The sequence below is a fragment of the Pseudomonas sp. S35 genome (assembly GCF_009866765.1).
GTDB lineage: Bacteria > Pseudomonadota > Gammaproteobacteria > Pseudomonadales > Pseudomonadaceae > Aquipseudomonas.
In genome coordinates this window covers 6,565,286-6,611,402 of the sequence record NZ_CP019431.1, presented here as the reverse complement: position 1 = coordinate 6,611,402, position 46,117 = coordinate 6,565,286, and the positions used below count along the sequence as shown (strand labels likewise).

Sequence of the window (46,117 nt, the reverse complement as noted above, 5' to 3'; positions counted from 1 at the left end):
GGATATCCCCTAAGTTGAAAGCCGGTGAGGCAAAAACAGCCGCCATTGTAGCGGCCAGCCGTCCACTTATCCACATGTAGGTTGCTCGCAGACCAGCCAAAATCAATGCGTTACCCCTGGAAAATGCGACCAGCGGTCTGTGCATAAGCTCTGTGGATAAGCACACCTAAGCTCGTTGTACAAGTGGGGTAGAAAGTCTGTGGGTAACTGGCCTGTGGATAAAGTGCCATTCCACACACAGCTTATCCGATAGCGCAGCACAGGCAGAGCACGGTTTCTCCCCCGTGTTGTCATTCTCTGTACACCACGTAGAATAAGGCCTTAAGTCAGTTATCCACAGATGAAGGCCTGCCTAGCTTTTATAAGCTTTACTGAAAAGCTTTAAATAACTTCCTTCTTTATTTTTATATCTATGGGATTGCCCGTGGAAGCCGAGCGAACAGGAAAGCGCGTTTAGGCCTATAGAGATCTAATTGAAGGAAAAGCTGGTTGGAAATTGACCTAGAGGCTTGCTTTCTCTAGAATCGCCGGTCTCTTAAAACGGGGGCCATTCCGGCCCGTTGTGGACGAACCAGGTAACAACGCCATGAAACGTACTTTCCAACCAAGCACCATCAAACGCGCCCGTACCCACGGCTTCCGTGCTCGCATGGCTACCAAGAACGGCCGTGCTGTCCTGTCGCGTCGCCGCGCCAAAGGTCGTGCGCGTCTGGCAGTTTGATAATCCGGTACTGGTGGTGAGTCAGGACTTCAGTCGGGAAAAGCGTCTGCTAACCCCCCGGCATTTCAAGGCAGTCTTTGACTCCCCCACCGGCAAGGTTCCGGGGAAAAATCTCCTGCTCCTTGCGCGTAACAACGATCTTGATCACCCCCGTCTCGGGTTGGTGATTGGCAAGAAGAGCGTAAAGCTCTCCGTTGAGCGCAATCGCCTCAAGCGTCTGATGCGCGAATCGTTTCGCCTCCACCAGGACACTCTGGTTGGTTGGGATATTGTTATCGTCGCGCGCAAAGGCTTGGGGGATGTAGAAAACCCCGAATTGATTCAGCATTTCGGCAAGCTCTGGAAACGTCTGGCGCGTACCAACAAACCAGCACCAGCAGTCAGCACCGAAACTGTAGGGGTAGACAGCACCGATGCGTAAACTGGCACTCGTTCCGATCCAGTTTTATCGCTATGCCATTAGTCCCCTGATGGCCAGTCACTGTCGTTTCTACCCCAGTTGTTCCTGCTACGCGTTAGAGGCCATAGAAAATCATGGTCTTCTGCGCGGTGGCTGGCTGACCTTTCGTCGTTTAGGTCGCTGTCATCCGTGGAATCCCGGTGGTTATGACCCGGTTCCGCCTATCCCTACCTCCCGTTCTTCTTCGATGGCCGAGTAATCATGGATATTAAACGCACGATCCTGATCGTCGCCCTGGCAATCGTGTCCTACGTCATGGTTCTTAAGTGGAACCAGGACTACGGCCAAGCTGCCCTGCCGACTCAGAATGTTGCTACCAACCAGGCTGCGCCGGCTATTCCGGACACCCCGCTGGGTAACAATGCGTCCGCGAGTGCCGATGTTCCCAGCGCGAATGGCGAGACAAGCGCCCCTTTAGAAACGCCAGTGGTCACCAACAAAGACCTCATCCACGTGAAAACGGATGTGCTCGACCTGGCTATCGACCCGCAAGGTGGTGATATCGCGCAGTTGAAACTGCCGCTGTATCCACGTCGCCAAGACCATCCGGATGTTCCGTTCCAACTGTTCGATAACGGTGGTGAACGTACTTATCTGGCACAAAGCGGCCTGACCGGCACCAATGGTCCGGATGCGCGTGCTACCGGTCGTCCGGTTTATTCGACCGAACAGAAGAGTTATCAACTGGCTGATGGCCAGAACCAGTTGAACGTCGACCTGAAATTCAGCCTCGACGGCGTGAACTACATCAAGCGTTTCAGCTTCACTCGCGGTTTGTACGACTTGAAGGTCACTTACCTGATCGACAACACCAGCGAAAAACCTTGGAGCGGCAACCTGTTTGCCCAGCTCAAGCGTGATGGCAGCTCCGATCCTTCTTCCAGCACCGCCACCGGCACAGCGACTTACCTGGGCGCAGCCCTGTGGACAAGTAACGAGCCGTACAAAAAAGTGTCGATGAAAGATATCGACAAAGGCGCGCTGAAAGAGACAGTCCAGGGTGGTTGGGTTGCCTGGTTGCAACACTACTTCGTGACCGCATGGATTCCGAACAAGGCTGAAGCCAACCTGGTTCAGACCCGTAAAGACAGCCAAGGCAACTACATCATTGGTTTTACTGGCCCGGCGTTGACCGTCGCACCAGGCGCCAAGGCTGAAACCAGCGCTACCCTGTACGCCGGCCCGAAAAGCCAGGCAGTCCTGAAAGAGTTGTCCCCAGGTCTGGAACTGACTGTGGATTACGGCATTCTGTGGTTCATTGCCCAGCCGATCTTCTGGCTGCTGCAACATATCCACAGCATTGTGGGTAACTGGGGCTTCTCGATCATCTTCCTGACCATGCTGATCAAGGGGATCTTCTTCCCACTGTCGGCTGCCAGCTACAAGTCGATGGCGCGCATGCGTGCAGTGGCCCCGAAACTGGCCGCGCTGAAAGAGCAACATGGCGATGACCGGCAGAAAATGTCGCAGGCCATGATGGAGCTGTACAAGAAAGAGAAGATCAACCCGCTGGGTGGTTGCTTGCCGATTCTTGTGCAGATGCCGGTATTCCTGTCGCTGTACTGGGTACTCCTGGAAAGCGTGGAAATGCGCCAGGCCCCGTTCATGCTGTGGATAACTGACCTGTCGATCAAAGACCCGTTCTTTATCCTGCCGATCATCATGGGCGCGACCATGTTTATCCAGCAGCGTCTGAACCCAACACCGCCGGATCCGATGCAGGCCAAAGTGATGAAAATGATGCCAATCATCTTCACCTTCTTCTTCCTGTGGTTCCCTGCGGGCCTGGTTCTGTACTGGGTGGTCAACAACGTATTGTCGATCTCTCAACAGTGGTACATCACACGTAAAATCGAAGCGGCTACCAAAAAAGCCGAGGCGTAATTTACTCTGTGGATAACCACTCAAGACGCCCCCTAGTGGGGCGTTTTGCTTTCCGTCACTTTTGTTCTGGAACCTGCTGATGAGCGCTCCTCGTGAAACCATCGCCGCTGTCGCCACCGCTCAAGGCCGTGGTGGTGTCGGTATCGTTCGTATTTCCGGGCCGCTCGCCGGCGTAGCAGCCCAGGCCATCAGCGGCCGAGAATTAAAGCCTCGGTATGCCCATTACGGACCGTTTCTGGATGCGGACCACAGCGTATTGGATGAGGGCCTGGCTCTCTATTTTCCTGGGCCGAACTCGTTCACCGGTGAAGATGTCCTGGAACTGCAGGGCCACGGTGGGCCTGTGGTCCTGGATATGCTGCTGCAGCGCTGCCTGCAATTGGGCTGTCGTCTCGCACGGCCGGGTGAGTTCAGCGAACGCGCATTCTTGAATGACAAACTCGATCTGGCCCAGGCCGAAGCTATCGCAGACTTGATCGAAGCGAGTTCTGCGCAAGCCGCACGCAATGCGTTGCGCTCGCTGCAAGGTGCATTTTCCCTGCGTGTGCATAACTTGACTGAGCAATTGATCAGCCTGCGTATCTACGTAGAGGCGGCGATTGATTTTCCTGAGGAAGAGATCGACTTCCTCGCCGATGGCCATGTATTGGCAATGCTGGATAAAGTCCGCGAGGAGTTATCCACTGTCCTGCGTGAAGCCGGGCAGGGCGCCTTGCTGCGCGATGGCATGACGGTGGTGATTGCGGGTCGCCCCAACGCGGGGAAATCCAGCCTGCTGAATGCCTTGGCTGGCCGTGAGGCCGCCATCGTCACCGAGATTGCCGGCACCACCCGGGATATCCTGCGCGAACATATCCACATCGACGGTATGCCACTGCACGTGGTCGACACAGCCGGCTTGCGCGATACCGACGACCAGGTAGAAAAAATCGGTGTGGAGCGGGCCCTGAAGGCAATCGCCGAAGCGGATCGTGTGCTGTTAGTGGTGGACGCCACGGCGCCTGAGGCTGTGGATCCTTTTGCGCTCTGGCCAGAGTTCCTGGAACAACGGCCGGACCCGGCCAAAGTCACCTTGATCCGCAACAAGGCCGACCTGACGGGCGAAGCCATTGCCATGGAAACCAGCGGCGACGGGCATGTGACGATCAGCTTGAGTGCGAAATCCGCCGGTGATGGCCTGGAATTGCTGCGTGACCATCTCAAAGCCTGCATGGGCTACGAGCAGACCTCCGAAAGCAGCTTCAGTGCGCGCCGCAGGCACCTGGAGGCGCTGCGACACGCCAGCGCGGCGCTGGAACACGGTCGTGCACAGCTGACCTTGGCGGGGGCCGGTGAGCTGCTGGCTGAGGATTTGCGCCAGGCGCAGCAGCTGTTGGGAGAAATCACCGGCGCATTCAGCTCCGATGATTTGCTGGGGCGGATCTTTTCCAGTTTCTGCATCGGCAAATAGCCGAGTTATCCACAGTGCCTTACCAGTTGTAGGACACCGTACCGAGCAAGGTACGGCTGTCGCCCCAGTAGCAGCGCCCTGCATCGTTGCAACCGGATACGTATTCTTTGTCGAACAGGTTCTTGGCGTTCAGGTCCAGCGACCAGTGGGTATTGATCTGATAACCGATGGCAGCATCCACCAACGTAACGCTGCCAGGGTCGAGTTTCCCGTACAGCGTCGGCTTGGTGTAGGAATAAGCGCTGTCGAAGTAACGCACGCCACCGCCCAGGGACAGCCCCTTGAGTTGGCCATCCAGGAACCGGTATTTGCCCCACACAGACGCCTGGTTGCGCGGAACACCGGTCATCTGGTGTCCCTCGACCAATGAACCGGCGGTGTCCTTGGTAATCCGCGCGTCGGTGTAGGTGTAGGCCGCCGTCAGATTCAGGTTGGGAGTAATGTTGCTGTTGATCTCGACTTCTGCGCCCTTGGCCCGGCTTTCACCCACTTGGCGGTAGGTGTTGGTGGTGCTGTCGAGGTAGGTATCGTCCTGTTTGCGCAGGTCATACACCGACAGCGTCATCGCCGTGTCCCAACCGATCGGCTCGTACTTCACACCCACTTCGTACTGACGGCTGGTGATTGGCTTGAGCGGTGAACCCGTGACCGAGATCTGTTGAACCGGGACGAACGCAGTGGAGTAGCTGACATACGGCGTAAGGCCGTTGTCGAACTGGTACATCACGCCACCCTGGTAGGTGAATTTCTGTTCGGTGGTGCTGGAGTCCGATGCGGGCTTCACCTTGTCCCGGAATTGGCTGTCGACCCAATCCTGACGCCCACCGAGCAGAAACAGCCAGTGGTCGTACTTGCTCTGGACCTGTGCATAAACCCCTTTCATCTGTTGTTCGAGCAAGGTGTTTTGCACCGCCAGCGGGGTGGTCGGTTCACGCAGGTAAACCGGGTTATACACATTGATGGTGCCGGCGAAACCCGCATCCCAGTCCTGGTTGAACGAAATGCGATCGTAGCTGCTGCCGAACAACACGGTGTTGTCCACGTCACCCAGCTGGAATTTGCCTTCCAGTTGGTTATCCAGGGAGTAAACCATCGACTTGTTGAAGCGGTCGTAGGCATACATGCCCAACTGCGTACCAAAGCCTTGGTTGTTCAGGTCGCCCGGCCAGGTTTCGTGGCGGGTGATGCGTGACTGCATGTAGCGCGAATTCTGCCGGAACTGCCAATCGTCATTGAAGCTGTGGCTGAACTCATAACCGGCGTTCCAGGCTTCGCGCTCAAAGGTGTTCCAATACGGGTCGCCGAGCATGGTGTGCTTGGACAGCTTGCCGTTGGGATTGCTGAGCAAAGTACCGGCAGCCGGTAGGCCGAGTTCCAGGTTGGTGTGGTCCTTTTGGTAGTTGGCCAGCAGCGTCAGGGTGTTGTAGTCGTCGAAATTCAGGGTCAGGGATGGCGCGAGGTAGAGGCGGTCATCGGGGACGTGGTCTGTCTGTGTGTCGGACTTTCGCCCAAGCATCACTACCCGGCCGAGGATATTGCCACTGTCATTAAGCGGCCCGGAGATATCCACACCCACCTGGCGGCGATTGTTCGAACCGTAACCCAACTGCACTTCGCCCTGTGGGGTCGCGGTGGGGTGTTTGCTGACCAGGTTCACCAGGCCCCCTGGGGCATTTTCGCCGTAAAGCAGGGAAGAGGGCCCACGGAAGATTTCCACACGTTCCAAACCATAGGGCTCGCTGGTGGTGTCGTATCGATTGCCCTGGACGCGTAGGCCATCGCGCAGCAAGCCGTAGCCGTAGTCCGTGGCGTTGAAGCCGCGAATAAAGAACAAATCCCCCGCCAAGCTATCGCCAGCGGCAAAGGGCGGGGCAAAAATGCCGGGGACATAGCCCAACACCTCTGTGAGGGTTTGGGATTTCTGGTCCTTGATGCGTTGGCCAGTCACCACTGAAACCGAGCGAGGTGTTTCCGACAGCGGGGTGCTGGTCTTAGTGCCAATGCGGCTGTTTTGCGCTTTGTAGCCTACATCGCCGGCGATCTCTTGGTTGAAACCGCCCTGTTGATAAGTGCTGACGGTGGTAGCCGACAGGGTGAGTTGGCCAACGGGTGCTGTTTGCAACACGTAGCTGCCAGGGGCCTGGACCACGGCCTCCAGACCTGAGTTTTGCAGCAGCAGTGCAAAGCCTTGTTCAACTGAATAGTCGCCTTCCAGCCCCGGCGTGTTTAAACGCGCGGTTTGCTGGGGGGAGAAGGACAGAATCACATTGGCCTTGGCGGCAAATTGGCTCAAGGCATTGTCGAGCGGGCCAGCCGCGATTGCGTAGTGTTGCACCGCACTGGCGGCCATGACGCCGGTCGACAGCACAACACCGGTGCTGGCAGCAGTGCCCAGCATCAAGCCATAGGTGATGCCGTGGTAGGAGAGTCGCTGGCGAAACTTGGTAGGAAGGCGCATAGGTGGGTAAGCCCTGGAAGGTTGCGTCGTAATTACCTGTAGGGCCGCGCCAGGTAAAAAAAAGATAACCCCTCTGTGGATTATTTTTTGCTCAGCCGATTCGTCTTACCGACACCCAGTAGCGGGTGAAGTATTTCACCTGAATCGGCAATGTTGCTTGCAAATTGGCCAACACGGCGTCGGTGGAATCGAGCCGGAACGTCCCGGACACCCGCAACCGCGCTGAGGCCGGATCGCACTGCAATACACCTGCTCGATAGCGGGCGAGTTCGTCGATCACATCACCCAATCTGGCATCCAACACAATCAGTTGGCCCTCCACCCACGCTGCCTGGCTGCCGCGATACGGGTGATTCACACCAACATTCTGCCGGTCGAAATCGGCGCTTTCACCAGCGTTGAGCAGGCGCCCGTGCCCGGGTTGATCTGCGGGTGACACGCTGACCCGGTCTTCCAGTACCCCGACGCGCGTGGCGTCCGATAGCTGGCGCACGGTAAACCGAGTACCGAGCGCCTGCACCCGGCCTTGGCGGGTGTCGACGTAAAACGGTGTCTGCCCGCCCGACTTGCCGGTGTGGATAAGTACCTCGCCTTCGCGTAGACGGATCAACCGCTGGCGCCCATCGAACAGCACGTCAATTGAGGTGTGGGTGTTGAGGTCGACCCGCGTGCCATCGGCCAACTCGATGTGCCGACGTTCACCCACGGAGGTACGGTAGTCGGCCCAGGCATTGCCCAGGGATGTGTGTTGCTGGACGTTCCAACCCAAGTACCCGGTGCCGCCAAGCAGCAGCATCCACTTGAGCACCTGACGACGTTGTTGGGTTGTGGACAGCGCACGACGCGTCAGATCCGGGGGCAGGGTGCCAAGACTGCGCTGCAACTGCTCCATCTGGTTCCATGCGGCCAGATGGGCGGGGTCGCCATTGAGCCATTGCTGCCAGGCGTGGCGTTCAGCGGGGGTGGGCGATTGGGATTGAAACTGCACGTACCAGCTCGCGGCGGCTTCGAAAACCTTACGATCAGGAGGGGCCATTACAGGCTGGCCATGATCAGCGCACATTCCGTCAGCGCGCGAATCATGTGCTTCTTCACCGTGGTCAGTGAAACCCGCAGTTGATCGGCGATCTGTTGATAAGTCAGCCCCTCGATCTGCGACAGCATGAAAATCTTCCGCGCCCGTTCACCAAGGCTTGCCAAGGCTTTGTCCACAGCTACCAGGGTTTCAATGATGATGGCTTTGTCTTCTTCACTGATGGCCGTGGCCTCAGGGCGTTCGGCCAGGGTTTGCCGATAGGCCTGCTCGATGGCATGCCGGCGATAACGATCAATCACCAGCCCCCTGGCAATGGTCGCCAGATAGTCCCGTGGTTCGAGGATCTGCGCGGCGTGGCGGCCGCCCAGGATACGCACGAACGTATCGTGCGCCACATCGGCTGCATCGCAAGCGTTGTGTAACTTGCCTTTGAGCCACCCGTGCAACCAGGAATGGTGTTGCTCGTAGATGTGCTGGACGGCAGCCGTGTGTGAAGGAGGGGACATAGGGGCGAGAAAAGGCTGCTTAATGATAATCGCTATTATTAACTGCCCTATGGTTTTCTCACAATAGGTGTCTTTTTACGGTGAGGTTGATGGTGCTGAAGGATTTCGGCGGCATCGTCGTGGGCGCAATTCACCAGAATTTGCGTATTTCTGTGGATTAAGCCCTGTGAATAACCGCCCCTGTGCCCAGTTGATAACAGGGCCTGAAACCTGAATACAAATGCCCCTGTGGATAACCACCTGTTTAATCCACAGGCTTAAAGCACTTATCCAAGGGCCTCATTGGCACCTGACCACAGACTTTTGAATCCCTGTACATAAAGTAAATAAAGGCCTGTAGAGATCTATCCACAGAAAGGTGGCTCAGTAGAAATAAACATAAAAACAAAGATCTTATAAATTTCTTTCTTTTTAATTTCTATTGTTCGTGATTCATCCACAGCTGGTTAAATTTTGTGCAAAGGGTTCTTTAGGAAGGGCTAAGTCCCTATACTTGCCGCCATAGCTCCAAAACTCTTTCAACAAACAATTCCTGATTACCTACATAAGCAGGCACGAGGTGCGTGGTGGATTTCCCTTCCCGTTTTGAAGTGATCGTCATCGGCGGCGGTCATGCCGGTACCGAGGCAGCACTGGCGTCAGCACGCATGGGCGTAAAAACCCTGTTGCTCACGCACAACGTGGAGACCCTCGGTGCAATGAGTTGCAACCCTGCCATCGGCGGGATCGGCAAAAGCCATCTGGTCAAGGAAATCGATGCCCTTGGCGGCGTGATGGCCATGGCTACCGATAAGGGTGGTATTCAATTTCGCGTGCTCAACAGCCGCAAAGGTCCGGCCGTGCGTGCCACCCGGGCACAAGCTGACCGCATCCTGTACAAGGCTGCGGTACGTGAAACCCTGGAAAACCAGCCGAACCTGTGGATATTTCAACAGGCAGCGGATGACCTGATCGTCGAACAAGACGTGGTGAAGGGTGTTGTCACCCAAATGGGCCTGCGTTTCTTCGCAGAATCGGTGGTGTTGACCACCGGTACGTTCCTGGGTGGACTTATCCACATCGGCATGCAGAACTATTCCGGCGGCCGCGCCGGTGACCCGCCGTCGATTGCCCTGGCAAAACGCCTGCGTGAATTGCCGCTGCGGGTCGGTCGCCTGAAAACCGGGACCCCGCCGCGTATTGACGGGCGTTCTGTGGATTTTTCGGTGATGACCGAGCAAGCCGGCGATACACCGATCCCCGTGATGTCGTTCATGGGTTCCAAAGAGCAGCACCCCAAACAGGTGAGTTGCTGGATTACCCACACCAACGCTCGCACTCACGAAATAATCGCCGCGAACCTCGACCGTTCGCCGATGTATTCCGGGGTGATCGAAGGCATTGGCCCGCGTTATTGCCCGTCGATCGAAGACAAGATCCACCGCTTTGCCGACAAGGAAAGCCACCAGGTCTTCATCGAGCCCGAAGGCTTGACCACCCATGAGTTGTACCCGAACGGGATTTCCACGTCCTTGCCGTTCGACGTGCAAATCCAGATCGTGCAATCGATTCGTGGCATGGAAAACGCGCATATCGTGCGTCCGGGCTACGCCATCGAATACGACTACTTCGACCCGCGTGACCTGAAGTACAGCCTCGAAACCAAAGTCATCGCAGGCCTGTTTTTCGCCGGTCAAATCAACGGCACCACCGGTTACGAAGAAGCCGGCGCCCAGGGTTTGCTGGCCGGGACCAACGCGGCACTGCGTGCACAGGGCAAAGACAGCTGGTGCCCGCGTCGCGATGAAGCGTATATCGGCGTACTGGTTGATGATCTGATTACCCTGGGTACCCAGGAACCGTACCGGATGTTCACGTCGCGAGCGGAATACCGCCTGATCCTGCGTGAAGACAACGCCGACCTGCGCTTGACCGAAAAAGGTCGCGAACTGGGTCTGGTCGATGACGCACGCTGGGAAGCCTTCTGCAAAAAACGCGAAAGCATCACGTTGGAAGAGCAACGCCTGAAAAGCACCTGGGTACGCCCGGGCACTGAGCAGGGCGACGCAATCGCCGAAAAATTCGGCACGCCGCTGACCCACGAGTACAACCTGCTCAACCTGCTGTCGCGTCCGGAAATCGACTACGCTGGCTTGGTCGAAGTGACCGGTGGCGGTGCAGACGATCCCCAGGTTGCCGAGCAGGTCGAGATCAAGACCAAGTACGCCGGTTACATTGACCGCCAGCAGGACGAGATCGCCCGACTGCGTGCCAGTGAAAACACCAAGCTGCCTGTGGATATCGACTACACCGGGATTTCCGGGCTGTCGAAAGAAATCCAAAGCAAGCTGGGGATAACTCGACCCGAAACCCTGGGCCAGGCGTCACGTATCCCCGGCGTCACCCCGGCAGCCATTTCGCTGTTGATGATTCATTTGAAAAAACGCGGCGCGGGCCGTCAGTTGGAGCAAAGCGCTTGAGTTCGTTGGTTACCTCGCAACACGCCGAAGAGTTATCCACAGGTGCACGCCAGTTGGGCGTCGACCTGACCGCCGCCCAGCACGACTTGCTGCTGGGCTATCTGGCCCTGTTGATCAAGTGGAACAAGGCCTACAACCTCACGGCGGTGCGCAATCCCGACGAGATGGTGTCCCGGCACTTGCTCGATAGCCTGAGCGTGATGCCCTTCATCGAAAACGGTCGCTGGCTGGACGTGGGCAGTGGCGGCGGTATGCCGGGTATTCCCCTGGCCATCCTGTTTCCCGAGTCCCAAGTGACCTGCCTGGACAGCAACGGCAAGAAAACCCGCTTCCTCACCCAGGTCAAACTCGAACTCAAGCTGGAGAACCTTCACGTTATCCACAGCCGTGTCGAGGCGTTCACGCCTGAACTGCCTTTCAACGGAATTGTTTCCCGGGCGTTCAGCAGCATGGAGAACTTCAGCAACTGGACACGCCACCTGGGCGACCGCGATACCCGCTGGCTGGCAATGAAGGGCGTCCATCCAAGCGATGAGCTGTTAGCATTGCCGACAGACTTCCACCTCGATAGCGAACACGCCTTGGCCGTACCCGGTTGCCAAGGCCAACGCCATCTGCTGATACTGCGCCGCACGGCATGATTGGGAACACAAGCAAGAATGGCTAAGGTATTCGCGATAGCGAACCAGAAAGGTGGCGTGGGCAAAACCACCACCTGCATCAACCTCGCAGCATCCCTGGTCGCGACCAAGCGCCGGGTGCTGTTGATCGATCTCGATCCACAGGGCAACGCCACCATGGGTAGCGGTGTGGATAAACACGGCTTGGAAAACTCGGTCTACGACTTGCTGATCGGCGAGTGCGACCTGGCCCAGGCGATGCACTACTCCGAGCACGGTGGCTACCAACTGCTGCCGGCCAACCGCGATCTGACCGCGGCGGAAGTGGTGCTGCTGGAAATGCAGATGAAAGAAAGCCGTCTGCGCAGCGCCTTGGCGCCGATCCGCGAGAACTACGATTACATCTTGATCGACTGCCCACCGTCGCTGTCGATGCTGACGCTCAACGCGTTGGTGGCTGCCGATGGGGTGATTATCCCCATGCAGTGCGAATACTACGCGCTGGAAGGTTTGAGCGACCTTGTGGATAACATCAAGCGCATCGCCGAGCTGCTCAACCCGAACCTGCAGATCGAAGGCCTGCTGCGAACCATGTTCGATCCGCGCCTGAGCCTGATGAACGATGTGTCGGCCCAGCTCAAGGAACACTTTGGCGACCAGTTGTACGACACGGTGATCCCGCGCAACATCCGTCTGGCCGAAGCGCCAAGCTACGGGATGCCCGCGCTGGCGTACGACAAATCATCGCGTGGCGCCATTGCCTACCTGGCACTGGCCGGCGAGATGGTTCGCCGCCAACGCCGCAACTCCCGCACCGCTGCTGCCCAGCCAACTTAAGGAATCCCCATGGCCGTCAAGAAACGAGGTCTCGGACGTGGACTGGATGCACTGTTGAGTGGTCCGACCGTCACATCGCTTGAAGAACAAGCGGTGCAGGCCGACGAGCGCGAGCTGCAGCACCTGCCGCTGGACCTGATCCAGCGCGGCAAATACCAGCCACGCCGGGACATGGACCCCCAGGCGCTGGAAGAACTGGCCAACTCGATCAAGGCCCAGGGCGTGATGCAGCCGATCGTGGTGCGCCCGATTGGTGGCGGCCGCTTTGAAATCATCGCCGGTGAACGTCGCTGGCGTGCCAGCCAGCAGGCTGGCAAAGAGACCATCCCGGCGATGGTGCGCGATGTGCCGGATGAAACCGCGATCGCCATGGCGTTGATCGAGAACATCCAGCGTGAAGATCTCAACCCGATCGAAGAAGCGATTGCCCTGCAGCGTTTGCAGCAGGAATTCCAGCTGACCCAGCAGCAAGTGGCCGAGGCGGTGGGTAAATCCCGTGTGACCGTGTCCAACTTGCTGCGCCTGATCGCGTTGCCGGAAGTCATCAAGACCATGTTGTCCCATGGCGACCTGGAAATGGGTCACGCCCGTGCTTTGCTCGGATTGCCGGAAAACCAGCAGGTTGAAGGGGCGCGACACGTTGTCGCACGAGGGCTCACCGTTCGTCAGACCGAAGCCCTGGTTCGCCAGTGGCTCAGCGGCAAACCTGCACCGGTCGAAACCGTCAAACCTGATCCGGATATCGCGCGTCTCGAGCAGCGCCTGGCCGAGCGCCTGGGCTCTGCGGTGCAAATTCGCCACGGCAAGAAGGGCAAAGGACAATTGGTCATCGGATATAACTCGCTAGACGAGCTTCAGGGCGTCCTTGCCCACATCCGCTGAAACATTTGCTTATGTAGCGCGTGATCGGAAATCACTACCCGGCAGTTGAATAGGGGCAGAACCGCCCCTATACTCTGCGCGCATTTTGTCGGCACAAATTATGCCAAGTTATTGATTTCCGGCAGCCGACCATTGAGGAGCAAGAGTGATGGAAACCCGCACGCCAAACACGTTGCCGTTCCATCGCTTGGCCGTTTTCCCGGTTTTATTGGCTCAATTTGTCATCTTGCTGATCGCCGCATTGGCGCTTTGGTACGGGCATGGAGTCGTAGCCGGATATTCAGGACTCTGCGGAGGCCTGATAGCCTTGCTGCCCAATATGTATTTTGCTCACAGGGCCTTTCGGTTTTCCGGCGCCCGAGCAGCCCAGGCTATCGTCCGGTCTTTTTATGCTGGCGAGGCAGGGAAACTGATTTTGACGGCAGTGCTGTTTGCACTGACCTTTGCAGGTGTGAAGCCATTGGCGCCGCTGGCTGTATTCGGCGTCTTCGTGTTGACCCAACTGGTCAGCTGGTTCGCTCCCCTGCTAATGAAAACAAGACTTTCGAAACCTTAGGGCGTTTGAGGCAACCATGGCAGAAACAACCGCTTCGGGCTATATCCAGCACCACTTGCAGAACCTGACCTTCGGTCAGCTTCCCAACGGCGGCTGGGGCTTTGCCCACTCCGCAGCAGAAGCCAAAGAAATGGGTTTCTGGGCTTTCCACCTGGACACTCTGGGCTGGTCGGTCGCACTGGGTCTGATCTTCGTCCTGATTTTCCGCATGGCGGCAAAGAAGGCGACTTCCGGTCAACCAGGTGCTTTGCAGAACTTCGTTGAAGTATTGGTCGAATTCGTCGATGGCAGCGTGAAAGACAGCTTCCATGGCCGTAGCCCGGTGATTGCACCGCTGGCACTGACCATCTTCGTCTGGGTGTTCCTGATGAACGCCGTCGACCTGATCCCGGTGGACTGGATTCCTCAGTTGGCCATGGCGATTTCCGGCGACCCGCACATTCCATTCCGTGCCGTATCGACCACTGACCCGAACGCTACCCTGGGCATGGCCCTGTCGGTCTTTGCGTTGATCATTTTCTACAGCATCAAGATCAAGGGCATCGGCGGTTTCATCGGCGAACTGACCCTGCACCCGTTCGGCAGCAAGAACATCTTCGTTCAGGCCCTGCTGATTCCGGTGAACTTCCTGCTGGAATTCGTGACCCTGATCGCCAAGCCGATTTCCCTGGCTCTGCGACTGTTCGGCAACATGTATGCCGGTGAGCTGGTGTTCATTCTGATCGCTGTGATGTTCGGCAGCGGCCTGCTCTGGCTTAGCGGCCTGGGCATTGTTCTGCAGTGGGCGTGGGCTGTGTTCCACATCCTGATCATTACCCTGCAGGCCTTCATCTTCATGATGCTGACCATCGTCTACCTGTCGATGGCGCACGAAGAGAACCATTAAGACCAGTCTCGACTAGTCTGATGTCCTTCCCGGTGAAACGGGAAGGTAGGCCCTACCGGGCTATGAAACGATTTGTTTTACCGCTTTAAAATCTAAAAAACCTAAACCATACGACGTAAAAGTCGGGAGGAAAGATGGAAACTGTAGTTGGTCTAACCGCTATCGCTGTTGCACTGTTGATCGGCCTGGGCGCCCTGGGTACTGCCATTGGTTTCGGCCTGCTGGGCGGCAAGTTCCTGGAAGGCGCAGCGCGTCAGCCAGAAATGGTTCCAATGCTGCAAGTTAAAATGTTCATCGTCGCCGGCCTGCTCGACGCCGTGACCATGATCGGTGTTGGTATCGCTCTGTTCTTCACCTTCGCGAACCCTTTCGTTGGTCAACTCGCCGGTTAATCACTCGTCTTTTCGAGTGATTGGTGTGTTGTGCAACGAATGAGCGAGGTATTGGCGTGAACATTAATGCAACCATTATTGGTCAGTCCTTAGCGTTCTTGATTTTTGTCGTTTTCTGCATGAAGTTCGTATGGCCTCCGGTCATCGCAGCTCTGCACGAACGTCAGAAGAAGATCGCGGATGGACTGGACGCTGCAGCACGAGCAGCTCGCGACCTGGAGTTGGCCCAAGATAAAGCGGGTCAACAACTGCGCGAAGCGAAAGCTCAAGCAGCCGAAATCATTGAGCAAGCCAAGAAACGCGGTAACCAGATCGTTGAAGAGGCTGTTGAAAAAGCCCGTATCGACGCTGACCGTGTGAAGGTTCAGGCTCAGGCCGAGATCGAGCAGGAACTGAACGGTGTCAAAGACGCTCTGCGTGCCCAACTGGGTGCTCTGGCCGTCGGCGGTGCTGAGAAGATCCTGGGTGCCACAATCGATCAAAACGCGCACGCGGAGCTGGTTAACAAACTGGCTGCTGAAATTTAAGCGAGGGCGATCATGGCAGAATTGACCACGTTGGCCCGACCTTACGCTAAGGCAGCCTTCGAGCACGCCCAGGCCCACCAGCAGCTGGCCTCTTGGTCAGCCATGCTCGGCCTGGCTGCAGCAGTGTCGCAAGACGACACCATGCAGCGCGTGCTCAAGGCCCCGCGACTGACGAGCGCAGACAAGGCCGCCACTTTTATTGAAGTGTGCGGCGACAAGTTTGATGTGAAGGCACAGAACTTCATCAACGTCATTGCCGAAAACGACCGTCTCCTGCTTCTGCCGGAGATTGCCGCTCTGTTCGACCTGTACAAGGCCGAGCAAGAGAAGTCGGTAGACGTTGAAGTGACCAGTGCTTTTGCATTGAACCAAGAACAGCAAGACAAACTCGCCAAGGTTCTCAGTGCACGACTCGACCGGGAAGTGCGCCTGCAAGTTGCGGAAGACCCATCCCTCATTGGGGGTGTTGTCATTCGCGCCGGCGACCTGGTTATCGATGGCTCGATTCGCGGCAAACTCGCGAATCTTGCCGAAGCATTGAAATCTTGAGTTTGAAGGGGCAGCAGAGCAATGCAGCAACTCAATCCTTCCGAAATAAGTGAAATTATCAAGGGCCGCATCGACAAGCTCGATGTGACCTCCCAAGCCCGTAACGAAGGCACTGTCGTCAGCGTATCTGACGGCATCGTGCGGATTCACGGTCTGGCCGACGTAATGTACGGCGAGATGATCGAGTTTCCGGGCGGCGTCTACGGTATGGCCCTCAACCTGGAGCAAGACTCCGTAGGTGCCGTTGTATTGGGCGCGTACACCAGTCTGGCTGAAGGCATGAGCGCCAAGTGCACAGGCCGCATCCTGGAAGTTCCGGTTGGTAAGGAACTGCTGGGTCGCGTAGTCGACGCACTGGGTAACCCTGTTGACGGTAAAGGTCCACTGGGCAACACCGAGACCGACGCGGTCGAGAAAGTTGCTCCAGGCGTGATCTGGCGTAAGTCGGTAGACCAGCCTGTACAGACTGGCTACAAGGCTGTCGATGCCATGATCCCAGTCGGCCGTGGCCAGCGTGAGCTGATCATCGGTGACCGTCAGATCGGTAAAACCGCTCTGGCGATCGACGCGATCATCAACCAGAAGAACAGCGGCATTTTCTGCGTCTACGTAGCTATTGGTCAGAAGCAATCGACCATCGCCAACGTGGTTCGCAAGCTGGAAGAAAACGGCGCCCTGGCCAACACGATCATCGTGGCTGCCAGTGCTTCGGAATCTCCTGCGCTGCAATTCCTGGCACCGTACTCCGGTTGCACCATGGGTGAATTCTTCCGCGACCGCGGTGAAGACGCGCTGATCGTTTATGACGATCTGTCCAAGCAAGCAGTGGCTTACCGCCAGATTTCCCTGCTGCTGCGCCGTCCACCAGGCCGTGAAGCCTACCCAGGCGACGTGTTCTATCTCCACTCCCGTCTGCTGGAGCGCGCATCCCGCGTTTCGGAAGAGTACGTAGAGAAGTTCACCAACGGCGCAGTGACCGGCAAAACCGGTTCCCTGACCGCATTGCCGATCATCGAAACCCAGGCTGGCGACGTTTCCGCGTTCGTTCCGACCAACGTGATTTCCATCACCGACGGTCAGATCTTCCTGGAATCGGCCATGTTCAACTCGGGCATCCGTCCTGCAGTGAACGCCGGTGTTTCGGTATCCCGTGTGGGTGGTGCCGCTCAGACCAAGATCATCAAGAAGCTCTCCGGTGGTATCCGTACCGCTCTGGCTCAGTACCGTGAACTGGCGGCATTCGCCCAGTTCGCTTCTGACCTGGACGAAGCGACCCGTAAGCAACTTGAGCATGGTCAGCGCGTTACCGAGCTGATGAAGCAGAAGCAATACGCCCCAATGTCGATCGCTGACATGGCGTTGTCGCTGTATGCCGCTGAGCGTGGGTTCCTGACCGACGTTGAAATCGCCAAGGTCGGCAGCTTTGAACAAGCGCTGATTGCTTACTTCAACCGCGATCACGCCGAATTGATGGCGAAGATCAACGTGAAGGGTGACTTCAATGACGATATCGACGCTGGCATGAAAGCCGGTATCGAGAAGTTCAAGGCCACCCAAACCTGGTAAGCCGCAGCGGGAGCCGCAAGGCTCCCGCTTGCTAACCTGATAGGTGTTACATGGCAGGCGCAAAAGAGATTCGCAGTAAGATTGCGAGCATCAAAAGCACGCAAAAAATTACCAGCGCCATGGAAAAAGTGGCGGTCAGCAAAATGCGCAAGGCACAAATGCGCATGGCTGCTAGCCGTCCTTATGCGGAGCGTATCCGCCAGGTAATTGGGCATCTGGCCAACGCCAACCCGGAATACCGCCACCCCTTCATGATCGACCGCGAAGTTAAGCGTGTGGGTTATGTGGTAGTGAGCAGTGACCGTGGTTTGTGCGGTGGTCTGAATACCAACCTGTTCAAGGCCCTGGTCAAGGACATGGCGGTAAACCGCGAAAACGGCGTCGAGATCGATCTGTGTGTTGTTGGTAGCAAGGGTGCGGCCTTTTTCCGCAACTTCGGCGGTAACGTCGTAGCAGCTATCAGCCACCTGGGTGAAGAGCCGTCGATCAATGATTTGATCGGCAGTGTGAAGGTGATGCTGGATGCGTACCTGGAAGGCCGGATTGACCGCCTGTCCGTGGTATCCAACAAGTTCATCAACACCATGACCCAGCAGCCAACCGTGGAGCAATTGATTCCACTGGTGGCGACTCCGGATCAGGAACTCAAGCACCACTGGGACTACCTCTACGAACCAGACGCCAAAGAGCTGCTTGACGGCTTGATGGTGCGCTACGTGGAGTCGCAGGTGTACCAGGCGGTGGTCGAGAACAACGCAGCTGAACAAGCGGCGCGGATGATCGCGATGAAAAACGCTACCGATAACGCCGGTGATCTGATCAGCGATTTGCAGCTGATCTACAACAAGGCGCGTCAGGCTGCGATCACCCAAGAGATCTCGGAAATCGTCGGCGGCGCTGCCGCGGTTTAACGGTTCAAATATTCAGAGGATCCAGCTATGAGTAGCGGACGTATCGTTCAAATCATCGGCGCCGTTATCGACGTGGAATTTCCACGCGACAGCGTACCGAGCATCTACAACGCGCTGAAAGTACAAGGCGCGGAAACTACTCTGGAAGTTCAGCAGCAGCTGGGCGACGGCGTAGTTCGTACCATTGCGATGGGTTCCACCGAAGGCTTGAAGCGCGGTCTGGACGTTATCGACTCTGGCGCAGCCATCTCCGTACCGGTCGGTAAAGCGACCCTGGGCCGGATCATGGACGTACTGGGCAACCCGATTGACGAAGCTGGCCCGATCGACACCGAAGAGCGTTGGGGCATTCACCGTCCAGCACCTTCGTTCGCGGAACAAGCTGGCGGCAACGACCTGCTGGAAACCGGCATCAAGGTTATCGACCTGGTTTGCCCGTTCGCCAAAGGCGGTAAAGTCGGTCTGTTCGGTGGTGCCGGTGTAGGCAAGACCGTAAACATGATGGAACTGATCCGTAACATCGCCATCGAGCACAGCGGTTATTCCGTGTTCGCCGGTGTGGGTGAGCGTACCCGTGAGGGTAACGACTTCTACCACGAGATGAAGGACTCCAACGTTCTGGACAAAGTGGCACTGGTTTACGGTCAGATGAACGAGCCGCCGGGTAACCGTCTGCGCGTAGCACTGACTGGCCTGACCATGGCTGAGAAGTTCCGTGACGAAGGTAACGACGTTCTGTTGTTCGTCGACAACATCTACCGTTACACCCTGGCCGGTACTGAAGTATCCGCACTGCTGGGCCGTATGCCTTCGGCAGTAGGTTACCAGCCGACCCTGGCTGAAGAGATGGGCGTTCTGCAAGAACGTATCACTTCGACCAAGGAAGGTTCGATCACTTCGATCCAAGCGGTATACGTACCTGCGGATGACTTGACCGACCCGTCGCCAGCGACCACCTTCGCCCACTTGGACGCCACCGTCGTTCTGTCCCGTGACATCGCTTCCCTGGGTATCTACCCAGCGGTCGATCCACTCGACTCGACTTCGCGCCAGCTGGACCCGAACGTGATCGGCCAGGAGCACTACGACACCGCTCGCGGCGTTCAGTACGTGCTGCAGCGTTACAAAGAACTGAAGGACATCATTGCGATCCTGGGTATGGACGAGCTGTCGGAAGCCGACAAGCAGTTGGTAAACCGTGCTCGTAAGATCCAGCGCTTCTTGTCGCAGCCGTTCTTCGTGGCTGAAGTCTTCACCGGTGCTTCGGGTAAATACGTTTCCCTGAAAGACACCATTGCTGGCTTCAAAGGCATCCTCAACGGTGACTACGACCACCTGCCAGAACAAGCGTTCTACATGGTCGGCGGCATCGAAGAAGCGATCGAGAAAGCCAAGAAACTGTAATCCAGGCGCCCGGCAACGGGCGCTCATCAGGTTGAGGCAATCAGATGGCTATGACAGTCCATTGCGATATCGTCAGCGCGGAAGGGGAAATCTTCTCCGGTCTGGTAGAAATGGTGATTGCACACGGTGAACTCGGTGACCTGGGTATTGCCCTGGGCCACGCGCCGTTGATCACCAGCTTGAAGCCAGGTCCGATCACTCTGACCAAGCAAGGCGGGGAAAAGGAGGTGTTTTACATCTCCGGTGGTTTCCTTGAGGTTCAGCCGAACATGGTCAAGGTACTTGCCGACACCGTGCAACGTGCTGGCGACCTGGATGAAGCCTCCGCTCAGGAAGCCGTCAAGGCTGCCGAGAAGGCGCTGAACGAAAAAGGTGCAGACTTCGACTACAGCGCTGCTGCAGTCCGTCTGGCCGAGGCCGCAGCCCAGCTGCGTACTCTCCAGCAGATCCGCAAGAAGTAAGCGGCCACGCCGTCATGCTTCATGCGCGATTGATTAAAAAGGGTAGCCTCGGCTACCCTTTTTCTTTTTTTGCAAAACACTTCTCTGGTCTGAACCCGGACCGCCCAGGATTGGTAGCCATTCATGTCTCTTGAAATCGTCATTCTCGCCGCAGGCCAGGGCACCCGCATGCGTTCAGCCCTGCCCAAGGTGCTGCACCCGGTGGCCGGCAACTCCATGCTTGGCCATGTTATCCACAGCGCCCGGCAGTTGGACCCGCAACGCATCCACGTGGTGATTGGCCACGGTGCTGACGTGGTGCGTGAACGCCTGGCGGCGGATGATCTGAATTTCGTGTTGCAGGACAAACAACTCGGCACCGGCCACGCGACCGCACAAGCGGTACCGTTCATTACGGCCGACACTGTGCTGATCCTCTACGGCGACGTACCGCTGATCGAAGTGGAAACCCTGCAACGCCTGCTCAAGCACGTAGTGCCTGGCCAGATGGGCCTGCTCACCGTTGAACTGGACGACCCCACCGGCTACGGGCGCATCGTGCGCAATGCCGACGGCAAGGTCGCAGCCATCGTTGAACACAAGGACGCCAGCGAAGCCCAACGCGCCATCACCGAAGGCAATACCGGGATTCTCGCCGTCCCTGCGAACAAGCTTGCTGACTGGATGAGCCGTCTGTCCAACAACAACGCCCAGGGCGAGTATTACCTCACCGATGTCATCGAGATGGCCGTGAGTGATGGCCTGCTGGTCGCCACCGAACAGCCCCACGACCCGATGGAAGTGCAGGGCGCCAACGACCGCAAGCAGCTGGCAGAGCTGGAGCGTCACTACCAGCTGCGCGAAGGCCGTCGTTTGATGGCTCAGGGCGTGACCCTGCGCGACCCGGCACGCTTTGACGTACGCGGGGAAGTGACGGTGGGCCGCGACGTGCTGATCGACATCAACGTGATCCTCGAAGGTCGCGTCATCATCGAAGACGACGTGGTGATCGGCCCGAACTGTGTGATCAAGGACAGTACCTTGCGTAAAGGCGTGGTGGTCAAGGCCAACAGCCATATCGAAGGCGCCGTGATGGGCGAGGGCAGCGACGCCGGCCCGTTTGCACGGTTGCGCCCTGGCAGCGTGCTGGAAGCGAAGGCCCATGTGGGTAACTTTGTCGAACTGAAAAATGCCCACCTCGGTGAAGGCGCCAAGGCAGGCCACCTGACCTACCTGGGCGATGCGGTTATCGGTGCTCGCACCAACATCGGCGCGGGCACCATCACCTGCAACTACGATGGCGCCAACAAGCACATGACCGTACTGGGTGAAGACGTATTCATCGGCTCCAACAACTCGTTGGTCGCGCCGGTCAAGGTCGGCGACGGCGCGACCACTGCTGCCGGTTCGACTATCAACCAGGATGTGGATAACTTGCAGCTCGGCGTCGCCCGCGCCCGCCAACGCAACATCGACGGTTGGAAGCGCCCGGTTAAAATCACAAAAACTTGAGTTATCCACAGCCCACTGTGGAAGGAGGCAAGCCCCCTCCCACAGTGGGCCTGTATTGTTTGAAAAATCTGTCCCAGGCGCTTGACGATGTCTTCTCAATAGGTTTTGATTGCCTTCGTTATCTTTCGAAACGAAACTTATCATCACCATGTCGAAACGAAATACACCCCAACGACGCCACAACATCCTGGCCTTGCTCAACGAGCAGGGTGAAGTCAGCGTGGACGAACTGGCCAAACGTTTCGAAACCTCGGAAGTTACGATCCGCAAGGACCTGGCCGCCCTCGAAAGCAACGGCCTGTTGCTGCGCCGCTACGGTGGCGCCATCACCATGCCCCAGGAACTGGTCGGCGACGCCGCCCAGCCGATCTCGGCCCACAAGCGTGCCATCGCCCGTGCGGCGGTGATGCGCTTGCGCGAGCACGCCCGCATCATCATCGACAGCGGCAGCACCACCGCCGCGATGATTCCCGAGCTGGGCCACCAGCCCGGCCTGGTGGTGATGACCAATTCCCTGCACGTGGCCAGCGCCTTGAGCGAACTGGAACACGAGCCGGTGTTGCTGATGACCGGTGGCACCTGGGACCCGCATTCGGATTCGTTCCAAGGCCAGGTTGCCGAGCAAGTGCTGCGCTCCTACGACTTTGATCAGCTGTTCATCGGTGCCGATGGCATCGATCTGCAGCGCGGCACCACCACCTTCAACGAACTGCTGGGCCTGAGCCGCGTGATGGCCGAGGTCGCCCGTGAAGTGGTGGTGATGGTCGAGTCCGACAAGATCGGCCGCAAGATTCCCAACCTGGAACTGCCCTGGAGCAGCGTCCATACCCTTATTACCGATGATCGCCTGCCGCTTGAGGCCCGCGACCAGATCCAAGCCCGCGGCATTACGCTGATATGCGCGGCAATCATCTAGGAGAAGCACCATGTGTGGAATTGTTGGCGCAGTCGCCGAACGTAACGTTACCGCAATCCTGCTCGAAGGCCTCAAGCGCCTGGAATACCGAGGTTATGACAGCGCCGGCGTGGCGGTTTTCACCAACGCCGGCAAGCTTGAACGCATGCGTCGCCCAGGCAAGGTCAGTGAGTTGGAGCAGGCCCTGGCCGGCGAGCCGCTGGTGGGCCGCTTAGGCATTGCGCATACCCGTTGGGCCACCCACGGTGCGCCGTGTGAACGTAACGCGCACCCGCACTTCTCTGGCGACTTGGCGGTGGTGCACAACGGCATCATCGAAAACCACGAAGTGCTGCGTGAACAGCTTAAAGGCCTCGGCTATGTGTTCACCTCGGACACCGACACCGAAGTCATCGCCCACCTGCTCCACCATAAACTCAAGGACCTTGGCGACCTGACTGTAGCGCTCAAGGCTACCGTCAAGGAGCTGCACGGCGCCTACGGTTTGGCGGTGGTCTGCGCCAGCCAACCTGATCGTGTGGTTGCCGCCCGCAGTGGCAGCCCGCTGGTGATCGGCCTGGGCCTGGGGGAAAACTTCCTTGCCTCCGATCAACTGGCCCTGCGCCAGGTGACTGACCGCTTCATGTACCTGGAAGAGGGCGATATTGCCGACATCCGCCGCGAAAGCGTGGCGATCTGGGATGTGAACGGCAACTGCGTCGAGCGCGAAGCCGTGCAGTACCGCGACGGTGCCGAAGCCGCCGACAAAGGCGAATACCGCCACTTCATGCTCAAGGAAATCCACGAGCAACCGGCCGTGGTGCAACGCACCCTCGAAGGCCGCCTTGGCGACAAGCAAGTGCTGGTCAACGCCTTCGGCCCGCAGGCCGCCGAGCTGTTCGCCAACGTGCGCAATGTGCAGATCGTCGCCTGCGGTACCAGCTACCACGCCGGCATGGTTGCCCGTTACTGGCTGGAAGAGCTGGCTGGCATCCCGTGCCAAGTCGAAGTGGCCAGCGAATTCCGCTACCGCAAGGTGGTGGTGCAACCCGACACCCTGTTCGTGACCATCTCCCAATCCGGCGAAACCGCCGACACCCTGGCCGCCCTGCGCAACGCCAAGGAGCTGGGCTTCCTCGCCAGCCTAGCGATCTGCAACGTCAGCATCAGCTCCCTGGTGCGTGAGTCCGACCTGACCCTGCTGACCCAGGCCGGTCGCGAAATCGGCGTGGCGTCCACCAAAGCCTTCACCACCCAGCTGGTTGGCTTGTTGTTGCTGACCCTGTCCCTGGGCCAAGTACGCGGCACCTTGGCCGAAGGTGTCGAAGCCACCTTGGTCGAAGAACTGCGTCGTCTGCCAACCCGCCTGGGCGAAGCACTGGCCATGGACAGCGTCGTGGAAAAAGTCGCCGAGCTGTTCGCCGACAAGAACCACACCCTGTTCCTCGGCCGTGGCGCGCAATACCCGGTGGCGATGGAAGGTGCCCTCAAGCTCAAGGAAATCTCGTACATCCACGCCGAAGCCTACCCGGCCGGCGAGCTCAAACACGGCCCACTGGCCCTGGTGGATGACGACATGCCAGTGGTCACCGTAGCGCCGAACAACGAACTGCTGGAAAAACTCAAATCCAACCTGCAGGAAGTGCGCGCCCGTGGCGGCCAACTGGTGGTATTCGCTGATGAGAAAGCCGGCATGACCAACGCGCAAGGCACCCACGTCATCAACATGCCGCACATCAACGACACCCTGTCGCCGATCCTCTACACCATCCCGCTGCAGTTGCTGTCTTACTACGTGGCCGTGCTCAAGGGGACGGATGTGGACCAGCCGCGCAACTTGGCCAAATCGGTGACGGTGGAGTAACTCCTCACGCACCTGGAGGCCCGGCGTGGTCCGTTCTGTGGGATGCAGATCGTACCTCTAACTCTCGCAGACGCCTTCAATACCGTCGGATAGACTTTGAGCTATCCGGCGTTTTTTTCATGCGCCCGTTGAGTGCCAAACCGCGCACGCAGTTAATCTTGCAGAGGCTGGTTTCATAAGTACCGAATTTAATATGTTTTTGGCAGTTGTGGTGTGCGTACTTATTAACTATTCAATCGGCTTGCGTATCTAATTAGTTAAAGCGTTGTTTATGGATGCAAGGCAAATCCATAGCACGGTTGCCGCTATACAATCCTTCCATTCGCCATTGGCCTTTCGCGTAATGCCCTACTCCGTAGGTTGTTGGAGGGCGCCACTAGCTGCTTAAGACGGCCTCAAAAACCATTCAGAAAATGCTCGTCAGGACGGTATCGACAGCGTGGTGCTGATGGATTTTTTGGTTTTGTAACAATTTGAAATATGTTTAATTGAACTATTATGTAGGAAAAATGTACTGCTGGGTGGGCTGATTGCCATTATCAGTGTATGGTGCGCGGCTGTTTTTGTTGAGATGTGTGCGATGCCCTGGCGACAAGGAAGCCTCAGAATTTTCCCGACGATACAGGTGTCGGTGGAGCGTGCCAGACTTGGGCTGAAGTCGGAATCGACGCGAACCCGCCTTGGATTCGCATGGTGGGTGCTGGAGCCCATTCTGCTGTTGGGCATCTACTACAGCGTCTTCGGTCACTTGTTGCGTATTCAGGTTGAGAACTTTGCGGTTTTCCTGATCATCGGCGTCACATTCTGGACATGGTTCAACAAGAGCGTGATGAACTGCACAGACGCCATTTACGAAAAGAAGCATATTCTCGAGCACTGCAAAGTTGACCCTCTGATTTTTCCGCTGACTTCGATATTCAAAGACTTGGTTAAAGAATCACTGGTCGTTGTTTTATTGTTGTTGCTTCTCTGTGCTATCGGTGTGATGCCGAGTTGGCTTTGGTTGTATGTTCCGCTCATTGCCCTTGTGCAGTTGATCATTACTGCGGCGCTAGGCGTATTCGTTGCCGGACTCATTCCATTCATGCCGGACCTGCGCATTCTTATCTCCACAGGCCTGCAATTTCTGATGTTTGCCTCCGGTGTGTTTTACAGCAAAGCCAACATCCCGGCTGAATTGGGCTTTCTGCTCGACATCAATCCGTTGGCTGCGCTGATTTCAATGTATCGCGATGTATTGATGTATGGACGCGCGCCGGTGCTGATCGATCTCCTGGCGTTAGCCGGCGGTGCGTCAGGGCTGCTGATGCTGGCGGTGCTGTTCCTCGCACGGAACAAGAACGCTTATGCCATGGCGCTGAGCAAATGAACGCGCCAGCCGCTCTTACGACGAAATCACTGTCGCTCACCTTTCGTAACGGTCTTCGATTGATGTCGAGGGCCTCCACCACGGTATTGCACGATCTGTCTTTTTCGATAGCACGTGGCGATACGTTCGGGATAGTCGGCAGCAATGGCGCGGGCAAGAGCACGTTGCTCAAGGTGTTGGCAGGGATCTACCAGCCGACTCGCGGCAGCCTGGTCCAGTCCGTTTCCAGTGTTTCGTTGCTCAACCTGCAATTGGGCTTCGATGAGAACCTTGATGCTCGAGACAATATTGTCCTCAGCGGCATGTTGATGGGCATGAGCCGTAGACGCATGCGCGAATTGAGCGACGAGATTCTCGATTACGCCGAGCTTCATATCAGCGCCGCAGTGCCAGTACGCAGCTATTCCACAGGTATGAAAGCGCGCCTGGGCTTTGCCATCTCCAAGTATTCACGACCCGATGTGATCCTGCTGGATGAAGTGTTGAGCGTCGGCGATGGCCACTTTCGCGAAAAGGCGGAAGCCACGATGCGAGACATGATGATGGGCGAACAGACCGTCGTATTTGTCTCGCATGACTCCCAGCGCGTCCGGGAACTGTGCAACCGCGTGTGCTGGCTCAAGGATGGACGGGTACAAATGATTGGCCCGGCCAGTGAAGTTATAGACGCGTATGAACAGTACCTCGTACGCCGGTAGAGGAAATCAAATGCTTAATATAGTCGTCCCCATGGCAGGTGCTGGCAGCCGCTTCGCAGTTGCAGGCTACACCGATCCGAAACCACTGATTCCGGTGCACTCGGTGCCGATGATCAAAGTCGTTATCGACAACCTTACGCCATCCTGCGAGCACCGCTTCATCTTCATCTGCCAGGCAGCGCATGTCGAAGCCTACGGTCTGAACGAAAAGTTGCAGGCTTGGGCGCCCGGTTGCGCCATCGTCGAGCTGGATGGCGTTACCGAAGGCGCGGCCTGCACGGTGTACGCGGCCAAGGATCTGATCGACTCCGATAGTCCGGTAATGATCGCCAACAGTGACCAATACGTTGACGTGAACATCGACGCGTACCTGAGTGCCATGCAGGCACAAAATGCTGATGGCTTGATCATGACCATGAAGGCGAACGACCCGAAGTGGTCCTTCGTTGGCTTCGCGCAAGACGGGCGAATCGAGTGCGTGGTTGAAAAGGAAGTGATCTCCGATGAGGCCACGGTGGGCATCTACAACTTCCGTAGCGGTCGTCAACTGATCGCGGCCATCGAGGCGATGTTCGACAAAGACCTGCGGGTCAATGGCGAGTTCTATGTGGCACCGGCCTACAACGAGATGATCAAGAACCAGGCTCGGGTCATCCATTACAACGTGGGTTCGGAAGGCGCGGGTATGTATGGCCTGGGCATCCCGTCGGACTTGGATCTGTTCCTCAATCTGCCGGTCAGCCGTGCAGCGTGTGCAGGGCGCTGATCTGTCATGCAGATTATCAGTCACCGCGGTTATTGGCTGCAAAAGCCCGAGCGTAACCAGAAAGCCGCCTTCGAGCGTTCCTTCGACCTGGGCTTCGGCACGGAAACCGATGTGCGCGACATCGGTGGGCGCTTGGTCATTTCCCACGACATGCCCGACGGCAGCGAAATGCCGCTGGACGAACTGCTGGCGATCATGGCCGGGCGCAACCTGCCGCTGGCCATGAATATCAAGGCTGACGGACTCTGCGCCCCGCTGAAGGCGGCGTTCGACGCCCATGGCCATAGCAATTGGTTTGTCTTCGACATGGCCGTGCCCGATATGCGCAGTTACCTCGCCAGCGGTGTGTGCACCTATACCCGCCAGAGTGAGGTCGAGCCGGTTCCGGCTTGGCTTCATGAAGCCGACGGCGTTTGGCTGGATAGCTTCGGTGCTGAGTGGTACTCGCCCGGCCAACTCGCCGACCTGCTGGGTCAGGGCAAGCAGGTCAGTGTGGTGTCCTCGGAACTGCACGGTCGCGAACATTTGCCCTTGTGGCGACTACTCGCCGAATTCCAGGGCTCCCACAACCTGACGTTATGTACCGACCTGCCTGAAGCAGCTCGCACTTTCTTCAAGGAATGACATCATGATTAAAGCCGTGATTTTCGACATGGACGGCGTGTTGATCGAAGCGAAGGACTGGCATTACGAGGCGCTGAACAAAGCGCTGAACCTCTTCGGCCACACGATCAGCCGCCACGAGCACCTGACCACCTATGACGGTCTGCCAACCTCACGCAAGCTGGACATACTCAGCCTGGAGCGTGACTTGCCTATCGAACTGCACCCCTTCATCAACGAGATGAAGCAGATGTATACGATGGAAATCGTCTATGCACAGTGCAAGCCGAGCTTCATTCACCAGTACGCGTTGTCGTCGCTCAAGAGCCTCGGCTACAAGCTGGCAGTAGCCTCCAATTCGATTGCCAACACGGTCGAGGTGATGATGGAGAAGTCGCGCCTGGATCAGTATCTGGACCTCAAGTTTTCCAACGAAGACGTGGAACACGCCAAACCTGCCCCCGACATCTACATCAAGGCCATCGAGTCCTTCGGACTGCTGCCGCAAGAGTGCCTGATCGTGGAAGACAACGAGAACGGCATTCGTGCCGCGCGTGCTTCCGGTGCTCACGTGCTGGTTGTCGAGGACGTCAATGATGTGAACCTGGACAACATCACTGCCCGGATCGAGCAGATCAATAAAGCGTCAGAGCAGGAGAAATTGTTGTGCGCAAGTTGAACGTCATACTCCTGGCCGGGGGCGATACCGCTTCGGTCATGGCCGAAAGCAACTACCCGGGCTACCTGTCGGAGCGTGACGGCGTTCCGTTGATCCAGGACCTGGTTGAAAAATGCCTCGAACTGCAACCTTCCAGCATCTCCTGCATGCTACCCAAGGCAGACGTGGCCAAGTATCACCTGCGCAACATGCTGCAGCAGATGAGTCCAATTGCCTCTATTCACTCGGTCCATGCGTTGACAATGGGTGCGGCCTGCACCGCACTGTTGGCGGCCGAGAGCATCGACAACGACGACGAACTGCTGATTCTCAGCTGCAACGAACTGCTCGACGCGGCGCTTGGCGACATTGTCGAAGACTTCCGTAGCGATGAGTGCGATGCCGGCGTAGTGGTCTTCAAGTCGTTGCACCCGCGCTACTCGTTCGTGCGCAAGAATGAGCACGGTTATGTGGTCGAGGCGGCTGAGAAAAACCCCATCAGCAACCATGCCGTGGCCGGCCTGTACTGGTTCGCCAAAGGCTGTGTGTTTGTCGAGGCCGTGAAGGAAATGATCCGCAAGGACTTCAAGGTCAACGATGCGTTCTACATTGCACCGGCACTCAACGAACTGGTGCTGCTGCACAAGAAGATCGGAACCCACCGCGTGGATCCGAGCCAGTACCACCCGCTCAAGAGCCATCACCAGTTACATGCGTTCGAGAATGTAGGTCCAAGATGAACTCCGCCAATCTGAAAGACATGGTCAAGGGCTGGTTCGTCGGTGGTTTCACGCCTACTGCATTCAGCACACAAGCCTGTGAAGTTGCCGTCAAACCTTACTCGGCGGGTGATGCTGAGGCGGCTCACTATCACAAGATCGCCACTGAAGTGACGCTGATCTTGTCCGGTGAAGTCCAGATGTGTGGCAAGACCTGGGGCGCCGGCGAGATCGTCGTGCTGGAACCAGGCGACATCACGGCCTTCAAGGCACTTAGTGATGCGGTGACCGTGGTGGTCAAAGTGCCGGGCGCGCTGAATGACAAATATGTCGTAGAAGAATGAAAACGATAGAGCTGCAACATGATCCGAAGCTGGGCTACCTCGCGCCCAAACAACTGCGCGCGCTCCCGGCCGACCTGAGCATGATGGAAGGCAACCAGACGTTGTTTTCCTTCCGTCGCTTCGAGCAAGGCCGCCCTGATATCACGCTCAAAGGGCTGCATGCAGCAAAACGGCCGCTGGATATCTATGGTCCCGGGTCGTACTGCTTTTACGGTGTGCAAAGCGACTCACAACTGAGCCCCTTGCTGTTGTGGGACGCCGCGCACTTTCTGGCAGTGGGCGAAACACTCACCGTCATTGAAGACTCCTCGGTAGACAGCTACCTGGACCGCGCCTACTTCAACACGGCCATGGTCTGCGTCGAGCGTAGCGCCGACCGCGTGGTTTACCGCAAGGCCGGGTTGCTGCCGGCACAGACAGACGATGATCTGGACAGTTGGACCTTCGGTATCCCGGTGGGCCCCGAAGATGCCACGGTGCTCAATGCCGTCGTGCAGCGCATTCTTGAACTGGATATCCCCAACAAGGAAATCCTTCTGTGTGGCACGCCAGGCAAGAACTTCCGCTATTTCGATCAGGTGCGCATCGTGGGGGAAGACATCACCGCGCCACCCGTGCAGATCTGCAAGAAGAAGAACCGCATCGCCGATGAAGCCCGCTATAACAACTTGGTTATCTTGCATGATCGGGTGTTCTTGCCGACGCACTTCGGCGAAATGGTCCGCCGCTTCGGCCCACGTTACCCGTTGATGACACTGCAAAGCCTGTTCTTCGACAATGTGCGCAACGTCGGGCCGCGCCGCTATTCAGATTACGGCATGGCGATGGGTGTGATCGCCGAAGGCATGAAAGGTATGCATCGACGCGACAACGAAGTGGTCAGCATCGCCCCGGCGCTGTTTGCGGAAATTGAACGTACCGGTTTCTGTTTTGCGAGCCCTGTGCGATACGCCAAAGACGCCAGCTACCCCACCGGCAGCCTGTACATTTGTCGCAAGGAAGTGTGGCAGGCGTTCACCCTTGACGAGTCCCTGCTGTGGGCCGAGTTCGAAGATATCGAACATGGCATTCGTGCATCCAAGGGCGGCGTGCCGACGCGGGTCAATCCGTATGGCATCACTCAATCGGTGACGTCCAGGGCACTGCTCGGTGCTGAATCGCCCGTCGAATCCTGCAGCGGTCGCTATGGCCGCACAGGCCCTTCGCAGTTTTCGTTCTTGCGCAAGAAACCGCTGATTCGCATGTCGGCAAACGAAGCGCTTATCCGCTTGCAGCGGTTTGCCAATAAGTATGCGATGGGTGACACGGTCCCTCATATCCCTACCGGCTTGAAGGTTATCAGCTCCCGGGCCTGGCTGAAGTTGGTGGACGAAGTGGTGCAGGGCTGTGGTTTCGGCAATAACCTGGAATCCGTGACGATGTTCATCCGCGATTTTGAGAAATGGGTGCTCCTGGACCAATTGCCCAACACCATGGTCGAGTCGATTGCTTTCCAGTTCATGGAGAACCCCCGCGAGGCGAAGCGCAACCTGGTCTACGGCAGCTCCGAGTTCCGTAACATGCTGCGCCAGCGCCCGCTGCAAAGCTGGTTCTATGAAGGGTTGGAGGACTACTTCCATCCTCGCCTCCTGAGCGTGCCTGGAACCTTGCTGTCGGCTATTAGGCTGTACCGTCGAAACGGCGAGGTTTTCTATTTTTCGGGCTTTCGTGAGTGCGTGCGCGCGATCTACAACTCCACACCGTTCCAACGCTATGTGGAGCACAGGAAATGAACATTTTTCTGATTTCCCAAGAGGCAGCGCACGGCCAGCAAGTGCAACTGGTGACCTTCCTGTCACAGGTTGAACAGCCGTCCTCGTTGCTCACCCAGATCGTGGTGATCGATGAGTGCACATGGTCGGTGCCCCAGGTACAGCCTGCGCCGACCGTCAGAGCGTTTGTGCTGGATGATTTCCTGCACGACAAAGGCAGTGTCAACAATGGCGAGTTTGTGTCCGATGCCAATGTGATCCGTTCAAAACTGGGGGCGGCTTGCGAGTCATGGTTGTTGATTGATTTCGGCCTGCACGAACAACTGGTCATCAAGGACTTCATCCGCAAGTTGGCGACGTTCACGTTTTTGTCCAACGCCCTGCGTGACAAACACATTGTGCTGTTGATGCCGCGCCTGCAACTGGGCCACATGGCACGCCAAGTCAACGGCGTGTTCAACAGCACCTCCAGCGGTGGCAACGCTGCGCAGGATGCGGATCGCTACCAACTGTTCCTGCTTTCTACCATATTGGAGAAAGCCCTGTTCAGTTCGCCGTTTATTGCGTGGCCGGTTTCCAAGTTGCGCCAACTGGCCCGCTTTTTCTACCAACGCATCGTCCGCGTGAGATCGTGAGCCGATGAAGCGTAGACAGTTCGTTGCGGGGCTAGGTGTATTCGCGAGTGGCGTAGCGCTAGGGGGCTGGCTGGGTCGCCGATCGATGGTCAAGAGCGTTGATTTTCGTGCGCTCCAGCAGGGCAATTCGCAGGTGAAATTCCATCACATGCCCCCCGATCTGCTGATCAAGCTTTATTCGCGCAACCTCAAGGATGAAGACCGAGAGGCCATCCTCCACCATCTGGTCCACCACAACCGTTCATTGTTCGTGGTAGAGCCCTATACCCGCACGTTGGGTACGCCCGGTTTTTATAGAGTTACAGGCTAATGTTTGTTGAAACACTGATTATCGGCAACGGCTTTGCCGGACGTACCGTTGCGCATGGTTTGACGGGCCCTTGCCTCATCGTTGAACGCGGTGAGAAGTTCAACATCTTTGAACGACGCGCTCGATTCAACGCCATGGAAAAAGCCGACCGCCACGATGCGCTGATTCGCCGTTCCTATGAGTCCGTGCACGCCTTCAATATGCCCGAGGAGCTACCGCCCGATTGTGCCTCCGACTACATCCTGGTCGATGGCGGCTGTTCCAACCACTGGGGCGGGTTGAGCTTCCGGCTTTCTGCGTCGATGTTTGACCAGACGGCCGATGGGTTCCGTTGGCCATTCGACTTCCAAACGTTGCAACCTCATTACCGCAATGCCGAGCGCCTGCTGCGCATCAGTGCTGACCCCCGTGACCCCGACGAGCGCAACTCGCTGTCCGAAATCCAAGGCACGCATCGTTGGCACCAAGCCTTGTCGCCTTATTTTCCGCAAGCCTATATCGGTGCGCAGGCGCACAACCTGTCCGTGGAAAACCTCGATGGGCAAGGCCTCTGCATGGGGGCGGGCGACTGCGAGTTATGCCCGATGGACGCCAAGACCCGTTCACTGCATATCCGCAACAACGCACAGGTGATGAACGAGGTGCTGGTCGATCATTTGCGCTTCGAGGACGGCAAGGCCGTTGAGGCGATCTGCCAGACACCCAAGGGGCCTCTAAGTATTCGTTTCAATCGCGTGGTCATTGCGGCGCACGGCGTAGAATCGTTGAAGCTGCTGTGGAAAAGCAACTTGCCGCCGCAAACCCCGAAGGCGTTCATCGGGCGTTACTGCCAGGACCACGCGGTTGCCGAACTGGCCTGTCACTTGCCTAAGGCGAAGATCCCGTTCTTCCAGGTCAATACCGCCGCGCAGGTGGTGATCCCGGAGCTTTCTGGTGAACTGGATGGCATCGAGTACACCACGCTGGGCCTGATGACATCGGCCAGTAATGCAGCCCTGGCCGGCGCGCTGGACCTGAAAAAGATGAACAGCTGGGCGGTACAGGAATCGGTTGAAGAACTGGCCGGCACCCTGAGCTTGTACATCCTCTTGGAAATTCCGCCGCAGTGGGACGTTTCGCTGTTCTATGAGGGCGGTGCCGTACGCATGGACACCGACGGCTACCACGGAAATAAACACCGCTACGATGCGGTAATTGCCGCGATCTACGCAAAGATGGAAGCACTTGGGGTGTTGCCCGTTCGTGAAGCCGAACAAGCACATTATCAAAATGCCTTCGGGACCCATCACCTCGTGGGCATGTTGAACATGAGCGCGGGTGACAACGCGGTGGTCGATAAGGACTTTCGCGTCAAGGGCACTGAAAACGTCTACGTCGCCGGGTCTTCGTTGTTTCCGCGCTGCGGGTCACGCAACCCGACAGTGACGGTCGTCGCCCTTGCCCTGATGTTGGCGAACACCTTGAACGAACGCGCATGAGCATCGACGCAGGCAGGCTCTCGGTCATTCTCCAAGGCCCTCTGCGGGACGGCGCGGTGGATATCGCCGCGCGCGCCATACAGTCGGTGCGCCACTACCTGCCTGGGGCGCAGATCATCCTATCTACCACGGATGACCGCACCGACGTGGCCTATGAGGGCGTGCAGTGCGTCGTCGATGCGTCGCCCAGGCATTTCGACGACGTCAACGGCAACCTCAATAACGTCAACAAACTCATTGGCTCCGTCGCCAATGGCATGGCCCTGGCGACGCGGGAGTTCTCACTCAAACTGCGCACCGATCACGTGCTGTGCAGCGACGCGCTGCTGACGCTGATGGGCGAGGAGCAACCCGCAAACCTGCTGGGCGCAAGGATTGGCGTCTCTAACCTGTTCCTGCGCAATCCGATCAAACTCTGCTACCTGTTTCACCTGAGCGATACGCTGCAGTTTGGTCGCACTGATGACCTTCGGCGGCTCTGGAGCATCGGTCCGCTACCGGCTGAATTTGTCTACCTGGCAGGCGGCCCTCGGATCAATCCGATCGGCACGTTCCAGGGCTACACCTCTTTCCGGCTGCTGCCCGAGCAGGCCATCCTGCTGCGCTTCATACAAACCTGCGGCGTGGCGCTGGACCTTGAACATATCTCGGACACCCGCTTCGCTGCGTTCTGCGCATGGGAAGACCTGCTGCTGGACAATTTCGAAGTCCACGACTGGCAGAGTCTCGGCGTGACACCGCCAGCGCGATTCCTCACGGATCCTTACGCACCCGAAACGATCCTGACCGCAGATGACCTCAGCACCCTGCGCGCTCGTCGTTCGGGGCGGCACAGGGTGGGACGCTACCTGCACTTGTTGCTCAATAAATACGCGCTCTGCTGGTTTCGTCGACGCTGGCTGGTGTCCGCGTCTTCGCTGCTGTTGTTCTCGTTTTCGCCGCGTATTGCCGTGGCGGCGCGTGATCGGTATCGGCGCCTCTGCGGTGCGGGACGTACCTGAGTACACGTCACCATGATCGACAAACCTATTCTTTCCAATCCTCACAAGGAGTATCGCCGCATGAACAAGATGTTCGTCGTTGGCGCTGTATTGTTGACCCTCGTCGGCTGTGACAAAGCCACCACGCCGGCACCTCAGGCCACGGCCAAACCAATGGCGGTCAATGTCCCGCAACAGGATGGCCAATACCTGCGCTTCAACCAGTTGCCCGACGGAGAGACCCGCCTTGAAGCTCACCGCGTCATCGGCAAGGTGAGCAAGGTCATCAGTGGCTATCCAGGTTTCAACGCCAAGATGAACACCTTTCCAGAGGTCAGCCCGCTGATCGTGCGCATCAAGGATTGTGGCGTGATCACCTTCTCGAAAGTCGACGACAATCCGAAGGTGCTGACGGCTGTGCGTACCGACACAAATGGTTTCAACGCTCAATGTCCGATCCAGAAAGTGGATGGGTTGTGGACCAAATTGTCGGTAAAGGGTTGATGCGGTCGGGAGCGCTTTTTTCGTGAGAGTTTTGCACTTCTACAAGACCTTCGGACCTGACCAGTTCGGGGGCGTTGAGATGTTCATCCGGCACCTGACGGATGCGACAGCGGCCCAAGGCTATCAGAATACGGTGCTCTCCCTGGCAGATGAGCCACTGCCACCCCAGCAAACGCCCAGCTACCGCATGTACCAGTCCCGACAGAACCTCAACCTCGCCAGGACGGGGTTCTCTTGGTCGGCGTTTGCAGACTTCGCCCGTTTGGCGCAGGAGGCTGACGTCATCCATTACCACTACCCCTGGCCGTTCATGGACTTGGTTCACCTGGCCAAAGGGCTGCGTAAGCCGAGTGTGGTCACCTACCACTCCGATATCGTGCGCCAGAAAGTGTTGCTACAGGTCTACCGACCGCTGATGCATGCGTTCCTCGGGCGGGTCGACGCGATTGCGGCGACCAGCCCCAATTACCTTCAAAGCTCAACGGTGCTGCGGCGCTACCAGGACAAGGCCCAGGCGATTCCCATCGGCCTGGCTCAGTCTCTGTACCCGGAGCCGGACGCAGCTGCGGTGGCAGATTTGCGACGGCGGTATGGCGAGCGTTTTTTCCTCTTTGTTGGCGTTCAGCGCTACTACAAGGGGTTGCACTACCTTCTGGAGGCCATGAAAGCGTCGCCCTGGCCCTTGCTGATCGTCGGTGCTGGCCCGTTGGAGCAGGAACTCATGCGCGTCGCCGCCCGCCTTCAACTGACCAACGTGCACTTCCTCGGAAGTGTCGATGAACAGGACAAGGTCAACCTGATGCAGGCGTGCTACTCAGTGGTGTTTCCCTCGCACCTACGTTCAGAAGCGTTCGGTATCGGCTTGCTGGAAGGCGCGATGTTCGGCAAACCGTTGATTTGCTGTGAAATAGGCACAGGTACCAGCTTCATCAACTTGCACGGCACCACCGGTATTGTCGTGCCGCCGATGGATGCTGGCGCCTTGCGCTTGGCCATGCAGACGCTCTGGGACAACCCAAACCTTGCGCAGCGCTACGGTGAGGCGGCTCGAACGCGCTATCTCGACGTGTTTACCGCACAAAGTTTGGGGCAGGCCTATTCCGAGCTCTATACGCAGGTGGTTTCACGGCATAAGTGATATTGCCAGTTGGATCAGCGGTTGCTCATGGCACAAACTCCACCCGCAACCCCCGACTCGCACTCCTCCCCTGATCATCACTGACCCTTAACCGATACTCCCCCGACTTGCCTGGCCGCCAGTTCAGCGTGGCTTGTGGCGGGCCTTGGCCGATCAGGGTTTGGTCGGCGAACCAGTACAGAGTCGCCGCATCGCTGGCGGCGTTGGCGTTCAGCGGGATGCTTTCCTGGGGTTGGGACAGGCGCAGTTGGTAGCTCACTTGGGTCAGCGGTGAGCGAATCTGCGGTGCCTCGCTCTGGTCGGTGATGCGGTTGGGCTGGCAGTTTTTCATCACGTTGGGCGGTGTGCGGCGGGGCAGGCCGGCGGCGCGGTACAGGCGTTGCACGTCGCTTGGCCAGAATTCGAAGACTTCCTCGCGGGTGTATTGCGCTTCGAACGGTGGGCACGCGGCCTTGCCGGTGCGGGTGTCGATCAGCACCGGGCGGTGCAGGTTGGACACGCGAATCGGCGAGACGCCGGGGATGTACCAGGTCTTGCGGGTTTGCGGGCACCAGCGGTTGGGCAGCTCACCGGAGGCGGCGCAGACATCGATGCGCACCAGGCCGGCGGGCGGCTTGTCGGCCTTGATCGCGACGTTGGGCAAGGCAAGGGGCAACGCGTCGGCAATGCGAAAGAACAACGGTGCGGCGGTCTTGGCGCCGATAAACGCCGGGTTCGGCCGCCCATCGAAGTTACCCACCCACACCACCAGCACATACGGGCCGACCAGGCCGGCACTCCAGGCATCGTGGAAACCCCACGACGTGCCGGTTTTCCAGGCGGTGCGCCAATGGCGGCCAGGCAGGCCATCCGGACGCGGGTTGCGCCGCAGCATGTCGCGCACCATAAACGCCGCCTGGGGCGTGAGCAATTGCGCGCCGGTGGTTTGCGGCTGTTCCTGCAAGTAGCGCAACGGCCGCAGATGCCCGTCGCCCGCCAGCATCACGTACAGGCGCGCCAGCTCCTGCGGGGTCATCTCGCCGCCGCCAAGGGCCAGCGCCAGGCCGTAATGGCTTTCGTCGCGCAGGCCTTTGATGCCGGCGCGTTGCAGCAAGCCGTATAGAGAAGGCGATTTGACCTGGCTGGCCAGCCACACCGCCGGGATATTGCGACTACGGATCAACGCATCCCGCGCCGTCAGCGGGCCGACAAAACTGCCGTCGAAGTTTTCCGGTTGGAAGTAGCCGAAGTTACTCGGTAAGTCCTTGAGGATGCTCATAGGGTGGATCACCCCTTGGTCCAGCGCCAAGCCATATAAAAACGGTTTGAGCGTCGACCCCGGCGAGCGCCGCGACAGCACGCCGTTGACCTGCCCGTGGATGCCTGTGGATAAGTAATCCGCCGAACCCACAAGGGCCTTGACGCTCTGGTCGCGGCTGTCGATCAGGATCGCCGTGGCGTTTTCCACACCGGTGCTGCGCCGTTCGGCGATGAATCCGCTGATCAAGCGCTCCAGCAACTGCTGCAAAGGCAGATTAAGGGTGCTGTTCAACTCGTTACTGGCTTGGGATGCCAGCAATTGTTCGCTCAGGTGCGGCGCCAAAAAAGGAATCTGCTGGCGGTTGCGGGCTTGCAGGGGCAAGTCCAGCAAACTGTCATTGCGCGGGTCTTGTGGATAAGTCGCACGCCAGTCATTCATCAGGCGCTGCCGGGCGTTTTGCAGCGAAGGCCCGAAGCGCGCCCGCCGGCCCGGCTGTTGTGGGATCACCGCCAGCGCCAAGGCTTCGGACAACGACAACTGCGCCGCCGACTTACCGAAGTAAATACGGCTGGCCGCTTCGGCCCCTTCGATATTGCCGCCCATGGGCGCCAGGTTCAGGTAGGCCTCAAGGATGTCGTGCTTGCTGTAGCGCGCTTCCAACCACAACGCCAACGCCATCTGTTGCAATTTGCCGGGCACTTGGCGGGTGTTGAGGTCCCACAGGCGTCGCGCCAGTTGCATGCTCAAGGTCGAGCCGCCCTGGCGCTGGCCGCCGCTGTAGGTGGCCAGGGCCGCCCGCAGCAGCGCCGGGGGATTGATCCCCGGGTGCCAGTAGAAGTTGCGGTCCTCTTTGAGCAGCAGGGCCTCAACCAACGACGGCGAGATGCGCTCCAGCGGTAGCCACAGGCGGTATTGGCCGTCATCCGCCAGGGTCATGCGCAGCAACGAGCCATCGTCGGCCAACACCACCCGCGACGAAGTGACGGCCTGTTCCAGCGGCGCATGGGGCCATAGCCGCAGCCCCGCCAGTACACACGCCGCTGCCAGCAGTGGCGCCAGGCGTTTAAGGTTTGGTAATTTCAAGCTGGCCTACTTTGCCGCGCCCTTGCAGGGTGGTTTCGTACATGCCTTCGGCGTAGGCCGGTGGCGTATTGAACGTCCCTGCGTTGGTGGCGCGCACGCGGTACACAAAAGTGCCTACATCACGCAGCGCAGTGCCGTACAACACCACCCGATCATCCCGCACGTCCACGTAGTCTGGCTGCCAGTTGCTCAACTCGGTTTCGCCGATGGGGGCCTGCCAGGTGTCGGCTTCTTCTTCGCTGGCTTCTACGTACTCGGATTCTTCGCCCTCGCTTTCCTCGCTGCTCGCGGCTTGCGGCTCCGGCGGCAAGTTATACAGAGGCTCGACACCGCCGGGCAGCAAGTCGACCACAGCCACTTGCTGCACCTGGTCACGGTCGGTCGCGCGCAGGCGCAAGCGCACCAGGAACTCATCGCCCACGGCCACCTTGCTCACCGGCTCGCCTTTGAGGTCGAGGTATTCGTGGATGATTTCCAGGCCGTTGTTGATGGCTTTGAGCTTGGCGCCCTTGTCAAAACCGGCTTCGCTGAGCATATAGAACGCCGCCGGGCCATCGGATTTTTCCATCACCAGCTTCTGCGTGGCGCCTGGTACAGCGGCGCGCGGTGGCTGGCCGGCCATCTCCAGCAATTGTTGCTGCTTGTCGCCCAGCCACGCGGTGGCCTTGAGCGTCATGTCGCTTTGCGCACGTTGGCCATAGTTGTCCAGGGCGCGCAGCAACAGCGCAGCCGAGAGCGAGTTGTAGCGCTGCTCGTTGAGGCGTTTGCCGAGCTTGTCCAGCAGCGCCGTGGGCACGTCATCCATCAGTTCCGGGAAGTGGCGCGCCAGCAGGTGCAAGTGTTCGGCGTCGTGCACCAGCGGGTCGTAATACAGACCGTCGCTGTCCCACTTATCCACCAGCGAACGCCACGGAACTTTGCGCAACAGCGTATCGGCCTGGCGATCCTGCTTGAGCAGCTTGTAGCTGGCGGCCAGGTAAGCGGCGCCCAGGTCGTTTTGCCAGCTGTCCTTGAAGTAACGCTCGTAGCGCTCGCGGATATCGCTCAGCGCGCCGCTCACCAGAATCCCCTGACGGCTCAGCAGGTAACTGGCGTAGGCACGGTTGCGCAACTCCGACAGGCCTTCGCTGGGGCCGTTGGCCAGATCTGTCAGATACGCGTTGGAACGCACCAGCAGGTCTTCCGGCACTGGCAGCCCGCGCTCCTTGGCTTCGATCAGGAAGTCGGTGGCGTAAAGGCTGGCGTACGGCGCCACGTCCGGGTTGGCCGCCCACAAACCAAAGCCACCGGCCTGGTTCTGACGCTGGCGCAGCATGCGCACCGCGCTGTTGAAGGCTTGCTCAGCCTCGGGTGCGGTGCCGCCCCAGATCAAGGCCGGCATGGCCTTGGAGACCAATTGCTCGGTGCACGCATAGCCGTAGTCATCCAGGTAGTGCTTGAGGCCGTTGGCCCACACCAGCGGCGAGGCGGCCACGCCCAGTTGCACATCACGCAGTTGGCTGAACAGTTCACGGGTGGGCTTGAGCTCTTTGCTGGCGCTGTCGAAACGGCCCAGGCTCAGTGCCACGCGATGCTCGCTCAATGGCCGGATCGAGGTGGTTTCTGCCACCTGGATCCGCTTGCCATCCGGCAGCACCGCGACAAAACGCAGGTCCGCCGAACCGAGTGTGTCGCCGACCTTGATCTTGAACTCGGCAGTGCCTTCCTTGCGCGGCTGCAGCGACAGGGTGCTGCCCTTGTCACCCTGCACCACGAGGCCGGCGCTGGTCTGCACTTCAAACTTCACATCCGCCGCTGCATCGAGGTTGCTGAAGACCCCGGCGCTGACGTTGAACACATCCCCCGGCGCCACGAAGGCCGGTACGTTGGGCGTGATCACAATCGGCCCGCGCACGTCGGTCGTGGCCTCGCTGACGCCCACGCTGTCGGTATCCACCGCGACGGCAAACAGGTGCAACTTGCCGTTGAAGCTGTCGGGCACCTGGTAATGCAGCACGGTCTCACCGGCCGGCAAATCCACCAGCCCGGACCACCAGGCCACGGGCGGCTGATGTTTACGCTTGAAGGGGTTCAGATGACTGGCCAGGGCGCCTTCCGTATCGCCACCCGGCGCTGCCCCACTGAGCAGGCGGCTGAATTCCGGCAGGATCAGGTCAAGGATCTGACTGGTGCCGACTTCCAGCGCACGCTTCTGGAAGAAGAAGCCCAACGGGTCCGGCGTTTGATAGCGCGCCACTTGCAGGATGCCTTCATCCACCGCGTAAACCACTGCGCGGCCCGGCCGGTCGGCGTTGACCTTGATGTCCAGGGTCTGCCCCGGCTCGATCTTCGCCGGGCCTTCGACCTTCAGTGCCATGCGCCGCGCATCCAGGTTGATGCTGAACGGCACCACCCCGTAGGACAGCGGGCTCATATAAACCTCGGACGAGCCGATGTCCCGCACGAACTGCACGTTGACGTAGGCATTGCCCTCAAGCCCCGCAGGCACGCGGATATGTTGCACGCTGTTGGTGCTGTCGGCCTTGAACCACTGCTGGGTGTAGACCTTGTCGCGCTCGATGGTGATCAAGCCCGCGCCGGTGTACGGCGCGCGAATACTGATGGCGATCTCATCACCGGTGGCGTAGCTGCGTTTATCCAGGCGCAGTTGCAGCTCGGCGTTACGCTCCAGAGAGCGCGAGGTGTTGCCGCGCCCGGCCACGCTGTAGTCGATCTGGTTGAGCAGGTTGCCGTTGGCGTCCTTCACTTGCAGGGTGAAATCCCCTGGCGTGCCGGTGTTGAGGGTCTGCTTGGCGCCGTCCTTGGTCATCACCAGCGGTGAAGCCGGTTGGTTGATGTTCTTGATGCGCGACTCGTACTTGTAGGTGCCGTTGGATTGCTTCACCAGCACCGACACATAACGGTGCTCGACCACTTCGCTGGTCAGGCCATCCACCGCAAGCGGCGAAAGGTCTGGCGCGACGGCCAGCCACTGCACCTGGCGTGGCGCATCCTTGGCAACGTACGACAGCGAGTCCTGACTTTTCACACCCACCAGGTACGGCGCGGACGACACCAGCAACGCACTTTGCGCCGCCACGTTGCGGCCACCTTCGGCCTCGAACACCTGGGTCATCACTTGCAAGCGATAGGTGCTGTTGGCGAAACGTTGCAGGTTGAGGTCGAGCACGGCCTGGCCGTTATCGTCCACGCTGGTTTCGGCCAGGTCTTCGGTGCTGGCGTCTTCCAGGGAATCATTGAGGCGGAAGCGGTAGTCGGGGTAGCGGTCGAAGGCCGCGAGCGTCGGGCTCAGGGACATTTTCGCGGTGACGCGACGGCCCGACGCCGGGGCGCCGAACAGGTGCATCGCGGTGACTTTAGCCACCACCTGGTCCGGGGGAATCCAGCCCGGCACCGGGGTGTCATGCAGGCTCAGGCTGACCTTCATGCGGTCCGGCTCGAAGTCGCGGACCTTGAAGCTGACACTGCCCAGGTCGGTGCGGGTCTGTTTTTGGCCAATCAACTGCAACGTCGCGGTGTACTCCCCGGCGGGGGCGACTTCGCTGCTGGGGAAATCAAAGGTTTCAAACCCGCTCGCGGACAGCTTCAGCGGCTGGCGAATCACTTCCAGACCACGTGGGTCGGTGATTTGCAGTTCCACCGGCAGGCCTTGTAGGGCGCCTTTCCAGTTGCCGCTGCGCACGATCATGCCCAGGTGTGCGGTTTCACCAGGCCGGTACAGGCCGCGGTCGGTGAACAGGTAGGCGCTGAGGCGATCAATCGCACCGTCTTCTTCCAAACCGCCTACATCGAAGCGCGACAAGTCCAGCTGCTGGGACTGACGGGCAATCGGCAGGAACGACTGGTCGTTACCGCGACTGACCACATACATCAGCGGCGTTTTCTCACGGCGCAGTTCATCCAGCTTGGCGAAATGCACATGGCCTTCGCCGTCGGTGTGGCCGCTGCTCACCGGCAGACCGTTGCGACCGATGATGTCGACTTGCGCGTCGGCCACCGGCGAACCATTACCGATGGACTGCACATACACATCATGGCTGCCGTCGCTGGAGCGCTTGGCGATGATGCCCAGGTCAGTCACCACGATAAACCGCAGGTCGCTGGTGCTGCTGCGGTCGTAGTCGAACGTACGCTCGGCCGGTTCATCCTGTGGGCTGAGCTTGAGCACAAAAATGCCGCGACGGCCGCCGTTGGCGGTGAGGTAGTGGCTCAAGTCCACGTTGTCGTAGACGGTTTTGGCTGGGTCATTGGATGACAGCGTAATGTCCAGGGACTGACGCTCGACCATGCGATCGAAGTACTCATTGCCGAAGTTCGGCCGGGCAAAGCTGCCGCTGCTCTGGTCCACCAAGTGCTGCAATTGGTTGGGCAGCAAGCGGGCGATTTCCACGTGGGCGCCGGGCACGCCACGGGCCATGAAGCCCAGGCGTTTTTCGCCGGTGAGGCTGAGCAGGGCGCCGTCAGACAGGAACTGCAAGGTGCGCGGATACGCCGGCATGCTCACCAGCGACGCTGTAGGATTTTTTGCCAGATAGCCGCCGATGGCTTCCAGGTTGGCAGGCACGCGCACATACAACGCACGGCCGGCCGGGGCCTTGAACTTGAAGGCGTGCAGGGTGTTGAGCGGTTCGACGCTGGGTACGTGGGTCAGGTTGACCTTGGTGCTGCGGGCGAGCAGGGCGTCGTCGATGTCGTTGGTGGTGTAAGGGCGCGTGTCGTCCTGGGCTTTTTCCGGCAACAGCCAGGCCTGGACCTTACCGGCAATGGTGTCATCGGCTACGGCGCTGGAACTGCTGAACATCAGCACCGGCTCAGGCTCGGCGCGTTCGTTATCCACAAAACTGACGTCGGCACCGGTAAAGGTCAGGCGATAGCGGCCGGGTACGGTGACTTCGGCCACCAGTGGCGCGGCGCTGGCATTGCCGCCGTCGCGGGCCTTGATGCCTTCGTCGAGCCTGGCGCTGACCGGCGTGCTTTCCAGCGGCGTGGCCAGGGCGGCAGAGCGTACGTAGGCGTTGAGTTTTTTCTCGTCGAAGGTGATTTCCGGGCGATTGGGCAACTGGGCGTCGCGGTAGGCCAGGCCTTTGCCGAGGGTCACGGTTACACGCTTGCGTAGGTTGTCTTCATCCACCGGGTGGGAAAACCGGAAGGTCGCCACCAGCTGTTTCAACGTCGGGTTGGATGGGTCCTGGTACAACTCGTTGGCGGCCAGGGTGGCGCGGAACGGTTGGGTGGAGAACTGGGTGCTGTACTGATCCAGCAATACGCCGTCTGCCAGCAGGTTTTTCTTGGCCAACTCGAGGGTGTAATGGGCGTCGATGGGCCAGTCTTTTTCCGGCACGAACAGCAGGCTGCGGTCATCCGCCCAGCGCCAGGTGCCCGCGACCTCAGGCTTGAGGGTAATGCCCTCGGTGACAGGTTTGCCGATCGCCGCAAGCGGCGCCACGGACTCAGCGAAGCGCACCTGCAAGTTATCCACAACCGGCGTTGGCTGGGTGTAGTCGGTCAGGTTGGGCTTGTGCAGCGAGTAGCTCGCGGTATGCGGCTGCGGCAGGTTCGAATACCAGTGCCAGCCGTAGAAGCCCGCCGCCGCGAGCAGTACCAGCCCGAGCATCCCGGCAGCCGTCTGGCGCGGGTAAGCGCGGGCTTTACCACCCAACTTCGCCACACCACGGCCAAGAGCCCGCAGCCACAGCGGAGGATGCCATTGGCCGAAAACGGCCCCCACCACGGTCAGAAACACGCCGACAACACGACGGCTGATGGCTTTGAGCGAATCGAGCATGGTGAGCATCCCTGGCTAAGTGCGGCGTATCTTACAGGGTCTTTGATACAAAAGATGACGCCGATATACGCCGCACGGCGGGATCTTTCTGTTGGAACTCAGCGTCTGGTTTAGGGGCTGCTGCGCAGCCCAGCGCGGGCAAGCCCGCTCACCACAAGGGTTATCGGTCAGCCTTTAAGCATCGTTGATGCTGCGAACGGTGGGGTCACGTCCACCAGTAGCGCACCAGGTGGAAGAAGATCGGCGCGGCGAAGCACACCGAATCCAGGCGATCCAGCATTCCGCCGTGGCCTTCGATCATATGGCCCCAGTCTTTAACCCCCCGATCACGCTTGATCGCCGACATCACAATCCCACCGGCAAACCCCAGCAGGTTGATCAACAGCGCAATCAAAAATGACTGCCACGGGTTGAACGGTGTGGTCCACCACAGCGCCGCACCGATGAGCGATGACAGCAAAATCCCGCCGACAAAGCCTTCCACGGTTTTCGACGGCGACAGGTTGGGCGCGATCTTGTGTTTGCCGAACAATTTCCCACACACGTACTGGAGCACGTCCGACAGCTGCACCACGATCACCAGGTAGGCGATCAGCAGCAGGTTGCGGCCTTCGTAGCCGGGGATGTCCAGCGTCAGCAATGCCGGCACGAAAGACACGCAGAACACCGCGATCATCAAGCCCCATTGCACTTTCGAGGCACGTTCCAGGAAGTGCGTGGTGTCGCCGCCCAGGGAGGCGAGGATCGGCAGCAGCAAAAACACGTACACCGGGATGAAGATCGAGAACAACCCGTACCAGTCGGCGTAGATCAGCAGGTACTGCAGCGGCAACGCCAGGTAAAACGCCGCCACCAAGGCCGGGTAGTCGCTGCGTCGGGTCGGGGTGAGGGTGAGGAATTCGCGCAGGGCGTAGAACGACACCGCGTAGAACAACAGGATCAACGCACCGGTGCCGAGCCAGAAGGCGATGCCGATCACCACCACCATGACCCACCAGGCGTTGATGCGGGCGTTGAGGTTGTCGATCACCGCGTTTGGCGTGCCACGGGTGCGCAGTTTGAGGATCAGGCCGATCAGCGAGGCGAGCACCAGGATCGCGCCGATCCCGCCGAACAACATCAGGGTTTGGCTATCCATGTCAGACATGCTCCGGGGCGAGGGCGAGCAAGGCGTCACGTGTGCGGGCCAAGAACAGCGCCTTGTCTTCACCGTCCTCCAGTTGCAGCGGTGCACCGAAGCT

At 58.6% G+C, this 46,117-nt stretch carries 42 protein-coding genes (1 of these 42 only partly in view); 35 read left to right on the top strand and 7 right to left on the bottom strand.

Features of this window, described 5'->3' with window-relative positions:
• Positions 1 to 586: 586 nt before the first annotated feature.
• From rpmH to mnmE, 5 genes are all read left to right on the top strand, one after another.
• On the top strand, positions 587 to 721 hold the full coding sequence (rpmH, locus tag PspS35_RS29995) for a 50S ribosomal protein L34 (protein WP_003213577.1): 135 nt from the start codon (positions 587 to 589) through the stop codon (positions 719 to 721).
• 16 nt (positions 722 to 737) lie between these two features.
• Positions 738 to 1,142: a ribonuclease P protein component gene (rnpA, locus tag PspS35_RS29990; protein ID WP_053128141.1), complete on the top strand. Its 405-nt coding sequence runs from the start codon at positions 738 to 740 to the stop codon at positions 1,140 to 1,142.
• Positions 1,135 to 1,380: a membrane protein insertion efficiency factor YidD gene (gene yidD / locus PspS35_RS29985; protein ID WP_010207715.1), complete on the top strand. Its 246-nt coding sequence runs from the start codon at positions 1,135 to 1,137 to the stop codon at positions 1,378 to 1,380. Before rnpA ends, yidD begins: the two co-directional genes overlap by 8 nt.
• Before the next feature lie 2 nt (positions 1,381 to 1,382).
• Positions 1,383 to 3,065, top strand: coding sequence for a membrane protein insertase YidC (gene yidC / locus PspS35_RS29980; RefSeq protein ID WP_159937957.1), 1,683 nt, complete (start codon positions 1,383 to 1,385; stop codon positions 3,063 to 3,065).
• Between the two features lie 79 nt (positions 3,066 to 3,144).
• A complete protein-coding gene (mnmE, locus tag PspS35_RS29975; RefSeq protein WP_159937956.1) occupies positions 3,145 to 4,515 on the top strand; it encodes a tRNA uridine-5-carboxymethylaminomethyl(34) synthesis GTPase MnmE in 1,371 nt (456 codons plus the stop codon).
• Positions 4,516 to 4,534: 19 nt separating this feature from the next.
• Here the strand turns inward: mnmE and PspS35_RS29970 are convergent, their stop codons facing one another.
• The 3 genes from PspS35_RS29970 to PspS35_RS29960 form a co-directional block, all read right to left on the bottom strand.
• Positions 4,535 to 6,973 carry a TonB-dependent siderophore receptor gene (locus PspS35_RS29970; RefSeq protein WP_159937955.1) on the bottom strand — a complete coding sequence of 813 codons (2,439 nt, stop codon included), beginning with the start codon at positions 6,971 to 6,973 and terminating at the stop codon, positions 4,535 to 4,537.
• A 91-nt stretch (positions 6,974 to 7,064) separates the two neighbouring features.
• Complete coding sequence (locus PspS35_RS29965; RefSeq protein ID WP_159937954.1) at positions 7,065 to 8,009, bottom strand: FecR domain-containing protein; 945 nt, start codon at positions 8,007 to 8,009, stop codon at positions 7,065 to 7,067.
• Positions 8,009 to 8,515 carry a sigma-70 family RNA polymerase sigma factor gene (locus PspS35_RS29960; protein WP_159937953.1) on the bottom strand — a complete coding sequence of 169 codons (507 nt, stop codon included), beginning with the start codon at positions 8,513 to 8,515 and terminating at the stop codon, positions 8,009 to 8,011. The genes PspS35_RS29965 and PspS35_RS29960 overlap by 1 nt, the downstream gene beginning before the upstream one ends.
• Positions 8,516 to 9,081: 566 nt before the next feature.
• Between PspS35_RS29960 and mnmG the strand changes: the two genes are divergently transcribed.
• From mnmG to PspS35_RS29810, 30 genes are all read left to right on the top strand, one after another.
• A complete protein-coding gene (gene mnmG, locus PspS35_RS29955; protein WP_159937952.1) occupies positions 9,082 to 10,974 on the top strand; it encodes a tRNA uridine-5-carboxymethylaminomethyl(34) synthesis enzyme MnmG in 1,893 nt (630 codons plus the stop codon).
• On the top strand, positions 10,971 to 11,615 hold the full coding sequence (gene rsmG, locus PspS35_RS29950; protein ID WP_159937951.1) for a 16S rRNA (guanine(527)-N(7))-methyltransferase RsmG: 645 nt from the start codon (positions 10,971 to 10,973) through the stop codon (positions 11,613 to 11,615). The genes mnmG and rsmG overlap by 4 nt, the downstream gene beginning before the upstream one ends.
• Positions 11,616 to 11,633: 18 nt before the next feature.
• The gene (locus PspS35_RS29945; RefSeq protein WP_016978715.1) at positions 11,634 to 12,431 is read left to right on the top strand and encodes a ParA family protein; all 798 of its coding nucleotides are present in this window, start codon (positions 11,634 to 11,636) and stop codon (positions 12,429 to 12,431) included.
• A gap of 9 nt (positions 12,432 to 12,440) precedes the next feature.
• Positions 12,441 to 13,313: a ParB/RepB/Spo0J family partition protein gene (locus PspS35_RS29940; RefSeq protein ID WP_010207694.1), complete on the top strand. Its 873-nt coding sequence runs from the start codon at positions 12,441 to 12,443 to the stop codon at positions 13,311 to 13,313.
• A 148-nt stretch (positions 13,314 to 13,461) separates the two neighbouring features.
• Positions 13,462 to 13,869, top strand: coding sequence for a F0F1 ATP synthase subunit I (locus PspS35_RS29935; RefSeq protein ID WP_003177069.1), 408 nt, complete (start codon positions 13,462 to 13,464; stop codon positions 13,867 to 13,869).
• 16 nt (positions 13,870 to 13,885) lie between these two features.
• Positions 13,886 to 14,755: a F0F1 ATP synthase subunit A gene (gene atpB, locus PspS35_RS29930; RefSeq protein ID WP_017736231.1), complete on the top strand. Its 870-nt coding sequence runs from the start codon at positions 13,886 to 13,888 to the stop codon at positions 14,753 to 14,755.
• 134 nt (positions 14,756 to 14,889) lie between these two features.
• On the top strand, positions 14,890 to 15,147 hold the full coding sequence (gene atpE, locus PspS35_RS29925) for a F0F1 ATP synthase subunit C (RefSeq protein ID WP_002555987.1): 258 nt from the start codon (positions 14,890 to 14,892) through the stop codon (positions 15,145 to 15,147).
• Between the two features lie 56 nt (positions 15,148 to 15,203).
• Positions 15,204 to 15,674 (top strand): F0F1 ATP synthase subunit B, encoded by a 471-nt coding sequence (locus PspS35_RS29920; protein ID WP_008439543.1) that lies wholly within the window; start codon positions 15,204 to 15,206, stop codon positions 15,672 to 15,674.
• A 12-nt stretch (positions 15,675 to 15,686) separates the two neighbouring features.
• Complete coding sequence (locus PspS35_RS29915; RefSeq protein ID WP_017528669.1) at positions 15,687 to 16,223, top strand: F0F1 ATP synthase subunit delta; 537 nt, start codon at positions 15,687 to 15,689, stop codon at positions 16,221 to 16,223.
• Positions 16,224 to 16,244: 21 nt separating this feature from the next.
• Entirely contained in the window at positions 16,245 to 17,789 is a 1,545-nt protein-coding gene (atpA, locus tag PspS35_RS29910) for a F0F1 ATP synthase subunit alpha (protein WP_003177064.1), read from the top strand.
• Between the two features lie 50 nt (positions 17,790 to 17,839).
• Positions 17,840 to 18,700 (top strand): F0F1 ATP synthase subunit gamma, encoded by an 861-nt coding sequence (atpG, locus tag PspS35_RS29905; RefSeq protein ID WP_010565870.1) that lies wholly within the window; start codon positions 17,840 to 17,842, stop codon positions 18,698 to 18,700.
• Positions 18,701 to 18,727: 27 nt separating this feature from the next.
• Positions 18,728 to 20,104 carry a F0F1 ATP synthase subunit beta gene (atpD, locus tag PspS35_RS29900; RefSeq protein ID WP_003177062.1) on the top strand — a complete coding sequence of 459 codons (1,377 nt, stop codon included), beginning with the start codon at positions 18,728 to 18,730 and terminating at the stop codon, positions 20,102 to 20,104.
• Positions 20,105 to 20,148: 44 nt separating this feature from the next.
• Positions 20,149 to 20,565 carry a F0F1 ATP synthase subunit epsilon gene (locus tag PspS35_RS29895; RefSeq protein ID WP_159937950.1) on the top strand — a complete coding sequence of 139 codons (417 nt, stop codon included), beginning with the start codon at positions 20,149 to 20,151 and terminating at the stop codon, positions 20,563 to 20,565.
• A 123-nt stretch (positions 20,566 to 20,688) separates the two neighbouring features.
• Positions 20,689 to 22,056 carry a bifunctional UDP-N-acetylglucosamine diphosphorylase/glucosamine-1-phosphate N-acetyltransferase GlmU gene (gene glmU / locus PspS35_RS29890; RefSeq protein WP_159937949.1) on the top strand — a complete coding sequence of 456 codons (1,368 nt, stop codon included), beginning with the start codon at positions 20,689 to 20,691 and terminating at the stop codon, positions 22,054 to 22,056.
• A gap of 148 nt (positions 22,057 to 22,204) precedes the next feature.
• Positions 22,205 to 22,972, top strand: a complete 768-nt coding sequence (locus PspS35_RS29885) for a DeoR family transcriptional regulator (protein WP_122306937.1) — start codon at positions 22,205 to 22,207, stop codon at positions 22,970 to 22,972.
• 10 nt (positions 22,973 to 22,982) lie between these two features.
• Complete coding sequence (gene glmS / locus PspS35_RS29880; RefSeq protein ID WP_159937948.1) at positions 22,983 to 24,815, top strand: glutamine--fructose-6-phosphate transaminase (isomerizing); 1,833 nt, start codon at positions 22,983 to 22,985, stop codon at positions 24,813 to 24,815.
• Between the two features lie 580 nt (positions 24,816 to 25,395).
• Complete coding sequence (locus PspS35_RS29875) at positions 25,396 to 26,184, top strand: ABC transporter permease (RefSeq protein WP_159937947.1); 789 nt, start codon at positions 25,396 to 25,398, stop codon at positions 26,182 to 26,184.
• A 62-nt stretch (positions 26,185 to 26,246) separates the two neighbouring features.
• Entirely contained in the window at positions 26,247 to 26,882 is a 636-nt protein-coding gene (locus PspS35_RS29870) for an ATP-binding cassette domain-containing protein (protein WP_238785961.1), read from the top strand.
• A 10-nt stretch (positions 26,883 to 26,892) separates the two neighbouring features.
• Complete coding sequence (locus PspS35_RS29865; RefSeq protein WP_159937945.1) at positions 26,893 to 27,648, top strand: glycosyltransferase family 2 protein; 756 nt, start codon at positions 26,893 to 26,895, stop codon at positions 27,646 to 27,648.
• A gap of 6 nt (positions 27,649 to 27,654) precedes the next feature.
• A complete protein-coding gene (locus PspS35_RS29860) occupies positions 27,655 to 28,272 on the top strand; it encodes a phosphodiesterase (protein WP_159937944.1) in 618 nt (205 codons plus the stop codon).
• Positions 28,273 to 28,276: 4 nt separating this feature from the next.
• Positions 28,277 to 28,930: an HAD family phosphatase gene (locus PspS35_RS29855; protein ID WP_159937943.1), complete on the top strand. Its 654-nt coding sequence runs from the start codon at positions 28,277 to 28,279 to the stop codon at positions 28,928 to 28,930.
• A complete protein-coding gene (locus tag PspS35_RS29850) occupies positions 28,918 to 29,649 on the top strand; it encodes a glycosyltransferase family 2 protein (RefSeq protein ID WP_159937942.1) in 732 nt (243 codons plus the stop codon). The genes PspS35_RS29855 and PspS35_RS29850 overlap by 13 nt, the downstream gene beginning before the upstream one ends.
• Positions 29,646 to 29,972 (top strand): hypothetical protein, encoded by a 327-nt coding sequence (locus PspS35_RS29845; protein WP_159937941.1) that lies wholly within the window; start codon positions 29,646 to 29,648, stop codon positions 29,970 to 29,972. Before PspS35_RS29850 ends, PspS35_RS29845 begins: the two co-directional genes overlap by 4 nt.
• The gene (locus tag PspS35_RS29840) at positions 29,969 to 31,744 is read left to right on the top strand and encodes a hypothetical protein (RefSeq protein ID WP_159937940.1); all 1,776 of its coding nucleotides are present in this window, start codon (positions 29,969 to 29,971) and stop codon (positions 31,742 to 31,744) included. The genes PspS35_RS29845 and PspS35_RS29840 overlap by 4 nt, the downstream gene beginning before the upstream one ends.
• Positions 31,741 to 32,358 (top strand): hypothetical protein, encoded by a 618-nt coding sequence (locus PspS35_RS29835; RefSeq protein ID WP_159937939.1) that lies wholly within the window; start codon positions 31,741 to 31,743, stop codon positions 32,356 to 32,358. Before PspS35_RS29840 ends, PspS35_RS29835 begins: the two co-directional genes overlap by 4 nt.
• A 148-nt stretch (positions 32,359 to 32,506) precedes the next feature.
• Positions 32,507 to 32,668, top strand: a complete 162-nt coding sequence (locus PspS35_RS29830; protein ID WP_159937938.1) for a hypothetical protein — start codon at positions 32,507 to 32,509, stop codon at positions 32,666 to 32,668.
• Positions 32,668 to 34,146 carry a GMC oxidoreductase gene (locus PspS35_RS29825; RefSeq protein ID WP_159937937.1) on the top strand — a complete coding sequence of 493 codons (1,479 nt, stop codon included), beginning with the start codon at positions 32,668 to 32,670 and terminating at the stop codon, positions 34,144 to 34,146. Before PspS35_RS29830 ends, PspS35_RS29825 begins: the two co-directional genes overlap by 1 nt.
• Positions 34,143 to 35,147 carry a WavE lipopolysaccharide synthesis family protein gene (locus tag PspS35_RS29820; RefSeq protein ID WP_159937936.1) on the top strand — a complete coding sequence of 335 codons (1,005 nt, stop codon included), beginning with the start codon at positions 34,143 to 34,145 and terminating at the stop codon, positions 35,145 to 35,147. Before PspS35_RS29825 ends, PspS35_RS29820 begins: the two co-directional genes overlap by 4 nt.
• A gap of 60 nt (positions 35,148 to 35,207) precedes the next feature.
• Positions 35,208 to 35,630, top strand: coding sequence for a hypothetical protein (locus PspS35_RS29815; RefSeq protein WP_159937935.1), 423 nt, complete (start codon positions 35,208 to 35,210; stop codon positions 35,628 to 35,630).
• A gap of 22 nt (positions 35,631 to 35,652) precedes the next feature.
• On the top strand, positions 35,653 to 36,768 hold the full coding sequence (locus PspS35_RS29810) for a glycosyltransferase (protein WP_194241875.1): 1,116 nt from the start codon (positions 35,653 to 35,655) through the stop codon (positions 36,766 to 36,768).
• A gap of 25 nt (positions 36,769 to 36,793) precedes the next feature.
• Here PspS35_RS29810 and pbpC read toward each other — a convergent pair whose 3' ends face one another.
• The 4 genes from pbpC to PspS35_RS29790 form a co-directional block, all read right to left on the bottom strand.
• On the bottom strand, positions 36,794 to 39,091 hold the full coding sequence (gene pbpC / locus PspS35_RS29805) for a penicillin-binding protein 1C (protein ID WP_159937934.1): 2,298 nt from the start codon (positions 39,089 to 39,091) through the stop codon (positions 36,794 to 36,796).
• Positions 39,072 to 44,876: an alpha-2-macroglobulin gene (locus PspS35_RS29800; protein WP_159937933.1), complete on the bottom strand. Its 5,805-nt coding sequence runs from the start codon at positions 44,874 to 44,876 to the stop codon at positions 39,072 to 39,074. Before PspS35_RS29800 ends, pbpC begins: the two co-directional genes overlap by 20 nt.
• 205 nt (positions 44,877 to 45,081) lie before the next feature.
• Entirely contained in the window at positions 45,082 to 46,014 is a 933-nt protein-coding gene (locus PspS35_RS29795) for a phosphatidate cytidylyltransferase (protein WP_159937932.1), read from the bottom strand.
• 1 nt (position 46,015) lies between these two features.
• Positions 46,016 to 46,117, bottom strand: partial view of a lysophospholipid acyltransferase family protein gene (locus tag PspS35_RS29790; RefSeq protein WP_159937931.1) — the 3' end only. 519 nt of this gene lie beyond the right edge of the window; 102 of the gene's 621 nt are visible here — the last part of the coding sequence; its start codon lies off the right edge, out of view — the gene reads right to left on this strand; its stop codon occupies positions 46,016 to 46,018.

Bases quoted from the DNA above. Each gene is read 5' to 3' on its own strand.
- rpmH (WP_003213577.1), top strand. From the start codon at position 587: ATGAAACGTACTTTCCAACCAAGCACCATCAAACGCGCCCGTACCCAC.
- yidD (WP_010207715.1), top strand. From the start codon at position 1,135: ATGCGTAAACTGGCACTCGTTCCGATCCAGTTTTATCGCTATGCCATT.
- yidC (WP_159937957.1), top strand. From the start codon at position 1,383: ATGGATATTAAACGCACGATCCTGATCGTCGCCCTGGCAATCGTGTCC.
- mnmE (WP_159937956.1), top strand. From the start codon at position 3,145: ATGAGCGCTCCTCGTGAAACCATCGCCGCTGTCGCCACCGCTCAAGGC.
- PspS35_RS29970 (WP_159937955.1), bottom strand. From the start codon at position 6,973: ATGCGCCTTCCTACCAAGTTTCGCCAGCGACTCTCCTACCACGGCATC.
- PspS35_RS29965 (WP_159937954.1), bottom strand. From the start codon at position 8,009: ATGGCCCCTCCTGATCGTAAGGTTTTCGAAGCCGCCGCGAGCTGGTAC.
- PspS35_RS29960 (WP_159937953.1), bottom strand. From the start codon at position 8,515: ATGTCCCCTCCTTCACACACGGCTGCCGTCCAGCACATCTACGAGCAA.
- PspS35_RS29945 (WP_016978715.1), top strand. From the start codon at position 11,634: ATGGCTAAGGTATTCGCGATAGCGAACCAGAAAGGTGGCGTGGGCAAA.
- PspS35_RS29940 (WP_010207694.1), top strand. From the start codon at position 12,441: ATGGCCGTCAAGAAACGAGGTCTCGGACGTGGACTGGATGCACTGTTG.
- PspS35_RS29935 (WP_003177069.1), top strand. From the start codon at position 13,462: ATGGAAACCCGCACGCCAAACACGTTGCCGTTCCATCGCTTGGCCGTT.
- atpB (WP_017736231.1), top strand. From the start codon at position 13,886: ATGGCAGAAACAACCGCTTCGGGCTATATCCAGCACCACTTGCAGAAC.
- atpE (WP_002555987.1), top strand. From the start codon at position 14,890: ATGGAAACTGTAGTTGGTCTAACCGCTATCGCTGTTGCACTGTTGATC.
- PspS35_RS29915 (WP_017528669.1), top strand. From the start codon at position 15,687: ATGGCAGAATTGACCACGTTGGCCCGACCTTACGCTAAGGCAGCCTTC.
- atpA (WP_003177064.1), top strand. From the start codon at position 16,245: ATGCAGCAACTCAATCCTTCCGAAATAAGTGAAATTATCAAGGGCCGC.
- atpG (WP_010565870.1), top strand. From the start codon at position 17,840: ATGGCAGGCGCAAAAGAGATTCGCAGTAAGATTGCGAGCATCAAAAGC.
- atpD (WP_003177062.1), top strand. From the start codon at position 18,728: ATGAGTAGCGGACGTATCGTTCAAATCATCGGCGCCGTTATCGACGTG.
- PspS35_RS29895 (WP_159937950.1), top strand. From the start codon at position 20,149: ATGGCTATGACAGTCCATTGCGATATCGTCAGCGCGGAAGGGGAAATC.
- glmU (WP_159937949.1), top strand. From the start codon at position 20,689: ATGTCTCTTGAAATCGTCATTCTCGCCGCAGGCCAGGGCACCCGCATG.
- PspS35_RS29885 (WP_122306937.1), top strand. From the start codon at position 22,205: ATGTCGAAACGAAATACACCCCAACGACGCCACAACATCCTGGCCTTG.
- glmS (WP_159937948.1), top strand. From the start codon at position 22,983: ATGTGTGGAATTGTTGGCGCAGTCGCCGAACGTAACGTTACCGCAATC.
- PspS35_RS29875 (WP_159937947.1), top strand. From the start codon at position 25,396: ATGCCCTGGCGACAAGGAAGCCTCAGAATTTTCCCGACGATACAGGTG.
- PspS35_RS29870 (WP_238785961.1), top strand. From the start codon at position 26,247: ATGTCGAGGGCCTCCACCACGGTATTGCACGATCTGTCTTTTTCGATA.
- PspS35_RS29865 (WP_159937945.1), top strand. From the start codon at position 26,893: ATGCTTAATATAGTCGTCCCCATGGCAGGTGCTGGCAGCCGCTTCGCA.
- PspS35_RS29860 (WP_159937944.1), top strand. From the start codon at position 27,655: ATGCAGATTATCAGTCACCGCGGTTATTGGCTGCAAAAGCCCGAGCGT.
- PspS35_RS29855 (WP_159937943.1), top strand. From the start codon at position 28,277: ATGATTAAAGCCGTGATTTTCGACATGGACGGCGTGTTGATCGAAGCG.
- PspS35_RS29845 (WP_159937941.1), top strand. From the start codon at position 29,646: ATGAACTCCGCCAATCTGAAAGACATGGTCAAGGGCTGGTTCGTCGGT.
- PspS35_RS29840 (WP_159937940.1), top strand. From the start codon at position 29,969: ATGAAAACGATAGAGCTGCAACATGATCCGAAGCTGGGCTACCTCGCG.
- PspS35_RS29835 (WP_159937939.1), top strand. From the start codon at position 31,741: ATGAACATTTTTCTGATTTCCCAAGAGGCAGCGCACGGCCAGCAAGTG.
- PspS35_RS29830 (WP_159937938.1), top strand. From the start codon at position 32,507: ATGCCCCCCGATCTGCTGATCAAGCTTTATTCGCGCAACCTCAAGGAT.
- PspS35_RS29825 (WP_159937937.1), top strand. From the start codon at position 32,668: ATGTTTGTTGAAACACTGATTATCGGCAACGGCTTTGCCGGACGTACC.
- PspS35_RS29820 (WP_159937936.1), top strand. From the start codon at position 34,143: ATGAGCATCGACGCAGGCAGGCTCTCGGTCATTCTCCAAGGCCCTCTG.
- PspS35_RS29815 (WP_159937935.1), top strand. From the start codon at position 35,208: ATGAACAAGATGTTCGTCGTTGGCGCTGTATTGTTGACCCTCGTCGGC.
- PspS35_RS29800 (WP_159937933.1), bottom strand. From the start codon at position 44,876: ATGCTCGATTCGCTCAAAGCCATCAGCCGTCGTGTTGTCGGCGTGTTT.
- PspS35_RS29795 (WP_159937932.1), bottom strand. From the start codon at position 46,014: ATGGATAGCCAAACCCTGATGTTGTTCGGCGGGATCGGCGCGATCCTG.